The organism is Micromonospora sp. NPDC049175 (genome assembly GCF_043197345.1).
GTDB lineage: Bacteria > Actinomycetota > Actinomycetes > Mycobacteriales > Micromonosporaceae > Micromonospora.
Genome location: NZ_JBICSY010000007.1, coordinates 111,926 through 169,596 on the forward strand (window position 1 = coordinate 111,926; position 57,671 = coordinate 169,596).

General features: G+C 72.1%; 44 protein-coding genes and 2 tRNA genes (2 of these 46 running past the window's edge). 16 read left to right on the plus strand and 30 right to left on the minus strand.

The features are described from left to right. Positions 1-68, minus strand: partial view of an RHS repeat-associated core domain-containing protein gene (locus tag ACGFH8_RS26465; protein ID WP_393372021.1) — the 5' portion only. The gene continues 6,058 nt to the left of window position 1, outside the view; 68 of the gene's 6,126 nt are visible here — the first part of the coding sequence; its start codon is at positions 66-68; its stop codon lies beyond the left edge, outside the window. Positions 69-112: 44 nt separating this feature from the next. Then, positions 113-6,382, minus strand: coding sequence for an RHS repeat-associated core domain-containing protein (locus ACGFH8_RS26470; RefSeq protein WP_393372024.1), 6,270 nt, complete (start codon positions 6,380-6,382; stop codon positions 113-115). A gap of 196 nt (positions 6,383-6,578) precedes the next feature. On the opposite strand from ACGFH8_RS26470, the gene ACGFH8_RS26475 reads away from it, so the two are divergent. Further along, the gene (locus ACGFH8_RS26475) at positions 6,579-9,392 is read left to right on the plus strand and encodes a BTAD domain-containing putative transcriptional regulator (RefSeq protein ID WP_393372027.1); all 2,814 of its coding nucleotides are present in this window, start codon (positions 6,579-6,581) and stop codon (positions 9,390-9,392) included. Between the two features lie 79 nt (positions 9,393-9,471). Here the strand turns inward: ACGFH8_RS26475 and ACGFH8_RS26480 are convergent. The 6 genes from ACGFH8_RS26480 to ACGFH8_RS26505 all read right to left on the minus strand — a co-directional run bounded on the left by ACGFH8_RS26480 (position 9,472) and on the right by ACGFH8_RS26505 (position 15,558). Next, a tRNA-Met gene (locus tag ACGFH8_RS26480) sits at positions 9,472-9,548 on the minus strand. 161 nt (positions 9,549-9,709) lie between these two features. Further along, positions 9,710-9,783, minus strand: a tRNA-Met gene (locus ACGFH8_RS26485). Between the two features lie 80 nt (positions 9,784-9,863). After that, complete coding sequence (locus tag ACGFH8_RS26490; RefSeq protein ID WP_393372029.1) at positions 9,864-10,757, minus strand: hypothetical protein; 894 nt, start codon at positions 10,755-10,757, stop codon at positions 9,864-9,866. Then, positions 10,747-11,256, minus strand: coding sequence for a SigE family RNA polymerase sigma factor (locus ACGFH8_RS26495; RefSeq protein WP_393372031.1), 510 nt, complete (start codon positions 11,254-11,256; stop codon positions 10,747-10,749). The genes ACGFH8_RS26490 and ACGFH8_RS26495 overlap by 11 nt, the downstream gene beginning before the upstream one ends. Before the next feature lie 186 nt (positions 11,257-11,442). After that, positions 11,443-14,448 (minus strand): UPF0182 family protein, encoded by a 3,006-nt coding sequence (locus ACGFH8_RS26500; RefSeq protein WP_393372034.1) that lies wholly within the window; start codon positions 14,446-14,448, stop codon positions 11,443-11,445. Between the two features lie 96 nt (positions 14,449-14,544). Further along, positions 14,545-15,558 (minus strand): PDZ domain-containing protein, encoded by a 1,014-nt coding sequence (locus ACGFH8_RS26505; RefSeq protein WP_393372037.1) that lies wholly within the window; start codon positions 15,556-15,558, stop codon positions 14,545-14,547. Between the two features lie 115 nt (positions 15,559-15,673). Between ACGFH8_RS26505 and ACGFH8_RS26510 the strand changes: the two genes are divergently transcribed. Beyond that, positions 15,674-16,990, plus strand: a complete 1,317-nt coding sequence (locus ACGFH8_RS26510; protein ID WP_393372039.1) for a zinc-dependent metalloprotease — start codon at positions 15,674-15,676, stop codon at positions 16,988-16,990. Between the two features lie 192 nt (positions 16,991-17,182). Here the strand turns inward: ACGFH8_RS26510 and ACGFH8_RS26515 are convergent, their stop codons facing one another. After that, entirely contained in the window at positions 17,183-17,791 is a 609-nt protein-coding gene (locus ACGFH8_RS26515) for a hypothetical protein (RefSeq protein WP_393372040.1), read from the minus strand. Between the two features lie 238 nt (positions 17,792-18,029). Beyond that, entirely contained in the window at positions 18,030-18,560 is a 531-nt protein-coding gene (locus tag ACGFH8_RS26520) for a M48 family metallopeptidase (protein ID WP_393372042.1), read from the minus strand. A gap of 512 nt (positions 18,561-19,072) precedes the next feature. Between ACGFH8_RS26520 and ACGFH8_RS26525 the strand changes: the two genes are divergently transcribed. The 3 genes from ACGFH8_RS26525 (at position 19,073) to ACGFH8_RS26535 (ending at position 21,914) form a co-directional block, all read left to right on the plus strand. Beyond that, positions 19,073-19,243: a DUF5679 domain-containing protein gene (locus tag ACGFH8_RS26525; RefSeq protein ID WP_167457767.1), complete on the plus strand. Its 171-nt coding sequence runs from the start codon at positions 19,073-19,075 to the stop codon at positions 19,241-19,243. 215 nt (positions 19,244-19,458) lie between these two features. Further along, on the plus strand, positions 19,459-20,571 hold the full coding sequence (locus ACGFH8_RS26530) for a TOMM precursor leader peptide-binding protein (protein WP_393372045.1): 1,113 nt from the start codon (positions 19,459-19,461) through the stop codon (positions 20,569-20,571). Then, positions 20,568-21,914: an ABC1 kinase family protein gene (locus ACGFH8_RS26535; protein WP_393372047.1), complete on the plus strand. Its 1,347-nt coding sequence runs from the start codon at positions 20,568-20,570 to the stop codon at positions 21,912-21,914. Before ACGFH8_RS26530 ends, ACGFH8_RS26535 begins: the two co-directional genes overlap by 4 nt. Positions 21,915-22,209: 295 nt before the next feature. Here the strand turns inward: ACGFH8_RS26535 and ACGFH8_RS26540 are convergent, their stop codons facing one another. From ACGFH8_RS26540 to ACGFH8_RS26550, 3 genes are all read right to left on the minus strand, one after another. Beyond that, a complete protein-coding gene (locus ACGFH8_RS26540; protein WP_328420094.1) occupies positions 22,210-22,575 on the minus strand; it encodes a WhiB family transcriptional regulator in 366 nt (121 codons plus the stop codon). Positions 22,576-22,704: 129 nt separating this feature from the next. Continuing rightward, positions 22,705-22,953, minus strand: coding sequence for a hypothetical protein (locus ACGFH8_RS26545; protein WP_393372050.1), 249 nt, complete (start codon positions 22,951-22,953; stop codon positions 22,705-22,707). 122 nt (positions 22,954-23,075) lie between these two features. Further along, a complete protein-coding gene (locus ACGFH8_RS26550) occupies positions 23,076-25,238 on the minus strand; it encodes an ATP-dependent DNA helicase UvrD2 (RefSeq protein WP_393372052.1) in 2,163 nt (720 codons plus the stop codon). A 92-nt stretch (positions 25,239-25,330) separates the two neighbouring features. Here ACGFH8_RS26550 and ACGFH8_RS26555 point away from each other — a divergent pair, with 92 nt between their 5' ends. Further along, positions 25,331-25,573, plus strand: coding sequence for a mycoredoxin (locus tag ACGFH8_RS26555; RefSeq protein WP_357066605.1), 243 nt, complete (start codon positions 25,331-25,333; stop codon positions 25,571-25,573). A gap of 66 nt (positions 25,574-25,639) precedes the next feature. On the opposite strand, the gene ACGFH8_RS26560 is transcribed toward ACGFH8_RS26555, so the two are convergent. Further along, positions 25,640-26,935: an MFS transporter gene (locus ACGFH8_RS26560; RefSeq protein WP_393372054.1), complete on the minus strand. Its 1,296-nt coding sequence runs from the start codon at positions 26,933-26,935 to the stop codon at positions 25,640-25,642. A gap of 217 nt (positions 26,936-27,152) precedes the next feature. On the opposite strand from ACGFH8_RS26560, the gene ACGFH8_RS26565 reads away from it, so the two are divergent. From ACGFH8_RS26565 to ACGFH8_RS26575, 3 genes are all read left to right on the plus strand, one after another. After that, a complete protein-coding gene (locus ACGFH8_RS26565; protein WP_393372057.1) occupies positions 27,153-28,133 on the plus strand; it encodes a helix-turn-helix domain-containing protein in 981 nt (326 codons plus the stop codon). Between the two features lie 74 nt (positions 28,134-28,207). After that, the gene (locus ACGFH8_RS26570; protein WP_393372060.1) at positions 28,208-28,447 is read left to right on the plus strand and encodes a DUF397 domain-containing protein; all 240 of its coding nucleotides are present in this window, start codon (positions 28,208-28,210) and stop codon (positions 28,445-28,447) included. A 210-nt stretch (positions 28,448-28,657) separates the two neighbouring features. Continuing rightward, the gene (locus ACGFH8_RS26575) at positions 28,658-28,933 is read left to right on the plus strand and encodes a hypothetical protein (protein ID WP_393372062.1); all 276 of its coding nucleotides are present in this window, start codon (positions 28,658-28,660) and stop codon (positions 28,931-28,933) included. Between the two features lie 127 nt (positions 28,934-29,060). Here the strand turns inward: ACGFH8_RS26575 and nudC are convergent, their stop codons facing one another. The 4 genes from nudC to ACGFH8_RS26595 form a co-directional block, all read right to left on the minus strand. Further along, on the minus strand, positions 29,061-30,020 hold the full coding sequence (gene nudC, locus ACGFH8_RS26580; protein ID WP_393372065.1) for an NAD(+) diphosphatase: 960 nt from the start codon (positions 30,018-30,020) through the stop codon (positions 29,061-29,063). Between the two features lie 132 nt (positions 30,021-30,152). After that, on the minus strand, positions 30,153-31,502 hold the full coding sequence (locus ACGFH8_RS26585; RefSeq protein ID WP_393372068.1) for a M16 family metallopeptidase: 1,350 nt from the start codon (positions 31,500-31,502) through the stop codon (positions 30,153-30,155). 55 nt (positions 31,503-31,557) lie between these two features. Further along, complete coding sequence (locus tag ACGFH8_RS26590; protein ID WP_393372070.1) at positions 31,558-32,868, minus strand: M16 family metallopeptidase; 1,311 nt, start codon at positions 32,866-32,868, stop codon at positions 31,558-31,560. Between the two features lie 10 nt (positions 32,869-32,878). Further along, positions 32,879-33,994: an LLM class flavin-dependent oxidoreductase gene (locus tag ACGFH8_RS26595; protein WP_393372071.1), complete on the minus strand. Its 1,116-nt coding sequence runs from the start codon at positions 33,992-33,994 to the stop codon at positions 32,879-32,881. Positions 33,995-34,165: 171 nt separating this feature from the next. On the opposite strand from ACGFH8_RS26595, the gene ACGFH8_RS26600 reads away from it, so the two are divergent. From ACGFH8_RS26600 to ACGFH8_RS26615, 4 genes are read left to right on the plus strand one after another with little or no spacing between them, the layout of a single operon-like run. Continuing rightward, positions 34,166-35,233 carry an ABC transporter substrate-binding protein gene (locus tag ACGFH8_RS26600; RefSeq protein ID WP_393372074.1) on the plus strand — a complete coding sequence of 356 codons (1,068 nt, stop codon included), beginning with the start codon at positions 34,166-34,168 and terminating at the stop codon, positions 35,231-35,233. Beyond that, positions 35,230-36,009, plus strand: coding sequence for an ABC transporter ATP-binding protein (locus ACGFH8_RS26605; RefSeq protein WP_393372077.1), 780 nt, complete (start codon positions 35,230-35,232; stop codon positions 36,007-36,009). Before ACGFH8_RS26600 ends, ACGFH8_RS26605 begins: the two co-directional genes overlap by 4 nt. After that, the gene (locus ACGFH8_RS26610; RefSeq protein WP_393372078.1) at positions 35,999-36,883 is read left to right on the plus strand and encodes an ABC transporter permease; all 885 of its coding nucleotides are present in this window, start codon (positions 35,999-36,001) and stop codon (positions 36,881-36,883) included. The genes ACGFH8_RS26605 and ACGFH8_RS26610 overlap by 11 nt, the downstream gene beginning before the upstream one ends. Before the next feature lie 3 nt (positions 36,884-36,886). After that, on the plus strand, positions 36,887-37,315 hold the full coding sequence (locus ACGFH8_RS26615; RefSeq protein WP_393372080.1) for an RrF2 family transcriptional regulator: 429 nt from the start codon (positions 36,887-36,889) through the stop codon (positions 37,313-37,315). Between the two features lie 81 nt (positions 37,316-37,396). On the opposite strand, the gene ACGFH8_RS26620 is transcribed toward ACGFH8_RS26615, so the two are convergent. The 7 genes from ACGFH8_RS26620 to ACGFH8_RS26650 form a co-directional block, all read right to left on the minus strand. Then, positions 37,397-37,597 carry a hypothetical protein gene (locus ACGFH8_RS26620; protein ID WP_393372082.1) on the minus strand — a complete coding sequence of 67 codons (201 nt, stop codon included), beginning with the start codon at positions 37,595-37,597 and terminating at the stop codon, positions 37,397-37,399. 411 nt (positions 37,598-38,008) lie between these two features. Further along, the gene (locus ACGFH8_RS26625) at positions 38,009-39,322 is read right to left on the minus strand and encodes a DEAD/DEAH box helicase (protein ID WP_393372085.1); all 1,314 of its coding nucleotides are present in this window, start codon (positions 39,320-39,322) and stop codon (positions 38,009-38,011) included. 223 nt (positions 39,323-39,545) lie between these two features. Beyond that, complete coding sequence (locus tag ACGFH8_RS26630; protein WP_007464836.1) at positions 39,546-39,749, minus strand: cold-shock protein; 204 nt, start codon at positions 39,747-39,749, stop codon at positions 39,546-39,548. 226 nt (positions 39,750-39,975) lie between these two features. After that, positions 39,976-43,347, minus strand: coding sequence for an ATP-dependent helicase (locus ACGFH8_RS26635; protein WP_393372088.1), 3,372 nt, complete (start codon positions 43,345-43,347; stop codon positions 39,976-39,978). A gap of 9 nt (positions 43,348-43,356) precedes the next feature. Beyond that, a complete protein-coding gene (locus ACGFH8_RS26640; RefSeq protein WP_393372089.1) occupies positions 43,357-47,118 on the minus strand; it encodes an ATP-dependent helicase in 3,762 nt (1,253 codons plus the stop codon). A 422-nt stretch (positions 47,119-47,540) separates the two neighbouring features. Then, complete coding sequence (locus ACGFH8_RS26645; protein ID WP_393372092.1) at positions 47,541-48,086, minus strand: TIGR00730 family Rossman fold protein; 546 nt, start codon at positions 48,084-48,086, stop codon at positions 47,541-47,543. Further along, positions 48,086-48,952 carry a TIGR00730 family Rossman fold protein gene (locus tag ACGFH8_RS26650; protein ID WP_393372094.1) on the minus strand — a complete coding sequence of 289 codons (867 nt, stop codon included), beginning with the start codon at positions 48,950-48,952 and terminating at the stop codon, positions 48,086-48,088. Before ACGFH8_RS26650 ends, ACGFH8_RS26645 begins: the two co-directional genes overlap by 1 nt. Before the next feature lie 153 nt (positions 48,953-49,105). Between ACGFH8_RS26650 and ACGFH8_RS26655 the strand changes: the two genes are divergently transcribed. Continuing rightward, a complete protein-coding gene (locus tag ACGFH8_RS26655; RefSeq protein WP_393372096.1) occupies positions 49,106-49,282 on the plus strand; it encodes a hypothetical protein in 177 nt (58 codons plus the stop codon). 21 nt (positions 49,283-49,303) lie between these two features. Here ACGFH8_RS26655 and dapE read toward each other — a convergent pair whose 3' ends face one another. Further along, positions 49,304-50,377: a succinyl-diaminopimelate desuccinylase gene (dapE, locus tag ACGFH8_RS26660; protein ID WP_393372099.1), complete on the minus strand. Its 1,074-nt coding sequence runs from the start codon at positions 50,375-50,377 to the stop codon at positions 49,304-49,306. A 78-nt stretch (positions 50,378-50,455) separates the two neighbouring features. Between dapE and dapD the strand changes: the two genes are divergently transcribed. Then, entirely contained in the window at positions 50,456-51,415 is a 960-nt protein-coding gene (gene dapD / locus ACGFH8_RS26665) for a 2,3,4,5-tetrahydropyridine-2,6-dicarboxylate N-succinyltransferase (protein ID WP_393372102.1), read from the plus strand. Between the two features lie 50 nt (positions 51,416-51,465). Here dapD and ACGFH8_RS26670 read toward each other — a convergent pair whose 3' ends face one another. Further along, on the minus strand, positions 51,466-54,798 hold the full coding sequence (locus tag ACGFH8_RS26670; protein ID WP_393372105.1) for a S8 family serine peptidase: 3,333 nt from the start codon (positions 54,796-54,798) through the stop codon (positions 51,466-51,468). A 160-nt stretch (positions 54,799-54,958) separates the two neighbouring features. Here ACGFH8_RS26670 and ACGFH8_RS26675 point away from each other — a divergent pair, with 160 nt between their 5' ends. Further along, entirely contained in the window at positions 54,959-55,516 is a 558-nt protein-coding gene (locus ACGFH8_RS26675; RefSeq protein WP_393372108.1) for a sugar O-acetyltransferase, read from the plus strand. A gap of 70 nt (positions 55,517-55,586) precedes the next feature. Here ACGFH8_RS26675 and ACGFH8_RS26680 read toward each other — a convergent pair whose 3' ends face one another. The 3 genes in view from ACGFH8_RS26680 to ACGFH8_RS26690 are tightly spaced (at most 10 nt apart) and all read right to left on the minus strand, a layout consistent with a single transcriptional unit that may run on beyond the window. Beyond that, the gene (locus ACGFH8_RS26680) at positions 55,587-56,234 is read right to left on the minus strand and encodes a nucleoside/nucleotide kinase family protein (protein ID WP_393372111.1); all 648 of its coding nucleotides are present in this window, start codon (positions 56,232-56,234) and stop codon (positions 55,587-55,589) included. Continuing rightward, positions 56,234-56,884, minus strand: coding sequence for an SIMPL domain-containing protein (locus ACGFH8_RS26685; protein WP_393372113.1), 651 nt, complete (start codon positions 56,882-56,884; stop codon positions 56,234-56,236). Before ACGFH8_RS26685 ends, ACGFH8_RS26680 begins: the two co-directional genes overlap by 1 nt. Before the next feature lie 10 nt (positions 56,885-56,894). Next, positions 56,895-57,671: the 3' portion of a prephenate dehydrogenase gene (locus ACGFH8_RS26690; protein ID WP_393372116.1), read on the minus strand. 237 nt of this gene lie beyond the right edge of the window; the window shows 777 of its 1,014 coding nt (coding positions 238-1,014); the start codon falls outside the window, past its right edge; the stop codon is at positions 56,895-56,897.

Sequence of the window (57,671 nt, forward strand, 5' to 3'; positions counted from 1 at the left end):
GACGACGCGACCAGCGCTACTGCCACCCCCGTGGCCATCATGGACAGATATCTGCGAGGTACGCGCATTTCAACCTCCGCTAAACCCGCTGCCAGTTGTTTGCGAAACATGATCAGTCGTCACCGAAGAAGTAGTCGGAAGCACCTTCGAACACCTTGCCCGCGGCGATGCCCACGAACATTCCGACCGCCACCCCGCAGATGGCGCAGAAGACGGCTGCCACCCCTCCCGTGAGTGCGCCCGCCACGACTGACACCACACCGACGGCCGCGTGCAGAGCGACAGTCTTCGCCGACTTTCCCTGCCCCACGTCGATGGCGACACCGAGAGCCACGTTCGCCGCGCCGGACGCATTACTGAGGGCAAACTTGCCAACTTTTCCGTACTGGCCGACCGTCTGCCACGCGTAGTTGCCGCCCTTGCTGTTCTGCCAGTCGATCACCTTGCGACCCTTGCCGCCGCCGCTGCCCTCCCAGATGCCAGCAGCCGCACCGTCTATGGACGCGCCCAGGATGTCCTTCGGCGTGATCTCGAGAGCCCCCTTCGGTTTGCCCTTGGCCGCGGGTGTCTTGGCCTTGGCCGCCTTACCGGCGGGACCACAGCCGTTATGGCCGGCGCAGCCACTTTCCTTTCTCGTCTTGGCCGACAGCGCCTTGTCCGCGAGGTATTTCTTCTTCATGGCGGCGGCCTTCTCTTTCCACTGCTGCGCCTGAATCTTGCGCGCCTTTGCCGCCGCTTTCTTGTCCGCCAGATACTTCCGTTTCATCGCGGCGGCGTACTCCTTGGCCTGCTGCGCCTGGATCTTCCGCGCCCTCGCCGCCGCCTTCTGTTCGGCCAGGTACTTCTTCCGGAGCGCGTCCGCGCGGGCCTTCCACTGCGCGGCCTGGATCTGTCGCGCCTTCGCCGCCGCCGCGGCAGCGCTCGACTTCTTTGCCGCCGTCGGCTGGGTGAACGTGGTGCACTTCTCGTTCGCGCAGGCGCGCAGGCCGTCGGCGTCGGCGTAGGTCGCCGGGCTGTTGTTGGCGTACGCGTACCCGTGCATCTGCTGCGGGTCCTCGTCGTCGATGACGGGATCGACGGAGAGGAACCGGCCCGTTGTCGGGTCGTACTCGCGGGCGCCCAGGTGCACCAGGCCGGTGGGATCCGCCGACCCGCCCACGAAGCTGCGCTGACCGGGCCAGGTGGTCGGCTTCGCTCCCCGGGCCTCACCGAACGGCAGCGAGTAGCGGCGGGTGACGGCGAGGGTGTCCGCCCGGATGGCGGTGTCGGCGGTGCCGTGGTGGTCGGAGACGAGCCAGCTCAACCCGTCCGAGCCGGTGCCGGTACGCACCGCGAACGTGCCGTCGCCCTGGGTGTAGTACCGGGTCGCGTTGACCAGCCCGCTGCCCGCCTCCCGGCGCAGTTCCGTGCTCCCGAGGTAGACGGTGGTGCCGGTCCGGTCCCGGCTGACGATGCGGTTGCCCTCCGCGTCGTACAGGTATTCGGTGGTGGTGCCGTTCTCGGTCACCGACACCAGGTGACCCTCGGCGTCCCAGTCGAGGGTCTGCGTCTTGCCGCCGACGGTACGACCCGTGGTGTTGCCGTCGCTGTCGTAGCCGAAGGTGTCGGTACTCGAGCCGCCCGGGCCGGTCGTGGCGACCGACCGCAGCGTGTGCGGCTGGGCCGAGCCGGCATCCGGATAGCCGTAGGCGCGGGTGGTGTCACCGGCGGCGGCGTGTTGCACCTCGCCGAGCCGGTTGCCCACCCTGTCGTAGCGGTACGAGTGCCAGTACGGGGCCGGCCCGCCGAGCGCCGCGGTCGCCGGGGCGGCCGCGCAGTCGCCCGACGCCGGCGTCCACGCCTCGGTCAGCCGGCGCAGGTAGTCGGCGCGGAAGCACTGGGTGTCGGCGGTGACCCCGTCGGGGGCGTCGGTGACGGAGAGCAGGTTGCCCGCCGGGTCCCAGGTGTAGCTACGGGCGCTGACCTGCGAATCGTCGTCGGTTTCCCGGATCACCGAACTGCGGACCAGCCGTCGGGTCACGTCGTCGCGCTGGTACGACTGCCAGATCTGGCTGCCTGCCGCCCCGAGGGTCACCGAGGACACGTCGCCGAACCTGTCGTAGGAGGTGCCGGCGACGTACTGGGCCAGCCCGGAGAGCGTGCTGGGCAGGTCGGAGGAGGCGTCGTAGCCCTGGGTCAGGGTCTCCGCGCCGAGCCCGCCGGCCGCCGGCAACGTGGTCTTGGCGATCCGGCCGGACGGGTCGTACTCGATTGTCGTGTCGTAGTTGCCGCCGAGCCCGGTCTCGCTCGCCGGGACGGTGACCCGGGTGCCGGTAGGCATCCCGTTCGTGGCCAGGTAGCCGAGCACCTCGCTGCTGTAGACGTCGGTGCCGACGAACCGCTTCGCGGCGACCGGCATTCCCTTGCCGCCGGGCAGTGAGTCGTACGTCCATTCGCTCAGCTTCGTGCCGGTGGCGGACCCCTCGCGGACTGTGGTCCGACGGTCGAGGGCGTCGTAGGTGTTGACAAGGGTCCGGCCGCGGGAGTCGGTGCTGGAGACCAGCCGGTCGCCGTCGTCGTAGGTGAAGGTGTTCGTCCCGGTGTCCGGGTCCTCGGCACGGATCTTGCGGTCCCGCAGGTCGTAGCCGTACCGCCAGGTGTTGCCGGCCGGGTCGGTGACCGTGGCCTGCTCCCCCGACCTGGTGTAGGTGTAGCGGGTCGCGTCGTAGGCGCCGGTCGGTCCGGTGCCGGAGTACTGGCGCAGCTCGACCGTCTGCCCGTCGGCGTCGAAGATCTCCATGGTCGGGGTCTCCCCGTCGGGCGGGTCGATCGCCGTCCAGTTGCCGCCGTAGGTGGTGGTGGTCCGCCACTTCTCGGCGCCACGCGACACCAGGATCTCCGCCGTCTGCCGACCCGAGCCGTCGTACAGGTAGCGGGTCTGCGCGGCCAGGTTCGCATCCACGGGCGGGGAGACGAGTGTCGTGCTCGGCGCCGTGCTGTTCCAGTACGCCGGGTTGGTCTTCACCACCTCGCCACGACTGTTGTAGAAGGTGTCGGTGACGAGCCGGCCTCCCGCGGCCGAGGGGGTCTGCGTCTGGCGGGGTCGCAGGAAGCCGTCCATGATGCTGTGGCTGTCCCGGTACGCGCCGTTGGGTCGTAGCGTGCTGGTGGTCACCGCACTGGCGCCGTTGCTGCGGATCAGGTAGGCGAACTTCGCGTGCGGGCTGTCGCCGGCGGACCTGGACCGGCCCGGGGCCCAGGCGGCGACGACCCGACCCAGCGGGTCGTAGCTCAGCTCGGTACGCCGGCCGTTCGCGTCCACTGTGGTCGTCGCGTCGCCGAGCAGCGGGTCGAGGGTGACAGTACTCGCGTGCCCGAGCGCGTTGGTGGTGGTCACCCTGGTGACCGGGCCGCCGACGTCCGGCGTGAAGGTGACCTGGTCGGTGTTGCCGAGCGAGTCGGTCACCGTGATCGGGCGGCCGTGCTTGTCCAGCTTCACGCTGCCGCCGCTGACGTACACCGGGCCGTTCGACCAGGAGGCGAGCTCCTCGACCGCGGTGACGTCCCCGGTGGTCGGCGGCGCTCCCCAGGTCGAGCTGTCGTCGTAGTAGTAGCGCTGGTCGGAGAGCAGGTCCCCGGGGTAGGACGGTTCCACGCCGCACCGCACCCCGACGGTGCGGACCCGGGACTCCGCATCGATGATCCAGGCGTCCCGGTTGCTGGTGTAGGTGTAGTCGGTGCAGGTGTCGTCGGCGTCGGTGGTGACGTCTCCGAGGTCGTTGGTCTCCCGCAAGGTCCCGTTGGGGTCGAACTTCTGGACCGACTCCGTGACGCGTTGCGTGCCGTCGGCCAACGCGACGTAGGCCCGCTGGGACAGCTCCTCGACCAGGTACGCCTTGAGCTGGGTGCCGTCGCGGCGGTCCCGGGTCGCCGTCGTGGCCAGCATCGTGGGCTCCGAGATCGTCCGTTCGGTCCAGGCCCCGCTGGCACCGTTGTACTCGGTCACCTCCCGGGCGAAGCCACGCCAGTACGCCTCGTCCACCCTCTTCTGCCCGGTCGAGTCGGTCACCTCGACCGCACGGGTGCCGGTGGTGGTCCGGTCGCCGTGCATGCCCCGCAGGAACAGGTGCTCCGTACGGGTCTGCTCGCCGCCGTTGGGGTCACCGCTGCGCACCACCACCCGCTGGAAGCCACGCCACTGCCCCCAGGTGCGAAACCGGTCCGGGGTCAGTTCCGTGTCGTCGTGGTGCCAGGCCGCATCGCCGACGTACTCGTACTGGGTGATCTCGTCCGGGTTCTCGACCAACCGGTCGTCCTCGACGACCTGACTGACCACGAACTTCCGGAACCAGTCGAGCTGTGGATCGACCGCGCCCGACCGCCCCCAGAACGCCGGGAAGCACGTCCTGGCGTTCTGGTCCGGGGCCGGCAACGCCGACCGGGTGCAGGGCACCTCGGTGTAGCTGACCCTGACCTGACCGCCGGTCTCGTTGGTGACTCCCACGAGGCGCCACTTGTTCATCGGGGCGTCGCCGTTGTCGTCGGCGGTGTCGACCCGGTTGGCCCTGCGCTCGCCGGTGAAGGTCATCGGCGGCAGGCTCGCCGTACCGCCGACGTGCCCGGTTCGCACGATCGAGTCGAGCCACAGTGCGGCGGTGGTGATGTCACCGGTGGCCGGGAAGGAGTGCGTGAGCGTCCACGACTCCACGTCCTGGTAGCTGCCACCCGAGCGGACCTGGGTGGTGACCTTGGCCAGCCGCTTGCTGATCCAGAACGTCGGCGAGATGACCTGGCAGGGCGTGCCGGCACAGGCCCGGTCCCACGGCGTGTCCGGCCAGTTCTGTGGTTGCGCCTGGGTGCAGGTGGTGCCCGGGACGCAGCGGTCCGCGACGGAGAACACCACCCGCGCCGACGCGGGCGCGGCGGAGTCGGTCCGCAGGCCATATTCGATCCGGTCCAGGTAACCCCCCCGGGTGTACGGCGTGGGAGTGGCGCCGCCGCGGGCGTAGTTGTTCGTCTCCCGCTGGTAGAAGTACGCCATCGCGTCGCCGTGCCGGTCCACGACGTAGTCGAGGTTCCACCGGTACGCCTGCTGGCACCACGACGCCGCGAACGTCGCCTGGTGACACGGCTCGTTCTTGCCGCCCACCACGTTGTTGCCGTAGACCGGCACGGTCCAGGTGGAGTTCGCCGCCGGGGCACGGCCGAAGAAGTACTGCGTGCCGTCCGGCGAGGTCAGTCTCCAGTGCTCACCGTCGTTGTCGCCGTTGCTCGCGTGCTCGTCGGTCAACCGCTCGATGCGCCAGCCCTCGTCGTGCTCGGCGTGCCACTTCCCCGAGGTGTCGTCGAGGACCAGCTCACCGCTCATCCCGGGCAGCGACACCGTGGCGTTGTCGGACCGCCAGCACAGCTCCTCCGAGCCGGCCTGCCCGTCCTCCTTGCACGCCACGTAGGACCGCTCGATGAACCCACCCTGGAGGTCGAAACCTTCCCCCGCCCAGGACGGCTGATTGTTCGTGGAGGCGGTACGCCCGTCCACGGCGCCGGAGGAGTAGCCCAGCCCGATGCCGGGCGTCAGACCCGGCACCTCGGGTGCGCTCATCGGGTACTGCCAGCCGAAGTCGCCCGACTCCAACCCGACGGACCAGGCGGCCGACGGCGCGAGCGAGGTCGGTTGGAAGCTCCCCGAGCTGCCGCCGGACGCGGCGGTGACGGCGAACAGACCGGCGTCGACCCGCGCGCCGACCCGCGCGTTGCGGGTGTCGTTGCGGGAGGGGACGGGTTCACCCCTGGCGCATCCGGCAACCTCGGGGGTGGACAGCACGCACTCGGGCAGTCGCACCACGCCGAGCCGGGCGGCCCAGTCGCCGCCGTACGCGTTGCGGAACCCGGAATAGTCGAACTCCACGTCCAGCGGCGCGACCGCGGCCGCGCGGGCGTCCGCGGTCACGCCGCCCGACGCCAGCCGCACCAGGACACCGGGTAGTCCGGCCCGACGCGCGACAGCGTGGTCCAGCACCTCCACCCGTACCCGACTGGCGGTGGTGTCGGCGCGCTGCGTCGCCGCGCCGCGCTGCCCGGCCACCCAGACCGGCAGGCTCCCCACCCGGGCCGGCGCCACACCCGCCCCTGGCCGGTCGACCTCGACGGCACCCGGCGCGGGCCAGGTCACCGCGGGTGACGACCGCACGGCCGCGACGTCCTCCGGGCCGGGCCGCGCGGCGGCCCAGGTCGGTGCCGCCCGCAGCGGCACCGACGCGGGCGCCGCCTGCGCCCCCCGAGGCCCGGCCCGGTTCGGACCCGCGTACGCGGGTGCGACGCCGCACCCGGAATTGACCAGGACGACGGCCGTGAACGCGGCCGTCGTGGCGAACAAGAATCGGATCCCCCGTGCAGCCGTCATTCGCGTCTCCCCGATGTCAACCAGCCGCCGCCCGCGCCCGCTCGACGCGAGATCGCAGCGTGGCATCCGGGATCTCACAGACCGCTCACAGCGACCTGACAGCCAAGCTCGCGGGATGACCGAGGTTCGGGAGCCGTGCCGGGAGCGGGGCTCTCGGGCCAACGGGTACGCCGGTGCCCGGCTTAGAATTTCGTCGATGCAGGAGGACGTCGTTTCCGTGGCCGTGCTGGGGCCGCTGCGGGTCAGCATGGGCAGCAGCACGGTTGCGCTCCCCGGCCCGGGGCCGCGCATGTTGCTCGGCGTGCTGGCCTTGTCGCCGAACCAGCCGGTGAGTCCGAACCAGCTCGTCGAGCTGATCTGGGGCCCGGACCGGGGCAGTCAGGCCGCACTGCACACGAGCGTCTACCGGCTCCGCGCCTGGCTACGCGACCGGTTCGCCGACCGCGTCACGTTGGAGCGGGCCGATGACGGCTATCTCCTGCGCACCCCGCGCTGCGATGTGGACACCGCGGCATTTCGCGACCTGGTCGTCCACGGCGCGGCGGGCACCGAGAGCGAGCGGATAGCCGCCCTGGACCGCGCCCTGGACCTGTGGCGAGGCCCGGTCCTCGGCTCGGCGGCGAGCTGGCTGCACAACGCACCGATGGTGGTCGCCCTGGAACGCGAGCGGCGGGCCGCCGCGCGCGACCTGGCCGACCTCTGCCTGCGGGTGGGCGACCCCTCGGTGGCGGTACGACACCTGCAACGCCTCGTCGACGCCCACCCGTTCGACGAGCCACTGCACGCGCTGCTGATCCGCGCGCTCGGCGCGAACGGCGCGGTGGCCGACGCCCTCCGCCTCTACGACCAGCTCCGCGCCCGGCTGGCCACCGAGCTGGGCATCGACCCGAGTCAGGAGCTTCAGGGCCTATACCAGCAACTACTCGGCATCGACGCGACACCGGCCGCCAGCGGGCTGGGCGGGCCGGAGCTGACCCACCCGACACCGCGCCAGCTCCCCGCACCACCACCCGAGTTCACCGGGCGCGACGAGGAGGTGGCGGCGCTCTGCGCGGCGTTGCTCGACCGCCGCAACGACCACCCGCCACTGGTCGCCGTGGACGGAGTGGCCGGGGTCGGAAAATCCGCCCTCGCTCTGCACGTGGCCAGCCGGGTCGCCAGTTCGTTCCCGGACGGTCAGCTCTACATCAACCTCCAGGGCGCGAGCGTCGGGGTGCCGTCCCTGGAGCCGTCCGCGATCGTCGGTCGCTGGCTGCGGCAGCTCGGCGTCGCGGGCAGTGCGGTGCCCGCGCAGTTTGAGGACGCGACCGCGCTGTGGCGCTCACTGCTGGCCGGCAAGCGGCTTCTGCTGCTGTTCGACGATGCCGTGTCCCCGGAGCAGATCCGGGCCCTGCTGCCGTCGGGGCCCGGTTGTGCCACGTTTGTCACCAGCAGATCGGTGCTGTCGACACTCGACTGCACGCGTTTCGTTCGGCTACGACCGCTGACCACCGAGGACGCGGTCACTCTGCTCAGCCGACTGGTGGGCGAGCAGCGGGTGTTGGACGAACCGGCCGCCACCGACATGGTCGTCAACCTGTGCGAGCACCTTCCGCTGCTCCTGCGGATCGTGAGCGCCCGGCTGATAGCCCGCCCGTCCTGGACGATCCAGGCGATCGCCGACCGCCTCGGCCAGGAACAACGCCGCCTGGACGAGCTGCAGGTCGACAACCTGAGCATGCGCGCCAGCCTGGCGGTCGGCCTGCGGGGCGCTGGCAGCGACGCGACACGCGGGTTCCCGTTCCTCGGCCTGCTCGGCGTACCCGAATTCGACCTCGCTCTCGCCGCGGCACTCGCCGGGAGCACGCTCACCGCCACCGAGGCCGCCATCGAGCGGCTCGTCGACGCCCGCCTGGTCGACTCGCCGGCGCCGAATCGTTTCCGGATGCACGACGTGATCCGCCTCTACGCCCGCGAGCAGGCCGAGCGTCACGTCACCGACGCCGATCGGCGGGCTGCCCTCAGTCGCGCGTTGGCCCATTACCTCTCGGTCGCCGAGCAGGCCAGGTGCCTTCTCGATCCGAACGAACCCGCAGACCTCCAGGTCGACCCGGCTCCCACCCACCCTGCGGGGTTCAGCCTGCCCGACCAGGAGGCCGCCACGGAGTGGATCGACGCCAACGCACCGCACCTGCCCGATGTCATGGCGAGCCTGGCGGCCCGGCCGGAACTCACCGCCAGCGCCGCCCGCCTCGCCCTCCTGGCCTACCCGGCCCTCGCGATCCGCGACCACTGGCCCGAGATGATCCGCCTCGACCGGATCGCGATTCGGGCCGCGGAAACCTCGGGCCAGCTGGAGGTGGAGGCGTTGGCGCGGAACCACCTCGGCATGGCGTACGGGCAGACCAACCAACTCGACGAAAGCCTTGCTGAGTTCCGCACCGCCCTGGAGTTGTGGGAAGGGCTCAACGACCAGCACCACACGGCCAAGGTGCTCAACAACCTCGGCATCCTCACCCGGATGCGAGGTGACCTGGCCGAGTCCGTGCGCTGCCACGAGCGGTGCATCGCCCTGTTCAATGTTCTCGGCGACCGTAACCACGAGGCACGCGCCCTACAGAATCTCGCCGTGGTCGAGCGCCGTCTCGGTCGACACACCAACGCGGTTGCCGCCTGCGAGCAGGCGATCGAGATCTTCCGCTCCCTGGGTGACGACTACCGCTTGGGCCTCACGCTGGGCGCGCTCGCGGATTGCGTCCGGCTGATCGGGCGTCCCGGTGACTCGGTCGCCATCTTCCAGGAGGGCCTGCTCGTCCTGCGGCGGTGCGGCAATCGCTTCGGGGAGGCCGAGCAGTTGTGGGGGCTCGGTCTTGCGCTGGACGCCCTGGGTGATCGTCTCCAGGCCCGGTCGCACTGGCAGTCGGCTCTCGAAGTCCTCCGCGACTGCGGGTACGTCGACGACGACGAGATTCAGGCGATCATGGCGGAGCCGACGCCGAGGCCGCCGGCTGCCATCCGCAACAGCACGTAGCTCTGCTGAGCGGCGGCCCTACCCGACTACGAGCAAGGGCCCGGTTCCAGAAGTTTCTGGAACCGGGCCCTTGCCGGTGTGGTAGCGGGGACAGGATTTGAACCTGCGACCTCTGGGTTATGAGCCCAGCGAGCTACCGAGCTGCTCCACCCCGCGTCGACTGGTTAACCCTAACCCATGCCGTTCGGCGATGATCAGCGGGGTCACCGCTGACGCCAGCGAGCGGACATTCGCTCGACTTTCCGAGCAGCGGCGGACGTCGGGAAAGTCGAAAGCCCGCCTCCGGCGAACCGGAAACGGGCTTTCGATGTATCTCGTAGCGGGGACAGGATTTGAACCTGCGACCTCTGGGTTATGAGCCCAGCGAGCTACCGAGCTGCTCCACCCCGCGTCGGCTCGCTAACCGTAGCGCACCACCCCCGCGCCCCGCAAAACGACATCCGAATCCGCCGGATCGCGGTCCGGCGCCGGTCAGTCGAGCCAGGCCTCGATGGCGGCGACCGCGCGGCGGCTGTCCGTGTCGACCTGCGTCCGCGAGCTGGACCCGGTTCCCGAGCCCTTCTCCCAGAGAATTGTCACCACGTCGCCCACCCGGATGGCCCGGACCAGCCGGACCTCCTCCCCACCGATCGGGTCGCCGTTCATGTCCTGAGCCGGCTTCCGCAGCTCGAACAGCACCGACTCGTCGCCGTACCCGGTGTCGCCCAGTAGCCGCTGCCGACTCAACACCTGCGGGACCTGGAAGGGCAGTTGCGGCTGCTCGGGGCAGTCGCGCACCGCCTGCCGCAGCTCCTCCAGCACGACTGTGGCTCGCCCGGACCCGTAGACCGTGATGGATTGCGTGTAGGTGCCGTCCGGGCCGTTTCCCTGGGGCGTTTTCGGCAGCTTGTAGACCAGCGACCGGCTTCGCCGGTGCAGGATCGGTTCGCTCGGGATGCGGGCGCCGCACAGGCCCGGCAACGCGGCCAGATCCCGGTCCTCCGGCGCTACGCCGGTCTGGTTGGCAGGTGCGAGCGTGAAGAACGCCCGATCCGGAATGCCACCAGCAATACGTCCCGGAGACGCGGGGGTCGTACCCGGAGGTCGGCCGGACGTGGTCGGCGACGGCGGGCCGGCACTGACACTCGGCGTGGGGATCGTCGGCGTGTCGGCCGGCGGGCCGACGGGCGCCGGCGGCGGCATGGCCACCACCTGGGTGCCGATCACCACACCGCCCGCCAGCATCGCCACGGCGAGGGCGCCCCCGACCGCACGCAGCCGGGCCCTCCGGTCCGCCCGCCGCCGCAGTTCGCCGGGAACGCCCACCTCGCCAGCGTCGGCGTCGGCGGCGAGGTGCTGGTACCAGTCGGAAAGTTCACGCGACATCGTTGGCCTCCACGTTCACGCTTGCGAGATCGGGCAGCAACGCGGCGAGCCGGGACCGGCCCCGGGAAAGCCAGGACTTCACCGTGCCGGCGGGCACGCCGACCTCGTGGGCGATCTCCTCCACCGACATGTCGAACAGGTAGTGCAGAGCCAACGCCTGCCGCTGGTTCGCCGGCACCTGGCGCAGGGCCTGGAGCAGCAGCACGCTGTCCTCGGTGGGCGGTCCCACCGCCGGTGGGGGGCCCGCCAACCGCAACGCGCCGCGCAGGGAACGCAGCCGCCGCCAGCGGTCGGTCGCCAACCGGGACACCACAAGCCGCAGCCACGCCTCCGGCGCGGGATGCCCCGCCAGCCGCCCCCAGTGCCGCCAGGCCCGGGCGTACGCCTCCTGCACCAGGTCCTGCGCCTCACCGTGGTCACCGGCGACCGCACAGCCGTACCTCGCCATCCGCCGCGCGGTGCTGCGGTAGAAGTCATCGAAGCTCTGCGCGTCACGCACGACTGTTCCCCCTCGTTCCACCCCGTCGACTTGAGGACGGCCGGACGGTGTCGCCGGTTGCGGTCCGGCCCAACCTTTCGGCGCGACCACAGCCGGGCAGCCGGCGGAACGACGGCGGAGCCCCCGTCGCCAGGACCGGGATGGTCCGACGACGGGGGCTCCGAGAGGCGCTCCGGGCGAGTGCGGTCAGCCGCCCGCGCTCGGGCTGCCACTCGGCGACGGCGGGGCGCTGCCACTGGGTGCTCCGGCGGCCTGCTGCGCCTGCTGGAACGCGGTAAGCGCCTCGTCGAGCGTCTTGAGCGCGCGGCCGTACCGCTCGAAGTCACCCGAGGTCTGCGCGGCCCGTACCTCGGTGATCGCGGTCTGCACCCGGTCCGCGGCGACGGCCAGGTCACCTGTCGGCGGCGGATTGCTCGGCGTCGGCGTCGGCGTGGCGGTCCCGCTGGGCCCCGGCGTCGGGGTTGTCGGCGTCGTCGGGTTACCCCCGGTCGTCGGGGGCGGCGACGTGCCCTGCCCGGCCTTCTTCCCCTGCTCGACCAGTTGCTTGATGCCGTCGTTGATGTTGTCGGCCAGCGCCACGAAGGAGCCACCGTCGCCGTAGGAGAGCAACACCTTCTGCAACAGCGGGTACGCGTCCTGCTGGTTGCTCTTCACGTAGACCGGCTCGACGTAGAGCATGCCGTCGGCGAAGGGCAGCGAGAGCAGGTTGCCGTACTGCACCTGCGCCTGGTTGCTGGAGAGCAGGTTGAGCTGCTGGCGGATGTTGGCGTTGTTCGTCATCTGCTGGTGCACCTGCACCGGGCCGGAGATCCGGGTCTGATCCGGCAACTCCAGCACCTCCAGCCGGGGCTGCCCGCCGACGTACGACCCGGAGATCAGCGCGGCCAGGTTCTGCCGGCCGTTCGGGGTGACCGCCGCGGTGAGCTGGAACCGGGGGCTCTCCTGCCCGGGGAACTGGGTGAACAGGTAGTACGGGGGCTGCTTCTGACCGCTGTCCGGAGCGTCCGGCACCGTCGGCACCTGCCAGAAGTCCTGTGCGGAGTAGAAGTCGCCCGGGTTCGTCACGTGGAACTTGGTGAGCAGGTTGCGCTGCACCTTGAACATGTCCGCCGGGTAGCGCAGGTGCTCGGTCAGCTCGGCCGGGATGTCCGCCTTCGGCAGCACCAGGTCACCACCGAACGCCTTGTTCCAGGCCTTGAGCACCGGATCGGTGTCGTCGTACTCGTAGAGCTTCACGGTGCCGTCGTACGCGTCGACGGTGGCCTTCACCGAGTTGCGCATGTAGTTGACGTTCTCCCGGGCCAGCTGGAAGGTGCCCCGGTTGGTCAACTCGTCGGTGGTCTCGGTCTGCAGGTTGACCCGCTCGGCGTACGGGTAGGTGGCCGCCGTGGTGTAGCCGTCGACGATCCACTGCACCCGACCGTCGACCACCGCCGGGTACGGGTCGCCGTCCAGCGTGAGGAACGGCGCGACCTTCTCCACCCGGTCCCGCGGGTTACGCACGTAGAGCAGCCGGGAGTCCTTGTTGACCGCCTCGGAGAGCAGGAAGTTGGACTCCTGCTCCTTGATGGCGTACAGCAGCCGCCGGGTGAAGGACCCGATCTTGACGCCGCCCTCGCCGGTGTAGGTGTAGGACTCGCCGCCGCCCTCGCCGACCGGCCTGTCGAACTCGGCCTTCTTGTTCGGGTCGGCCTGACCGACGATCGCGTAGTCGTCGGCCGCCATCCGCTCGCCGTAGTAGATGCGCGGCTGCTTGGCCGGGATCTGCTCGGTCTGCGAGGAGCACGCCTCCTGCGTCTTCTCCCCGAGGAAGCCGGAGACGAAGAACGGCTGCCCACCACAGACCACCTGGTTGGCCGGGGCGGCGACCAGCCCGTACCCGTGGGTGTAGACGGTGTGCCGGTTGATCCAGGTGTTCTGCTGGTCGGTCAGCTCGCCGTAGTTGATCTCCCGGACGCCGACCACGTAGTCGGAGACCTTGCCGTTCACCCCGTACCTGTCGATGTCCAGCTTGGGGCCGAAGTCGTAGAAACCACGCACCTGCTGAAGCTGGGTGTACGTCTCGCTGACCAACTGCGGGTCGAGCAGCCGCACGTTCGACACCACCGAGGTGTCGGTGGCCAGGTTGCCCGGTGGGGTGAGGTTGTTCGCCGCGTACGGGGTCGTCTGGGTGGCCCCCAACCCGAACGCCGCCCGCGTCGCGTCGATGCTGCGCTGGATGTACGGCGCTTCCTTGTCCTTGGCGCTCGGCTTGACCTCGAAGGTCTGCACCGCCCAGGGATAGATGCCGCCGATGGCCACCGCGGACACACCGAGCAGCGCCAGCGAGATCCCCGGCCAGACCAGGTTCCGCATCCAGGCGTTGGAGAACACGACGATCGCGATCGCCACCACGATCGAGATGTAGGCCAGGATCTCCTTCGCCGGCAGCAGCGCGTTGACGTCGGCGTAGCCGGCGCCGTACAACTTGGCGCCCTCGTTGTACTCCAGCAGCATGGCCCGCCGGTCCAGCACGTACGCGATGGCCTTCAACAGCACGAAGACCGCGACCAGGCTGCTCAGGTGCGCGCGGGCCGCGTTGCTCATCCGGTCCCCGACGCCCTGTAGGCGGACCCCGCCGAAGAGGTAGTGCACCGCCAGCGCGCCGATCACGGCCAGCACCACAGCGGTGAAGGCGACCCCGAGCAGGTAACGCCAGAACGGCAACTGGAAGACGTAGAAGCCGATGTCCACCCCGAACTCCGGGTCCTTGACCCCGAAGTCACCGCCGTTGCGGAAGAGCAGCCACTGGGTCCACCGGTTCTGTGCGGAGAGGCCGGCGAAGAGCCCGACCACCGCGGCGGTAAGCGCGATCCAGGTGCCCAGTCGCGGGCTGAGCGCCATCCGATAACGCTCGAGCGTCGCCTGCTCCACCGAGTGCGGACGCAGTCGCGGGCGCAACCGATGGGCCAGCCACAGGTTGCCACCGACGACCACCGCCATGCCGAGACCGACGGCGAGGAAGAGCAACAGTCGGGTCACCAGCACACCTGTGAAGACCTCGGTGTAGCGGACCTCGTCGAACCAGAGCCAGTCCGTCCATGCTTGGACACCCCAGCCGAGCAGGGTGAAGAGCACGAACACCCCGACCAGGACAGCGATGGTGACGCGCCCGCGCCGGCTCATCCTGGGAAGGGGGCTGCTGCTACGCATGACCACTGTTGGCTCCGCACGCTCGATGTGATCGGCTCCGACCAGGCACCCAGAGTACGGGGTGTTCCTGAGCGTGTCGGGGCACGGTCACACCGGTCAGCAACGGGTCGGCTGACCCCCTGCGCGCAACGTCTCCAACGCGGTCATCGCCTCGTCCAGGGAGCCCACCCGCAGCAGCGGCAAACCGGGCTGCGGATTGCGGACGGCCTCGGCGCAGTTGTCCGCCGGCACCAGAAAGACCTTCGCGCCGGCACGCTTCGCGCCGACCAACTTCTGGGCGATCCCGCCGATCGGGCCGACGGTGCCCTCGTCGTCGATGGTGCCGGTGCCGGCGATGATCTGGCCGCCGGTGAGATCGGCCGGGGTCAGCTTGTCGACGATCCCCAGGGCGAACATCAGACCGGCGCTCGGCCCACCGATGTCCCCCAGGTCGATGCCGAGGGTGAACGGGTGCGGCTGCTGCTGATCGATCTCCACACCGATCCGCGGTCGGCCGTCCTGCTCACGACTCGTCACCGTCGCCGTGGCCGGCGCGCCGTCGCGGGTGTAGGCGATCGCCAACGCCGTGCCCGCCGGCTTGGCCCGGACCAGTTCGGTGACCTTCGCGGCCACCGGCACCGGCTGACCGTCGACGGAGGTGATCACGTCGCCGGCCTTCAGCGCCCCGGCCGCCGGACCGTCCCCCGCCACCGTCTTGATCACGACCTGCACCGGGAAGCCCAACTCCCGCAGCGCGGCCGTCTCCGCGCTCGTCTGCGACGCCTTGAAGTCCTCCGCGTTGCGCTGCTCGACCTGCTCGGTCGACTCCCCCGGCGGGTAGACAAGCTCTCGCGGCACCACCGCCTCGTCGTCGGAGAACCAGCCCGCGATCGCCCCCCGCAACCGCACCGTGGGCTGCACCCCCACCGTGGTCAGCCGCAACTGGCCGGCGGAGGTCGAGGTCTCCCGCCCGGAGACCTGGATGACCTCCTTGCCGTCGGCCGTGCCGAGGGTGTTGACCGTCGGACCGGGGCCGAGTACCACGTACGGGATCGGCACCCGCAGCACCCCGATGCTCAGCAGGGCGGTGAACAGGGCACCGAGCAGGACCGTCAGGCCACGACGTCTCATGCCGCAGAGCGTACCGACCGGCCGGACGCCTCCTGTCGGATGCGCCACGCGACTTCGCCCTCAGCGCAACGCCAGCGACGGCGACCTGGGGCGCGGTCCGCGTACCGTAGACGTCGTGCCTGATATTCCGTTCGGTTTCGCGCTCCCGGGTGGGCAACCACCAGACCCCAACGATCCCGCGCAGATGCAGCAGTTCATGTCGCAGTTGCAGCACCTGCTCTCCGCGCCGGGCAGCGGTCCGGTCAACTGGGACCTGGCCCGGCAGGTAGCGGCCAGCCAGCTCGCGGCCGCCGGCGACCCGGCGGTGTCACCGTTCGAGCGCAACGCGGTCGAGGAAGCGCTGCGCCTGGCCGACCTGTGGTTGGAGCCGGCCTCGTCCTGGCCGTCGGGCATCCAGTCACCGGTGGCCTGGAACCGCAACGAGTGGATCTTCAAGACGCTCGACGTGTGGCGCAAGCTCTGCGACCCGGTCGCCAGCCGGATGGTCGGCGCCATGGGCGACCTGGTGCCACCGGAGGCGCGCGCCCAGCTCGGCCCGATGCAGTCGATGGTGGCCACCCTCGGCGGTGCGCTCTTCGGCGGCCAGCTCGGCCAGGCGCTCGGCTCGCTCGCCGCGGAGGTGCTCTCCGCCGGCGACATCGGGCTGCCGCTCGGCCCGGCCGGCACGGCCGCCCTCATCCCGGCCAACATCCGGGCGTACGGCGAGGGCCTGGAACTTCCCGAGGACGAGGTCCGCCTCTACGTGGCGCTGCGCGAGGCCGCCCACCAGCGGCTGTTCCAGCACGTCCCGTGGCTGCGCGGGCATGTGCTCAGCGCGGTCGAGATGTACGCCTCGGGCATCCGCGTCAACCGGGAGGCGATCGAGGAGGCCATGGGCCGGGTCGACCCGACCGACCCGGAGTCGATGCAGGCGATCGCCCTGGAGGGCATCTTCACCCCGGAGGACACTCCGGCACAGAAGGCCTCCCTGGCCCGACTGGAGACCGCACTCGCCCTGGTCGAGGGCTGGGTCTGCCACGTCGTGGACAGCGCCGCCAGCGACCGGCTGCCCAACGTCGTCCGGCTGGGCGAGGCGTTCCGCCGCCGCCGGGCCGCCGGTGGCCCCGCCGAGCAGACCTTCGCCGCACTCGTCGGCCTGGAGCTGCGCCCACGTCGACTCCGCGAGGCCGCCGCACTCTGGGCCGCGCTCACCGAGCACCGCGGCATCGAAGGCCGAGACGCCGTCTGGGGCCACCCGGACCTGCTCCCCTCCGACGACGACTTCGCCGACCCGGTCGCCTTCGCGATGAACGACATGGACCTGAGCGAGCTGGACACCTTCGACTTCACCGCTCCTGGTGGGGCCGAGGAGAAGGCCCCCGGTCAACTGGGCCAGTCAGGTCAGCCCGGTCCGTCCGACGAGACCGACGGCGAGGACGACGCCAAGTCCTGACGTCCACACGACGACGGCTCACCCCGGGATGCCCGCGAGATCGACAGCGGGCACCCGGGTGCCCGGCGCGGGTCTGGTGTCGGGGCAGGCTGACGGCGTCAGGGCAGGCTGACGGTGTCGGGGCAGGCTGACGGTGTCGGGGCAGGCTGACGGTGTCGGGGCAGGCTGACGGTGTCGGGGCAGGCTGACGGTTCAGCCGGGTCGACCCGACCCGGACAGGAGGGCGCGGGTCGCCTCCCACCCCTCGAAGGCGGGATCCAGCGTCGCCAGGTCAGCCGGGCCGCGCAGTCGGCGCCAGCCCGTGGTGACCGCCACGTCACCCGGGCGCGGGGCGTTGGCCCGCGCCTCGGCCGGCGTCGCCGTGTCCAGGCCCAGCGTCGGCAGCCAGTCCGGCGCGGGCAGTCGTACCGCGACCCCGAGCAGACCCGGACCGCCACCCTCGACCGGCGCCACCGCGACCGGCCGCGTGGTGAGTGGGCGGAGCAGCTTGCCGACGGTCAGTGCGGGCAGGTCAGGCACGTCACTGACCAGCACGGCGGCCTGGTCGTACCCCTCCAGCGCGGCGAACACGGCGTTCGGCGTGGGCTCGGCCACCTCGTACACCGCCGTGCCGGGCCACACCAGCGCATCGGCCAGCGCCCGGTCGGCCGGGGTCACCGCGACCGCGACCTCCACCTCGTTGAGCGTGGCGAACAGGTCGATGACGTCTTCCGCGAGAGCTGCTCGCCATTCGGCCAGGTCGACGCCCGGCGGCGACCAGTGCACCGGCCCGAGCAACGCCACCACCACCCGTCGCGCCATGCCCCGACCCTAGCGCCCCGCGGCGCCGACCTACCCGCCCGTCCCGCAGTGGCCGGCCGCCCCGCACGCCCGCCCGTCCCGCACGCCCGCCCGTCCCGCAGTGGCCGGCCGCCCCGCACGGCCGGCCGCCCCGCACGGCCGCCCGTACCCGGCTCGATCGACTCGGCTTCCTGAAAAGCGCGGTGTCCGGGTGGCATCGACAGCGCGGGTATCAGGAAGCTGAGTTGATCTAGGCCGGTCAGGTGGAGAGCGGGGCGCCGGAGGCGGCGGCGACACCTTCGAGGTAGCCGCGGGCGCGTTCGGCTTTGGGGTAGCGGCCGACCAACGACCAGAACCGGGCGTTGTGGCTGGGCACGATCAGGTGTGCCAGCTCGTGCAGCAGCACGTAGTCGATCACCCAGTCGGGCATCTCCTGGACGCGGTGCGAGATCCGGATGCTGCGGTCGGCAGGTGTGCACGAGCCCCATCGGCCGTTCTGGTTGGTGACCCATCGGACGCTCGCCGGCACGGCCTTCGTGGCGTACCCGGGGAGGTAGAGGTCGATGAGCCGGTTGGCGCGGGCCAGCAGCTCGGCGTCGGAGCGGGCCAGGCGCCCCTCCCGGGCGGCGAGCCGGGCGAGCATCCGGTCGACCCACTCGCTCTCCTCGGCCCGGGAGAACTGGTCCGGGATGAGGACGACGACTCGCTCACCGTCACGGTACGCGGACACCGTGCGTCGCCGACGCTGGCTGCGCCGCACCTCGACGACCGGCTTGCGCGTCCCCGCCATCACTGGCCCGCGCAGCCTCGGCTACGTGTCACGAAGGAAAGCTAATGCGTACTGACCAGGGGTCCGCAAGGGTCAACCACCCGACACACGCCCGGAAAGTGGTGATTGGTCGCTAGGCGTCCCGAAAATTTCTTGGCCGCGACGTCACCGCACCATCTCGTCACCCTTCGTGAACACCGATGGCGCCGGTACGCGGCACCTCCCCACCGTAGGTGATCACGATGCCGAATGCCCTCGCGGGGGCACTCGCACGGGTGTCTGTGGGGGTTTGGTCGGCGTGTCCCCGCCAAACTGACTTATCCGACCTATTTCGCCATGCACACTCTCGACGTCGACTAGCTCACAGTGTCGATGCACAGCTGACATGGAACCGCCCAGACCTGGGTAGGGTCCGCGGACCAGCGGTCACGAAGGTGGCCGTGGAGTGAGACCCAGCGCCGGCGCCCCGTGGGCCCGCCGCCGGGCACCCCGCCGGGACGGCATCGACCGGCGGACGAGACGAGGAGGGCACCGTGGCCGACCAGGCCCAGACGACCTACAACGGTTACTGCGTGAAGTGCAAGGAGAAGCGGGACTTCGAGGGGCACGTGGAGGTCTCGAAGACCGGAATGAACATGGCCAAGGGCAAGTGTCCGGTATGCGGAACAACAGTGAACCGCATCCTGGGCAAGGCCAAGGTCTGACCTGTACGAGTGGCGGGGGCGGAGTGGCCGGTGGCCACCCCGCCCCGTCGCCGCCTCCGAGGTAGGCGGGTCGCCGACGCGCTGTCGGGTGGCTGACAACCTCGTCGACAGGCTGTGGATAACCCAGCAAAGCCTGTGGACAACGCTGGACAGAGGCCTGCGCGCCTGTGGACAACGATCGACCGAGTGCGAAGATGTGGTCACGATTGGTGACCATGAGCCGCACTGTTCTGCCCCGCCCCACGCTGCTGCCCGGTCTCAACCGGCTCTGGCGTGACAGACACACCCTCCAGCTCGGCGTAGGCCCCGGGCCGGCGGTGCTGCTGGAGCTGGCCAACCCGCGCGCCGCCCACCTGCTCGACCTGCTCGACGGCACCCACAGCGAGCGCGCCGTGCTGGCTCGGGCGGCCGCCGCCCAGGTCACCAGCGAGGACGCGCGTACCCTGCTCGACGCCCTGCGTGCGGCCGGGCTGCTGGTGCCCGCGCACAGCCTGCTCCCCCGTGACCTGGCCGGCCCCGCCCGCGCCCGGCTCACCGCGGAGGCCGGCGCGCTGGCTCTGGCCGCCGCCCGGCTGCCCGGCACCCCTGCCCAGGTCCTGCGTCGACGACGGGTCGCCCGAGTCGTGCTCACCGGCGCCGGGGCGCTCGGCGGGCCGCTGACGGTGGCGTTGGCGCAGGCCGGCGTCGGGCAGGTGGTCCCCCTCCTCACCGGCCCGGTGCGCCCCGTCGACCTGGTCGGCACCGGCATTCCCGCCACGGAGCTGGGCCATCCGCTGGCCCCGGCGGTGCGGGCCGCCGTCGAGCGCACCGCGCCGGGTACCGGCACCCAGCCGGTCCGGGCCGGCCGGGTGGACCTGGTGATCCAACTCGGCGCGGATCGGCCGCCCGCGCTGCTCGCCGCCGGTCTCGCTCAGCGCCGGCAGCCACACCTGCTGGTCACCCTGCGCGGGGGCGTACCGGTCATCGGGCCGTTGGTCTGCCCACCCGCCGGACCCTGCCTGCACTGCGTCGAGCTGCACCGGGCCGACCGCGACCCGGACTGGCCGCGGCTCGCCGCCCAACTCGCCGCCGCGGACCCGGTGGCCGCCGGTGCGACCGGGACGCTGCTCGCGGCCATCGGGTACGCGCTGGCCGAGGCACTGACACAGCTCGACGGCGGGCAGCCAGAGACGCTGGGCGCGGCCATGGAGATCATCGGCGCGGGCCGTTTTCGTCGTCGGGACTGGCCGCCACATCCGGCATGTGAGTGCTCGCGGGGGCGAGTGTCCGCACCAGCCCGGCCGCAGAGCAGCAGCGGGGCCCTCCGGTCGGTAACAATGACCGGGTGACCGACATCCCGCGCCGCGCCGTGTCCCGCACCGCCAAGCTCGCCGCCCTGCCGCTCGGCTTCGCCGGTCGGACCGTTCTCGGCATGGGAAAGCGCGTCACCGGAATCGCCTCCGACGTGATCTCCGCAGAGATCCAGCAGCGCACCGCCGAGCAGCTTTTCAGCGTGTTGGGCCAGCTCAAGGGCGGGGCGATGAAGTTCGGCCAGGCGTTGTCGGTCTTCGAGGCCGCGTTGCCGGAGGAGATCGCCGCGCCCTACCGCCAGGCGCTCACCAAGCTCCAGGAGGCGGCGCCCCCGCTGCCGGTCGCCAGCGTGCACAAGGTGCTGGCCGAGCAGCTCGGCCCGGACTGGCGGGACCGGTTCGTGGAGTTCAACGACGTCCCGGCGGCCGCGGCCAGCATCGGCCAGGTGCACCGGGCACGGTGGCGCGAGCCGGGGCTCGACGAGTCGGGCTCGCCGAACGGCCGCGACGTGGCTGTCAAGATCCAGTATCCCGGGGCCGGAGAGGCGCTGCTCGCCGACCTGAAGCAGCTCTCCCGCCTGGGCGGGATGTTCCGGGCCATCCAGCCCGGCCTGGACGTCAAGCCACTCCTGGTCGAGCTGCGGGAGCGGATCACCGAGGAGCTGGACTACGAGTTGGAGGCCGAGTCGCAGCGCGCCTTCGCGGAGGCGTACGCCGACGACCCGGAGATCTACATCCCGAAGGTGATCAACGCGGCGCCCCGGGTGCTGGTCACCGAGTGGGTGACGGGCACCCCGCTGGCCGACATCATCCGGGAGGGCACCGAGGAGGAGCGGGACGAGGCGGGCCGGTTGATGGCCACCCTGCACCTCTCCGCGCCGCAGCGGGCCGGGCTGCTGCACGCCGACCCGCACCCGGGAAACTTCCGGATGCTGCCCGACGGCCGACTCGGGGTGATCGACTTCGGTGCGGTGGCCCGGATGCCGGAGGGCACACCGGAGCCGATCGGCCGCATCGCCGCGATGGCCCTGCGCGGCAACGCCGACGAGGTGGTGGCCGGCCTGCGGTCAGAGGGCTTCATCGGCGCCACCGAGGAGATCGACGCCGAGGGGGTGCTGGACTTCATTCGTCCGATGCTGGAGCCCATCGCGGCGGACGGGTTCCGGTTCACCCGGGCCTGGCTGCGGGGCGAGGCGGGCCGACTCGCCAGCCCCCGCTCCCCCACCTACCAGCTGAGCAGGCAGCTCAACCTGCCGCCGTCGTACCTGCTGATCCACCGGGTGACGCTCGGCTCGATCGGGGTGCTCTGCCAGCTGGAGGCGAAGGCCCCGTACCGAAGCATCCTGGAACGCTGGCTGCCCGGTTTCGCGCCGGTCGCCTGACCACGCCGGAAAGGGCGGGCGCCGATCGGCGCCCGCCCTTTCCGGATCGGAGTGGTACTAGAGAACGCCCAGGTCACGAGCCGTCTGGTGGCGGCTGTTCATAGCGACGGTACGGGCGGATCGGGTTGCCTCAGTGCTCGTGGTGGTACGACCGGCCTGAGGCCGACGCATTCGAGCCCGGGACAACGCTTCGTGGAGTAGTTGCATCTCGAACGCTCCGTTGGGGAGGTTGAACATCGTCTTCTCGCTCACTGCCGGTGTGCCACCGGCGTAGTTGGTACGGGTCGGGAACATGTCAGGCTGCCAGCCGGACCGCGCCACGCACCTCGGACAGCCCACTGGCCGCCAAGCGCGCCTCGGCCTCGACCCGAAGCTCGGCGTCACGCGCGACGTCCTCCTTACGTGGACGGCCACGGGGCCGCTTACGCGGAACAACCGCGCCACGCTCGAAGATCTCGCCGCCCCAGACGCCCCACGGCTCCGCTCGCTCCACCGCCCCGGCCAGGCACTCGACGCGCAGCGGGCAGTCCCCGCAGAGCGACTTGGCCAGCTCGAGCTCGGCAGGCGAGTCGGAGAACCACAGGTCGGGGTCGAACTTCCGGCAGGGCAGGTTCGCCTCCATCTCGACGCTCACGTCGAGGGGGGCCAACGCCAGACTCATCTCCCGGTCACCTCTCTCTCACTTCGATCTCGTGGATCGCATTCCGACGTACTACGGCGGGCAAAAAACTGAGGCCGCGGATCCCGGTAATCGGGTTCCGCGGCCTCGAGGTGAGCCGGTGTCTGATGGTCAGACCGGTTTACCTCGAGGCGGAACGCCGCGGACATCCGTGCGCTTCATGGCGACCGGGATGCCATTGCCAGTGGAGCCACTGGTCCCCTCGACTCCGGCTGGCGCGACGGTCAGGATCAGCTCGGCCTGAACCTGGTGCACCTGCGGAACCGACGGTCGTGCGGCCACAAGGGCCACCCGGACAGCCGACAACGGAGCGTGGACAGACGGCATCGCCGCCAGACGCTCATAGGTGAAGATCTTCACGGGTGCCACCTCCCTCACGTTCCTCGAATCGACTGGACCAACCCTCGTGAGCAGCCGGAATGGCGCCGCTCGCGTGGTGTGTCCTGAGGCTATTCCTCGCGCCGGGGCGAGGGCAAACGAATTTACGACTGGATTTCGAAAGTTTTCTCCGGGCAGACGTCGTCCACCCCCGCGCCGTCCACGAGAGCGAGCACCGACTCCCCATAGAGGCCCAGCTTGCGGGGGCCGATACCGGCGATGGCGATCAACTCCTCGGGCCGGCCGGGCCGCCGCTCGGCCAACGCGACAAGTGTCGCGTCGGTGAAGACCACGTACGCCGGGACCTTCTGCGCACCGGCCACCCGCTGCCGCCACTCGCGCAGCCGCTCGTGCAGCTCGTCGTCGATGTCGGACGGGCAGGTGGGGCAGCGGCCGAGCTTGCGGTCCGGTCCGGCGAGCAGGGTGGCGCCGCAGATCCGGCAGGAGACGATCTGGGTGCGTCGTCGCTCGGGGCGGCGGGCCGGACCGGCGCCGCTCGCCCGTTCGGTGCCGCCGGAGCGGTCGAGCTGGGGCAGGAACCGCGAGGGCCGCCGGGCTCGTCCGCCCGGCGAGCGCGCGGCGGCGTACGACAGCCAGAGCCACTGCCGTGCGCGGGTGATGCCGACGTAGAGCAGCCGGCGTTCCTCCTCGACCTGCTCGACGCTCTTGGCGTACGTGGTGGGCAGGGTGCCCTCGGCGAGACCGACCAGGAAGACCGCGTCCCACTCCAACCCCTTGGCCGAGTGCAGCGAGGCGAGGGTCACCCCGTCCACAGTCGGTACGTGCTGCTGGGCGGCGCGCCGGGCCAGCTCCTCGGTGAAGTCGGAGAGGGTGACGGGGCGTTCCACCGACGCGGCCTCGCCGATCGGCACCACCTCGGGGGTGGCCGCGTACTCCTCGGCGAGCTGGACCAGCGCGGACAGCGCCTCCCACCGCTCGCGGGCGGCGCCGCCGGCCGGGGGCGCGTCCGGAGCCCAGCCGACCGCGGTGAGCGCCTCGACGACGGCGGCCGGCAGCGGTGTCTCCCCCGGAATTGACCGGGTGGCGGCGCGCAGCGCGACCATCGCCTGGCGCACCTCGGTCCGCTCGAAGAACCGCTCCGCGCCCTGCACGACGTAGGGCACGCCGACCTCGGTGAGCGCCTTCTCGTACGCCTCGGACTGCGCGTTGACCCGGAACAGCACGGCGATCTCCTTCGCCGGCGTACCCGTGTCGATCAGCGACCGGCAGCGCGCGGCCACCGCGTTCGCCTCGGCCGGCTCGTCGGTGAAGATCCGCAGGTCCGGCTCGGGGCCGGGTGGGCGTTGCCCGCTCAGCTCCAGCCGCAGCCGCGCCTCGGTGCCCCGGGCCTGGGCGATCACCGCGTTGGCCAGCCCGACCACCTGCGGGGTGGAGCGGTAGTCGCGGACCAGGCGGACCACCGTGGCGCCCCGGTGCCGGCGGGGAAAGTCGACAAGGTACGCCGAGGTCGCCCCGGTGAACGAGTAGATCGTCTGGCTGGCGTCGCCGACCACTGTCAGGTCGTTGCGGCCGGCCAGCCAAGCGTCGAGCAGTCGCTGCTGGAGGGGGTTGACGTCCTGGTACTCGTCGACGACGAAGTGCCGGTACTGGCCCCGGACCTGCTCGCCGACGTCCGAATGCTCCTCGATGCCCCACACCGCGGCCCGCAGCATGTCCTCGAAGTCGATCACCCCGTTCGAGCGCTTGAGCTGCTCGTACGCGGTGAACACGTCGGCGACCTTCGCCGGTTCGTGCGGTGTGTCGCGCAGCGCCCGGGCCGCCGACACCACGTAGTCGCTCGGCTCGACGAGTGACGACTTGGCCCACTCGATCTCACCGGCCAGGTCCCGGGCGGCGGCCCGGTCGGTGCGCAGGCCGACCCGGGCGGCGGCGAGGGTGACCAGCCGTACCTTGCTGTCCAGCAGCTCGGGCATGGCGCGGCCGGACAGCAGCCGGGGCGCGAAGTACCGCACCTGGCGCAGCGCCGCCGCGTGGAACGTGCGGGCCTGCACGCCGCCCACCCCGAGGACTGTGAGCCGGCTCCGCATCTCGGCGGCGGCCCGGGCGGTGAAGGTGACCGCGAGCACGTGTCGGGGGGAGATCTCACCGGAAAGCACCCGATGGGCGATCCGGGAGGTGATCGCCCGGGTCTTGCCGGTGCCGGCGCCGGCCAGGATGCAGACCGGGCCGGCGGGTGCGGTCACGGCGGAGCGTTGCTCCGGGTCCAGCCCGGCGAGCACCTGTTCCGACGCTGAGTGAACCGCCACAACCAGGAATCATCTCAGCTCCCCCTAACGTTGCAGCGAACAGCCTCGGCTTGATCCGCAAGCCGCGGCCGGAGGAGTTGGAGGATCCGAGGATGCTGACGATGTATTCCACCCCCTGGTGCGGCTACTGCCACCGGCTGAAGTCGCAGCTCGACCGGGAGGGCATCGGGTACGAGGTGGTCGACATCGAGCAGGACCCGAAGGCCGCGGAGTTCGTGATGAGCGTCAACGGCGGCAACCAGACGGTGCCGACGCTGCGCTTCGCCGACGGCAGCGCCCTGACGAACCCCTCGATCACCCAGGTCAAGCAACACCTGGAGACCCTCGACGCCTGATCGGCCGGGTCACTCTCGACGAGCGGTCGCCCCCTCGGGGCGGCCGCTCGTCGTGTCCGGTATCCGTCACCCGGACGGCCGCCGGTGGGTGCCTGTCGACACCTGCCGCTCGGCGGGTCGCCGGGGCGCGGGGACTCTCCGGCCGGTCGGACGGGTCGACGGCGTGGGCGGGCGGGTGCCGGGCGGGGCGCTCAGGTGCCGGCCCCGCCAGAGGTAACTGCCGGCCGCCAGGGTGGCCATCCCCACCAGCGCGAACAGCATCCGGTAGTCCAGGAAACCGACAAGTAACGCGCCCGCCCCGATGGAGAGCGCCTGCGGCCCGCTGACGACCGCCTGGGTGGCCGCGGCGACCCGGCCGACAAGTGGCGGCGGGGTGCGGCGCTGGATCAGCGTGTGCAGCCCCACCATCGTCAGGGGGAGGGAGACGCCGGCCAGCAGCACCGCCACGAAGGCGAGCCGAAGATCGGGGTACGCGAGCGCGAGCGCGGCCGGGGAGAAGAAGGCGACACCTGCGGCAAGTGTGCCGACCTCTCCGAGCCGGCGGACCAGCGCCGGTGAGCAGAGCCCGCCGAGCAGCCCGCCGACGCCCTGCACGGTGACCAGCACACCCACGAACGCGGCGTCGCGGTTCAGCCCCTGGTCGACGTAGGCGAAGATGAGCGACTCGCTGAAGCCCATCACCAGTGACCCGAGCCCGTAGCCGAGCAGGGCCCGACGCAGGGCCGGCTCGCCGGCCAGGTGCCGCAGGCCGGCGCCCAACTCGGCCGGCCAGCGCAGTCGCGCGGTCGCCGGCACCTGTTGCGGGGTGGGTAGGGCGGTCACCACCGCCGCCGCGGTCAGAAATCCGACCATGCCGATCCCGGCCAGCGCCCACCCGCCGAGTGCCGCGTAGAGCGCCGCGCCGGCCAGCGGACCGATCAGCCGCATCCCCTGCCGTACGGTCTGCAGCACGCCGTTCGCCTCCGCGAGCAGCTCGACGGGCACCAACTCCCGGATGAGCCCGCTCAGCGCCGCGCCGAGCGTGATCGACGACAGCCCGTACAGGGCCGCCACCAGGTAGACGACCCAGACGTCACCCGCGTCCGCGACGGTGAACAGTGGGGTGAGCAGTGCCGCCGTGGCCACGTTCGCGGCGACGAAGAACGGTCGGCGTGGGTAGCGGTCGATGAACCAGCCGATCACCGGCGCCAGCGTCATCGGGGCGACGACGGCGAAGATCGTGCCGCCGGCGAGCCCGTTGGAGCCGGTCAGGTCCTTGACCCAGATGGCGAGCGCGAGCAGCAGAATCGACTCGGCGGTCATGCTGGCCAGCAGACCGCCGAAGAGCAGGCGGAAGTCGGGTCGGCGCAGGACGGTGCGCATGGGTCCCTCCGGCGGGGGTGGCGTGCCCGGGTGGGCGTGGTCGAGGGGGGCTGCGACCGTGGGTCCGTCGTCATCTGACATTCCCGTGGTCCCTTTTTCGCAAGACACGCCCCCGCCGGAACCTCCGACGCCGGTCGCGCCGTCCATACTGGCCGTGGGGGGCGAATTTCATACAGTTACCGTCGCGTCTGCGGCGGTCGACGGGAAAGAGGACACTGTGCCTCCTGCCGCACCCAGCCCGATCATGCGTCGACGACGGTTGGGCCTAGAACTGCGCCGCCTGCGCGAGGCCGCGGGCCTCACCGGCGATCAGGTCATCGAGCGGATCGGTTGGGCGTCGGCGTCCAAACTGTCTCGCCTCGAAAACGGCCGCAGCCGACCCGACCCGCAGGACGTCGCCGTCCTGCTGGCCCTCTACGGGGCCGACGAGGCACTGCACACGGAGTTGCTCGGCATCGCCGGCGAGGCCGGCGACATGCGGGGCTGGTTGAAGAACTTCCCCGTGATGACGCAACAGCAGCGTAGCTGGGCCGAGCTGGAGGCGGGCTGCGCGGAGATCTCCGAGTACAACCCGGTGCTGGTGCCGGGCCTGTTGCAGACCCCCGGGTACGCGAAGATGCGGATCCTCTCGGCGCGCGAGGTGGGCGCGGGCGCCGGTGAACCGGAGCCCGGCGACGACATCGACACCGAGGTGCAGGCACGGATGGCCCGCCAGTCGCTGCTGAACCGGGAGGCGGACGCGCCGCGCTACACGGCGGTCCTGGAGGAGGCGGCCCTCGGTAATCGAGCCGGGCCGCCCGAGGTGCTGCACGAGCAACTGGTCCAGCTCTGTGAGCTGGCCCTCCTGCCCAACGTGACGCTGCACGTGCTGTTGCGGGACACCCCGGTCGGCAATTGGTACCTTCCGCCGACCGCGTTCTCCGTCTACCGGTTCGCCGATCCGCTCGATCCGGAGACATTGGCCATCGAAGGGGGGTTCACCGACGTCATGTCGACCGAGGTAATCCCGCTAAATAGCTATAAAGTGGTGTTCGAGTGGCTATGCACGGCGGCACTAACCGCCTCGGAAACCCTCTCCTGGCTGATCGAGTCGACGGGACGGCTGACCGAGGCGGTGCCCCCATCCACAGTGGCGTTCGGGCCGGCAACGGCGCCGACCCAACGCCGCCGGGATTCGGGGCGGCTGACGGAACGGTGATCCACGGGGGCCCATCCGTCGGGGCGTGCGACACCACTCGTCCCATCGGATCGGTTCACACCAGGAGCAGAACCATGAACGACATCCGCAACACGCCGTCCGTCTCCGCCCGCTCGTTGGCGGACGCCCCGTGGCGTACCAGCACACGCAGCCAGACCTCCAACTGCGTCGAGGTCGCCCCACTGGGCACCGGCCCGTCCGCCGTCGCGCTGCGCGACAGCAAGGACCGAGGCGGCCCGGTGCTGCTGTTCAATCGGGCCGGATGGCTCGGCTTCATCTCCGGAGCCAAGGGCGGCCAGTTCGATCTGAACTGACCCGGTGACCGGGGCGGGGCCGTCGGCATACTGCCGGCGGCCCCGTCTTTTTTTGGGTGCAAGGCCGCTGAGCAGGCATCGGATGATCGGACGAGGCTCAGAACCGATAGGCGAGTTTGCGTTGCTGGGATGTTTACGCGGCGTAACATGGCCGACGGTACGTGGAACTTCCACACTGGCTCATCCGTCGCGGTTCATCCGGAGACCCTCATGCGGTTCCTGATCGTTCGCACCGACATTCGCGCCGTCGCCGACGGCGACATCGCCGCCGCCTGGGCGGACGGCCACCGACTCCGCGACGAGACGACCGCGCCCGAGCCGCGACGGCAGATCGTGCACGCCGAGGACCGGGACGCCGCGCTGCTGCTGGCTCGCGCCCTGGCCGCGGTAGGCGCGGTCCGCTCCGGCAGGCAACGGGTGAAGGTCCTGCCGCTGAACGAGCCCCGGCCCGCCTTCCGGAGCAGACCACGCCGCACCAGCACCTGATGTCACCCCACGTCCGTCGTGGTCGGACCGGCTCCCCCGCCGCGTTCCACGCACCCGCCGACCACGACGGCCCGTGTTCCCGGCCTGTGACCGCCGCGGCAACGGCGGCCACAGGCCGGGACCGTGCTCACCTGTCGGCGTCCACCCAACCGTCCAGCCAGCGGTGGATGAGGAACAGCGCGATCGACGACGGCGGGGGCAGGATCAGCCGAGCCCCGTCACCCACGTCGACCGTCTGCCCGGCCAGCGCCGCCCCGATCTCCCGGCGCGTGAACCACCGGGCGTACGCGATCTCGGACGGATCGACCCGCACCGGGTCGGTCGGGTTCGCGGTGGCCAGGAAGCCCAACATCAGCGAGCCGGGGAACGGCCAGGCCTGGCTGCCCACGTACCCGATGCGCTCGATCCCGACGCCCACCTCCTCGCGGACCTCGCGCAGCACGGCGGCCTCCGCCGACTCGCCCGGCTCGACGTAGCCGGCCAGGCACGAGTAGCGCCGGCCGTCCGGGGTGCCCGCCCAACTGGCGTTGTTGCCGAGCAGGCAGCGCCCGTCCGGGCCGTCCACGCCGTCGTGCACCAGCACGATCATCGCCGGGTCGGTACGCGGCCAGACCCGCCCCCCGTTGCGGTCCACCCGGGACCAACCGGCCTCGTCCATGGCGGTCGGCGCCCCGGTGCTGGACGAGTAACCGTGCCGGGTGTGCCAGTTGACCAGGGCCAACGCGGTGGTGAGGATGCCGGCCTCCCGGTCGGCGAGCAGGTGGCCCACCTCGCGCAGATGGACCGCCCGGGTCCCCGGCACCTCCGGCAGCGGCGCGTCGACCGCGAAGACCGGCACCCCGTCCGGCTCGACACCGAGGAACATCGCCGTCGACTCCGACCCGGCCGGCGCGTCGGCCGCGGAGAACAGCACCAGCGCCGGCGGCGACGTGTCGGCGCGGGCCAGCGTCCGGCCCTCGTCGGACGAGTCGAGCACCAGCACCCGGGCGTGCAGCCACGCCTCGGTCAACCACTGCGAGTCGCCCCGCCGGTGTGCCGCCCGATCCAGGGTGGACCGGGCCAACGGCGGCGCGGCCTCCCCGCTCACGCCGGCGCTCCGCTTCGCTCCGCGCCGCCGCGAGACGGCCCGCTGCTGTGCCTCATGGTTCGCTCACTACGCTCGCTCACGCCGGCGCTCCGCTTCGCTCCGCGCCGCCGCGAGACGGCCCGCTGCGTTCGCTCACGACACCGGCTCGGTATGGATCGTGGTGAGCGCGGCCAGCCCTGGCGTGACCCGCTCGGCGTCGCCGAGCACCACGATCGCCGCCCGCGCCGGCGCCAGGTAACGTGCCGCCGCCCGCGCGACGTCGTCGACGCTCGCCTTCGCCAACCTCGCGGCGTACTCGGCCAGGAAGTCCAGACGCAGCCCGTTGCCCGCGTACGCGCTCGTCAACGCGGCCAGCCCGGCCTGGGTAGACATGCCGAGCTGGAGGGTGCCCAGGGCGTACTGGCGGGCCTGTTCCAACTCCTCGGGCTTCGGCGGCAGCGACGCCAACCGACCCAGCTCGTACGTCGTCTCCAGCAACGCGGGGCCGGTGACCTCGGTGGCCACCTCGGCGGAGGCGACGAGCACCGACCCGGCCACGGAGTGCTCGATGCCCGAGTGCGGGCCGTACGTGTAGCCCTTGTCCTCGCGGATGTTCTCCACCCAACGGGAGGAGAAGTAGCCACCGAAGATCAGGTTGGCCAGTTGCAGCGGGGCGTGGTCCGGGTCGGTGCGCGACACCGCCGGAAGCGCGATCCGCAACGAGGACTGCACCGATCCGGGTCGGTCGACGAGCAGCAGCGGCCCCGGCTCCAGCGGCGGCGTCGCCGGCAGCTCCGCGACGCGCCCGGCGCCGGCCCAGCCGCCGAGCGCCCGCTCGGCCGCGTCCAGGGCCTTCTCCGGCTGGACGTCGCCAACCACCACCAGTTGCGCACCGGCCGGGTGCACCCGCTCCGAGTGCAGGGTGCGCAGCGCCGCCGGTCGGACGGCGCGGATCTGGCCGGGTTCCGGGGTCTGCGTCGCGTACGGGTGCCGGCCGTAGACCCGCTTCAGCAGCGCCTCCCGGGCCAGGTGCGCCGGTTGGCTCTGCGCCACCTGAATCCGGTCGACGAGCCGGTCCCGTTCGGTGGCCACCTCGTCGCCGGGGTAGTTGGCGTTGGTCAGCACCTCGGCCATCAGTTCCAGCATCCGGTCCAGGCCGGTGACCAGGCTGGCGCCGGAGAGCATCAGCCGGTCCGGGTCGACGCCCGCGGACAGCCCGCCGCCCACCTTCTGCAACTCGGCGGCGATCCGCACACTTGTCATCGACTCGGTGCCGGACAGCATCGTCTGGGAGAGCATCGCGCCGCGGGCCAGGTGGACCCGGCCGAACGGGACCCAGAGCCGCAGCTCGACGAGCGGCACGGCGGGCCGGCGTACGGCGATCACGGTGAGGCCGTTGGGCAGGGTGCGTTCGGCCTGCTTGGGCACCTTGAGCTTGCGGGTCGGGCCGAGCGGGGGCAGCGTACGCGGCCCGGTGGGAGCGGTGGTGGTCGTCGTGCTCACTGTGTCACCTTCGTTCGCGACTGCGGGGCTCGCAGGACCGGCTCACTCCTCGCGCTCACCGAACGCCTCCGGCAATGACCTCGATCGCGGCGCGCCGCTCCGGACGCAGGGTGGCCGCGGCGGCCTGGACCTGCTCCTCGGTGACCTCGCCGACCAGCCGGGGCAACTCGTTGAGCAGGCCCGGTTCGCCGCGTTGCTGCTCCAGCACGGCCATGCGCAGCGCCCGGCCCAGCACCGCGTCGGTGTCGCGCAGCAGGTGGGTCGCCATCCGGGCCTGGGTGCGGGCCAGCTCGCCGTCGGTCAGCCCGTCGGTGGCCAGCCGGTCCAGTTCCTCGTCGATGGTGCGCAGCACCTTGTCCACGTCGCCCCCGGGTGGCAGGTGGGCCTGCAACAGCAGCGCGGTGGGATCGCGGACGTCGAAGGGATCGCCCATGAAGCCGAGGTATCCACCGAGGCTGGTCACCGTGCGGTCCCGCTGCACCAGGCGCTCGACGAGACGCGACGCGTCACCGTCGGTGAGCACCTCGGCCAGCACCACGTAGGGCAGGTAGCCGGCGAAGTCGGTGATCGGGTCGGGCACGCGCCAGGCCCCGGCGACCGCCGGCAGCGGCGCCAGGGCATCGGTGTACGAGGTGCGCCGCTCGGCGGTCAGGTCGGGCTCGGTGAAGTCGGGCCGAACCGGCGCCGGTCGGGCCGGCACGTCGCCGAAGTGCCGGTTGACCAACTCGGTCGCCTCCGCCACGTCGATGTCGCCGCTGACGGCGAGGACCGCGTTGCCGCTGGCGTAGTAGCGGCGGAAGAAGTCCGCGGCGTCGGCGACGGTCGCCGACTCCAGATCGTCGAAGGAGCCGTAACCGTCGTGCGCGTTCGGGAAGGTGTCGAACATGACCGGTGGCAGGGTCAGCCAGGGGAAGCCGCCGTACGGCCGGTTGAGCACGTTGACCCGGATCTCCTCCTTGACCACGTCGACCTGGTTGCGCAGGTTCTCCTCGGTCAGCCGGGGGCCGCGCATCCGGTCCGCCTCCAGGAACAGCGCGCGTTCCAGCGCGTTGCTCGGCAGCGTCTCGAAGTAGTCGGTGTAGTCCAGGTGGGTGGAGCCGTTGAACGTCCCACCCGCCCCCTGCACGTGCCGGAAGTGGGCCAGCTTCTCCAGGTTTTCCGAGCCCTGGAACATCAGGTGCTCGAAGAGGTGGGCGAAGCCGGTGCGTCCCTCCGGCTCCGAGCGGATGCCGACGTCGTAGACCACCGCCACCCCGATCACCGGGGCGCTGCGATCGGGGGTGAGCACCACCCGCAGGCCGTTGTCGAGGGTGAACCGCTCGACCGGATACTTCGTCGCTGGAATTCTGGATCTCCGCGCAGGCACGGAGTCGACCCTAGCGCGTCGGCACCCCCGCCACCCGCGACCTCAGCGGAGCCGCCGAAACCGGGACGGTGACGAGGGGCAGCACCTCGGCGCCGACCCGCTCGGCCTCCTCCCGGTGTGGCCAGCCGGAGAGGACGAACTCGTCGACGCCGAGCGCCGCGTACTCGTCGATCCGGGCCGCGACCTCGGCGTAGCTGCCGACAAGCGCGGTGCCGGCACCCTCGCGGACGAGGCCGACACCGGCCCACAGGTTCGGTCCGACGGTGAGCCCGTCGGTGCGGCCGGCGTTGAGCGCGGCCATCCGGGCCTGTCCGACGGAGTCCATCCGGCGGAATCTGGCCTGGGCGGCGACGATCCGCTCCGGGCTCATCCCGGCCAGCAGCCGGTCGGCCTCCGCCCAGGCCTCGGCGCTCGTGGGCCGGGCGATGACGTGCAGCCGCAGGCCCGTGCGCAGGGTGCGGCCGTGTTCGGCGGCGAGCGCCCGGATGCGGGTGACCCGGGCCGCGATCGACGCCTGCGGCTCACCCCACATCAGGTAGACGTCCGCCTGTCGGGCGGCCACCGCCTCGGCGGCCGGGGACGCGCCGCCGAAGTAGACAGGTGGCGGCTCGGCGAGCGGGGTGGCCAGGCCGCCGCCGTCGACCCGGTAGTGCGTTCCGGTGTAGTCGAAGGGCCGTCCGGCCCAGGCGCGGCGGAGCACCTCGATGAACTCACCGGTGCGCGCGTAGCGGTCGTCGTGCCCGAGGAAGTCGCCGTACGCCCGCTGCTCGGCCGGGTCGCCGCCGGTCACGATGTTGAGCGACAGCCGGCCGCCGGAGACGGCCTGGAACGCCTCGGCCTGCTGGGCGATCAGGGTGGGCAACGCGAAGCCGGCCCGGACCGCGACAAGCATGCCGAGCCGCTCGGTGTGCTGGGCGATAGCCGCGCAGACGATCCACGGGTCGGGGCAGCCGGCGCCCACGGGCGTGAGGACGGCGGTGAAGCCGTGCGTCTCGGCAGCCCGGCCGACCTCGGCCAGGTACGCGACGGTGGCGGCCCGGTCGTGCCGGGCGGCGCCCGCCGTGACGGTGGCGGCGCCGACCTGGTCGCCGTCGCCGGAGGTGGGCAGGAACCAGTGGAAGCTCATCGCACAGTCGCCTCTCTGACAGTTGCCGAGCGCCGTACCCTAGCAAGCTGGTAGGAAATACCGACATAGGCGAGACGCACCTTCCCGGCATGTGGATGGGTCTTGACGCTGAACCCGGCCTGGCCCACTCTTCCTACCAACTAAGTAGGAATACTGCGGATTGGATGGACGATGAGACGGCTCCCCTTGCGCCGGTTGGTCACCCTGGCCACCCTTGCCGCCCTCGGGGCGGCGACCGTGGGCAGCGCCGCCGCGTGCGGCGACGACAGCGACGGCTCGGGCGGCGGCTCCGGCGGCCCGGTCACACTGCGTCTCGGCTACTTCCCCAACATCACCCACGCGCCGGCGGTCGTCGGCGTGGAGAAGGGCATCTTCGCCGAGAAGCTCGGCGCCGACGTCAAGCTTGACCCGAAGACCTTCAACGCCGGCCCGGCCGCCATCGAGGCGGTCTTCTCCGGCGCCCTGGACGCCACGTACATCGGTCCGAACCCGACGGTGAACGCCTTCTCCAAGTCCAAGGGCGAAGCGGTCCGGGTCATCTCCGGCGCGGCCTCCGGCGGCGTGGCGCTGGTCGTCAAGCCCGGCATCACCGGCGCGCAGGACCTGAAGGGCAAGAAGATCTCCACCCCGCAACTGGGCAACACCCAGGACGTGGCGATCCGTTACTGGCTCAAGCAGCAGGGCCTGACCACCACCAAGGAGGGTGGCGGCGACGTCAAGATCGTGCCACAGGAGAACGCCCAGACGGTCGAGACGTTCAACAGTGGCGCGATCGACGGCGCCTGGGTGCCCGAGCCGTTCGTCTCCCGCCTGGTGAACGCCGGCGGCAAGGTGCTCGTCGACGAGCGCGACCTGTGGCCGGACAAGAAGTTCGTCATCACCAACCTGCTGGTCAGCACGAAGTTCCTCAAGGCGCACCCGGACGTGGTGCAGAAGCTTGTCGACGGCCAGGTGGCCGCCAACGAGTTCGTCAACAGCAAGCCCGAGGAGGCCCAACAGGCCATCTCGGACGCGATCGGCAAGATCACCGGTAAGCCGCTGGACCTGAAGCTGATCAAGCAGGCGTGGCCGACGTTGGAGTTCACGAACGACCCGATCCCCTCCTCCCTGAAGGCGGGCCTCGACCACGCCGTCGAGGTCAAGCTGACCGACCCGGTCGACCTCAACGGCCTGTACGACCTGACGTACCTCAACAAGGCCCTCAAGGCGGCCGGCAAGCCCGAGGTCGTCCAGCCATGACGTCGACCACGACGACGCCGAAGGGCGCGACCACCGCGGTCGCGCTCTCCGGCGTGACAAAGGTGTACGGGCGCGGGCCGAACGCCGTCCTGGCCCTCGACGGTGTGTCGCTGGACGTCGCGCCTGGCGAGTTCGTCTGCCTGGTCGGCGCGTCCGGCTGCGGCAAGAGCACCCTGCTCAACCTGGTCGCCGGGCTGGACCGGCCCAGCGGCGGGCAGATCAGGCTGGCCGGCGACGCCAACCCGGGGCTGATGTTCCAAGAGCCGGCGCTGTTTCCCTGGCTGACCGTCGACGGCAACGTGGAGGTGCCGCTGAAGCTGCGCCGGCTGCCCCGGGCCGAGCGCCGCGAACGGGTGGCCGAGTTGCTGCGCACGGTGCACCTGGCCGACTTCGGCCGCAAGCGCCCGCACGAGCTCTCCGGGGGCATGCGGCAACGGGTCGCGCTGGCCCGCACGCTGGCCCTGGACACGCCGGTGCTGCTGATGGACGAACCGTTCGGCGCACTGGACGCGATGACCCGCGACATCCTGCACGACGAGCTGGAACGCATCTGGTCCGAGCGCAAGCTGTCGGTGCTCTTCGTGACGCACAACGTCCGCGAGGCCGCTCGACTGGCCGACCGGATCATCCTGCTCTCCAGCCGTCCCGGTCGGATCATCTACTCCACCGAGGTGAACATCCCGCGCCCTCGTCGGATCGACTCCCCCGAGGTCGCCGCCATCGCCGCCGAGGTCACCGAGCGGCTCCGTACGGAGGTGGGCCGCCATGGCCAGTGACACCCTCACCAGTTCGGCGCGTACCGACGCGGAGATCTCCGGCCTGGACGCGCTGGACATCGCCGGCCGGGACAAGGAGGCCTCGCGGGGCACCCGGATCTGGGCGGCCACCTGGCCCAAGCTGGCGGCGCTTGCCATCGCCATCCTGGCCTGGCAGCTCGTGGTCTGGTCGGGCTGGAAGCCGCCGTACTCGCTGCCGGGGCCACTGGAGGTCGGTCGCGAGCTGGTCACCCAGGCCCAGGGCCCACAGCTCTGGGACGGCCTGGTCACCACGCTGCGCCGGGCCGCCCTCGGGTACGTCTTCTCGGTCGCCGTCGGCCTGCTGCTGGGCCTGGCGGTGGCCCGTTCCAAGGTGCTTCGGGCCGCCATCGGCTCGATGATCACGGCGTTGCAGACCATGCCGTCGATCGCCTGGTTCCCGCTGGCCATCCTGCTCTTCGAGCTGAGCGAGAAGGCGATCTTCTTCGTGGTGGTGCTCGGTGCCGCACCGTCGATCGCCAACGGGGTGATCTCCGGCGTGGACTACGTGCCGCCGCTGCTCAAGCGTGCCGGCCGCAACCTGGGCGCCCGGGGGCTCAACCTCTACCGGTACGTCATCGCGCCGGCCGCCCTGCCGGCGATCGTCGCCGGCCTCAAGCAGGGGTGGGCCTTCTCCTGGCGCAGCCTGATGGCAGGCGAACTGCTCGTGGTCGGCATCTCACAGACGTCGCTCGGGGCCCAGCTCACCTACTCGCGCGAGTTGTCCGACGCGCCCTGGCTGCTCGCCACGATGATCGTCATCCTGGTCGTCGGCCTGGTCGTGGACGCCGCGTTCGGCGCGGCGGACAAGGCGATCCGGCGCCGCTGGGGCGTGCTCGACCAGGCGGGCAACTGAACGGTGTACGTCTCCGCGCGCAGCGACTACGCGCTCCGGGCGATGCTCGCCGTCGCCGCCGGTGGCGGCGGCGAGTTGGTCAAGGCGGCCAGCCTGGCCGAGGTGCAGGACATCCCGCTCAGCTTCCTCCAGGGCATCCTGCTCGACCTGCGCCGGGCTGGTCTGCTGCACAGTCATCGCGGCGCTGACGGCGGGTACGCCCTGACCCGCCCGGCCGACGAGATCACCGTCGGCGACGTGTTGCGCGCGGTCGGCGGTTCGCTCACCACGGTGCGCGGTCTGCCGGCCGAGCGCGCCGGCTACCACGGGGTGGCCGCCGGGCTGACCGACGTCTGGCTGGCGGTGCACGGAGCGATCGCCACGGTGGTCGACAGCACCACACTGGCCAATCTGCTCACCCACAACTCGACCGACCACGCCCCCACCACCTGAGTATGGGAGGCGATGTGGTCGGGTCGGTGCCCCGCCGAACCCGGCCACACCGCTGGCCCGCGCCGGCCCACCGGCCGCCGCTCAGCCCACGTGTGCGACCACCGGGCCGAGGCTCGGGTCGCCGGGGCTGCGCAGCTCCACCAGGCTGCCGGGAGCGTTACCCGCCGAGGTGGCGTGCCAGGGTACGAAGGCCGCGACCATGGCGAGCAACAGACCCGCGAGCGCGAGCGCGACCACCAGGATCAATTCGCGCACGGCACCCGAGCCGGCCTCGCCCGCCATGGTCACCCCTCCCCCGCCGGGCCCCCCGCCCGACTTCCCCCGCTGGCCAGCTTCGACCACCGACAGCCAGGGCACAATCGGCCAGCCGACCCAGCCAAGGCTGATTACCGACTGACCGGTGTGGTCGGCCGACCGATCGAGCGGCGTGGTCGGCCAACCGAATGAGCGGTGTCGGCGCGGGCCAGGAGGAGCGGAAACCCCGCTCGCCGCCTTTGCTCTGCACCCGCGGATGCGACGGCTACGGTCCGTGACCGGCGCCTATGCGGGTGCAGAGCAAAGGCAGTCCGGAGGTGTCGGTCGGGTCGCCCGCACCCGGCCCGGCCCCACGTGCGCCTGCCGCCGCGTCACTCGCCGCAGACAGACCGACCCGCCTCGCCGAAGCGGGGCGGGTCGGTCGAAGCGCGGAAGAGATCAGACGGTACGCGGGCGGCGCGGGCGGCGCGACCGACCCGACGCGCGGTGCGCCGGACGGGCGGCACCGTCAGTGGCCGTTCCGCCACCGGTGCGGACCCGGGCGGCGGGCGCCGGCGGGGCGACGATTGTCACCGGCACGCCGGACGGCTCGCGGGCACCTGTCACCCGGGCCAACGACCCGTCACCCGGACGTACCTGCACCGACTCGGGCCGGATGCCGGCAACCGCCATCAGTCGCGACACGTCCCGGCGCTGCTCGGGCAGGACCAGGGTGACCACGGAACCGGACTCACCGGCCCGCGCGGTCCGACCGCCCCGGTGCAGGTAGTCCTTCGCCTCGGTCGGCGGGTCCACGTTTACCACCATGTCCAGGCCGTCCACGTGGATGCCCCGGGCCGCCACGTCGGTGGCCACCAGAGCGGTCACCTGACCGTTGCGGAACTGCTCCAGGATCCGGGTGCGCTGCGGCTGGGACTTGCCACCGTGCAGCGCGGCCGCGCGTACTCCCTTGGAGAGCAACTGGCGGGCGAGCCGGTCGGCGCGGTGCTTGGTGCCCATGAACAGGATGGTGCGGCCCTCACGGGCGGCGATCCGGGTCAGCGCGTCGGGCTTGTCCACGGCGTCGACGTGCAGCACGTGGTGGGTCATCGCGGTGACCGTGGCGGTGCCCGGGTCGACCGAGTGGGTGACCGGGTGGCTCAGGAAGCGGCGGACCAGCCGGTCCACGCCGCCGTCCAGGGTGGCGGAGAAGAGCATCCGCTGCCCCTGCGGCGCGACCTGCTCCAGCAGCTTGGTGACCTGCGGCAGGAAGCCCATGTCGGCCATCTGGTCGGCCTCGTCCAGCACGGTGATCTCGACCTGGTCCAGCCGGGCGTCGCCGCGGTTGATCAGATCGTGCAGCCGGCCGGGGGTGGCGACGACCACCTCGGCGCCGGCACGCAGGGCGTCCGCCTGCCGCTGCAACGACAACCCGCCGACGACAGTGGCGCAGCGCAGCCCGACGGCGCGGGCGTACGGGGCCAGCGCGGTGGTGACCTGCTGGGCCAGCTCACGGGTCGGCACCAGCACCAGGGCCAGCGGGCGACCCGGCCGGGCCTTGCGGCCGGCGGTGCGGGACAGCAGCGGAAGCCCGAAGGCGAGCGTCTTGCCGGAGCCGGTACGACCCCGGCCCAGCACGTCCCGGCCGGCGAGCGAGTCGGGCAGCGTCGCCGTCTGGATCGGGAACGGCTCGGTGATGCCCTGCGCGGTCAGCGCGGTGAGCAGCGCCGGTGCCAGACCGGTATGAGCGAAAGAAGGAATAACTGTGGTCATGCGGAAGCCTTCCTCGACGCGGCACGTGTCGAGGGAGGGCGCCGAAGTCGGCGCTGTCACCGGCGGCACAGAGGCAGCCAGGACTCACAAGCACGAACCGATTGGAGTACGGGCCGGCCCGCCGCCGGGCCGCCGCCTGCGTGCGCAGGCGGCGGCGAGGCGGGCCGGTCCCGTCACCGTCACACCCGGAGGGCGCGACAGGTAATGCTGACCGATCCGAAGATCAGAGCGGGCGGATGTTCTCCGCCTGCGGGCCCTTCTGGCCCTGGGTGACCTCGAACTCGACCCGCTGGTTCTCGTCCAGGCTCCGGTAGCCGGAGGACTGGATCGCCGAGAAGTGGGCGAAGACGTCAGCGCCGCCGCCGTCCGGGGTGATGAAGCCGAAGCCCTTGTCAGCGTTGAACCACTTCACGGTGCCAATAGCCATGTGTTTCGTCTCCTTGACGGAACGTCGGACACGCACGTGTTGCGTGCCCGAAGAGGAGCGCTCCGCGCGGGGATGCGCGAATCGCCTGTCGCTTCTGGTCGCCCCGCCCGGAGAACTCCGGACACAACAAAGAGCGCCTGGGGCCACAATCCCGCCAGGCGCACACAGAGTCTCTGGTAACCAAAACTGCAACCCGGTCAACGTATCATGGTTTTCCCGCGAGCGGTCAACCTTGGGCAGAATCTTCGGGCAACTGGGCGATCATGGCGGTGAGCCCGGTCACATCCAGCAGATCGGCGGGCCGAACCGTCACCCCGTGCCGGACGTAGTGGAACGCCGCGCCCACCCGCTCCACCGGCACGCCGGCCAGATCCGCCCAGGCCAGCCGGTACACGGCCAACTGCACCGCGGCCACCTCCGCCGCCGGCCCGGCGGGCTGCGCGCCGGTCTTCCAGTCGACCACGTCGAACCGCCCACCCGGCCGGGCGAAGACCGCGTCCATCCGCCCCCGCACCACGACGCCGCCGATCACCGTCGCGAAGGGCACCTCCACCTCCACCGGCGACCGGTCGGCCCACTCGCTGGCCAGGAACCGCTCCTGAAGCTCCACCAGCGCCTCGTCGGGCGCCGCATCCGCGTCGGCCGCACCGGGCAGCTCGTCCAGGTCCAGCAGGCGGTCAGCACCGAAGCGCTGCTCCAACCAGGCGTGGAAGGCGGTGCCTCGACGGGCGTACGGGTTGGGCTCGGCCGGCACCGGACGGCGCAGCGTACGGGCCAGCGCCGCCGGGTCGCGCCGCAACGCCACCAGCTGGGTGACGCTCAACTGCCCGGGCAGGGCCACCTCGATCGCACCGGAGAGCCGGGTCAGCTCGGCCCGCTCGGCCAGCAGCAGATCCGCCTCGCGCTGCCAGCGCGCCACCTCCGGATCCACCTCCGGCTCGACCGGCCCGACAGCCACCGGAGCCGGACCGTCGGCCATCAGGCGGCGCACCAGCCCGGCCGCCTCGGCCAACTCCGGTCGGCGCCCACCCAGCGGGTCGGCCGGCCACTCCGCGCGGAGCACCACCTCGGCGGTGGGGTTCGTGGCATCCGGGGTCGGCTCCGGCGCCCAGGCGTCGATCAGGTGCCCCGGCCCACCGTCGAGGCAGACGTCGTACATCTCGCGCAGGAAGACCGACGGACCTCGCGGTCGCTTCGTGCCCTCCCCCCACCAGTAGCCGGAGCACAGCAGCAGCCGGCGCGGCCGGGTGACCGCCACGTACGTCAGGCGGCGTTCCTCCCGCTCGTCGTGTGCCCGCCAGGCGTCGGTGAAGTCGTTCACCGCCCGTGCCACCGCCCGCTGGTCGGCCGCCTCGTCGAGCGCCAGCTCGGGCAACCCGTCGGCGTCACCCCGTAGCGGGAACGGCAGCACCCCCAGCCCACCCAGCCAGTGATCGGAGTTACGCACCGGCCCCGGCCACGACCCACGGCACAGGCCGGCCACCGCCACCACGTCCCACTCCAGGCCCTTGGCGGAGTGTGCGGTGACCACCTGCACCGCGCCCTCCACCACCTCCACCTCACCCGGCGCCAGACCGCGCTCCTCGTCCTCGGCGGCGGCCAGGTAGGACAGGAACCCGGACAGGGTCGCGCCCGGCGTTTCCCCGCTGAAGCGGGCCGCCACGTCACCCAGGGCGTCCAGGTGACCCCGGGCCAGGCCGGCGTCGCCGGCACCGTCCCGGCCGGCCCGCACCGCGACCTCCACGTCCAGGCCGATGGTCCGCTCGATGTCCGCGATCAGATCGGGCAGCGCCTGGTCCAGCCGGTACCGCAACAGCGCCAACTCCATGCCGTACGCGCGCAGCCGCGCGAAGCCCTCCGCCGAGTACGCCTGCGCCGGGCCGAGATCGGCGAGCGCCTCCACCAGGGTCGCCTCGTCCAGCAGATCGGGGCTGATCTCCGCGGCCTCGTCGGCGGCCACCTGCCGCCGTGCGTTGGCGATGGCCCGGGCGCGCCTGTGCAACGCCACCAGGTCACGCGGGCCGATCCGCCAGCGGGCGCCGGTGAGCAACCGCAGCAGCGCGGCCCCGTCGGTCGGGTCGGCCAGCACCCGCAGCGTGCAGACCACGTCGCGTACCTCGGGGGTGTCCAGCAGGCCGCCGAGCCCCACCACCTCGACCGGGAGGCCGCGCTCACGCAGGGCCGACTCGATCGCCGGGATCTGACTGCGGACCCGGACCAGCACGGCGGTGGTCGGGCGCTGCGCCACCGGGATGTGTTCGGGGGCCGCGCCCGGCATCCGGGCAGCCCCCCGCCAGGCGGCCAGCACACTGTCGGCGATCCAGTCCGCCTCGTCGGCGTACGTGGGCAGCAACGCGCAGTGCACCGTGCCGCCGGCAGTCCCCCCGGGGCTGCGATGCGGGATCGGGTCCAGGACGGTCAGCGCGGAGCGCAGCTCCGGCACCCGGGCGCCGGCCGCCCGCAGCGGAGCCGACAACGCGTTCGCCACCCGGAGGATCTCCGGCCGGTTACGCCAACTGGTGGTGAGCCCGAGCGCCGGGGCTGGGCGACCGTCGGCGCGGGCGAACTCGGTGGGGAACCGGTCCAGTGTGCCGGCGCTGGCGCCCCGCCACCCGTAGATGGACTGGCAGGGGTCGCCCACCGCGGTCACCGGATGCCCGCCACCGAACAGCGCGTTGAGCAGCACCACCTGGGCGTGGCTGGTGTCCTGGTATTCGTCGAGCAGCACCGCCCGGAAGCGGCCCCGCTCGATCTCGCCGACCCCCGGGTGGTCCCGGGCGACCCGGGCCGCCCGGGCGAGCTGGTCGGCGAAGTCCATCGCCTCGAAGTCCTCCTTGCGCCGGGCGTACGCCCGCACCAGCGGCAGCAGGCGCAGCCTGGTCTGTTGCAGGGTGAGCGCCTTGCGTACGTCGGCGTACACCCGGCCCGGCCGGGACTGCACCTCGGCGAAGAACCGACCGGTCCAGGCCGCCAGTTGGTCCGGCGCGACCAGGTGCTCGTCCAACTCCCCGGCGAGCGCCAGCACCGCGTCGGTGATGGTGCTCGGCATCCGGTCCACCTCGGACATGTCGCCGTCGTAGTTGCGCACCAGCAGGTCGACCAACTGCCAGCGGGACGCCTCGGTGAGCAGCCGGGTCGACGGCTCGTAACCGGAGCGCAGCCCGTGTTCGGTGACGATCCGCCCCGCGTAGGAGTGGTACGTGGAAACGGTGGGTTCACCGGCGAGCGGGTCGTCCAGCGGGTCGCGGCCCTGCCGGCCCAGCCTGCGGATCAGTTGGTCGAGCCGGGTGCGGACCCGGTGGGCAAGCTCGCCGGCCGCCTTACGGGTGAACGTCAGCCCGAGGATCTGCTCCGGGCGCACGTACGAGTTGGCCACCAGCCAGACCACCCGCGCGGCCATCGTCTCGGTCTTGCCCGACCCGGCTCCCGCGACCACCAGCAGCGGCTCCACCGGGGCGGCGATGATCGCGGCCTGCTCCCGGGTGGGCGCCGGCAACCGCAGCAGCTTGGCCAGCTCCACAGGCGTGTACCGGGGGCCGGAGTCCGCCAGCCGGGGCGCCGGCGTGGGGCCCGCGCCGAACAGGGTGGGTTGGCTCACGGTGCCTTCTCACTCCTCGCCCTCACGGTTGCGTCGGACGGTCGGCGGCTCGACGACCTGACGCCCCTGCCCGGAGACCGGGCAGCTGGTGCGGACCGGGCAGACCCGGCACTTCGAGTTGGCCACCGCGGCGAACGTGGCGGCTGCCATCGTATCGGCGGTCCGCCGGACCAGCGCGGTCGCCCAACCGGCCGCCGGTCCCTCACCGGCCGCCGGCTGGTTCTGTTCCCGGGCATCCTTCGCCGAGGTGCCGAGTTGCACGAGCGCCGCGCCGCCGGACTCGTCACCGAACTCGGCGAACGCCCCCGCCTCCACGGCCGCCTGGTACGCGCCGAGCTGCGGGTGCTCGGCCAGGTCGGTGCCGGTGACGGCAGTGGATTTGCCGGTCTTCAGGTCGATCACCACAAGCCGCCCGGACTCGTCGACCTCCAGCCGGTCGACCCGGCCGGTCAGCTCGACGGGCCGATGCGGGTCGTCCAGCCGGACCGCGAACTCGTGCTCGATGGCGAGCAACCGACGTGGATTGGTGGCCAGCCAGCGCAGCAGCTTGTCGACCATCGCCTCGGCGCGTTCCCGCTCCGGCCCGGCCATCCACCGGGCCGCCAACTCGATGGCGTCGAACCGGGCGGCCACGTAGTCGAGCAGAGCACCCCGGTCGGCGCTGGCGTCCTCGGCGAGCATCGCGGCGGCGTGCACCAGGTTGCCCACCCCCTGCGCGGTGCTGGTCGGGCCGCTGCCGCCGTGCCGTTCCAGCAGCCACCGCAGGCTGCACCGCAGGGCGCTCTCCATGGCCGACGGGGTGACCCGCACCGGCTCCCCGTCGTCGACGAGCGGCCGGTCGTCGGAGAGCGCACGCAACCCCCACCAGTCGTCGGGGTGCGCACCGGGCACCCCCGCGGCGGCGAGCCGGGCCAGCTCGGCCGCCGCCGCGCGCCGCCGGCCCGCCGGCGCAGCCGGGTCGGTGATGGCGGTACGCAGCTCGGCCACCAACGCCGGCAGGGTGAGCGCCCGCGGCGGACGGGTGACCGGCAGTGCACCGGGACGGTCCGGCTCACCGTCATCGCCGGCCGCGCTGCTGTCCGCGCCGCCGGCCACGCCGTTCTTCGCGCCGGTAGTCGCATCGGTGGTCACGCTGCTCTTTGCGCCGCCCGTCGTGCCGGTGATCGTGTCGCCGGCCGCGCCATTCGTCCCACCGCCGGTCGTGTCGCCGGCCACGCCATTCGTCCCACCGCCGGTCGTGTCGCCGGACACGCCGTTTGTCCCACCGCCGGTCGTATCGCCGGCCGCGCCATTCGTCCCACCGCCGGTCGTGTCGCCGGACACGCCGTTTGTCGCACCGCCGGTTGCGCCGTTGGTCACGCGGGTGGTCGCGCCGGTCGGCGCTGCGTCGGCGGCGGACGTGGTTTCCGGTGGGCTGGGGGCGAGGTCCCCGGCCCCGGGCCCGGTGCGCGGACCCGGTGGCATCGGTGGGTCGACCGGCCCGGGGCCCGGCAGGGTGGGTGGCGGGGTGCCCGGCGGGGTGGGTGGCGGGGTGCCCGGCGGGGTGGTGCCCAGCTCGTGCAGGAACCGGCTCGGCTGCTCCTGGTGGTCGTCGCCGCCGACGGCGGCCGAGGCCACGGCGCTGACCAGCAGCCGGTGCCGGGCCCGGCTGATGGCGACGTGGAAGAGCCGGCGCTCCTCGTCCAGCAACGCCGAGGTCTGGCCCACCACGTGCGCCGCGGCGGCGCCGTCGACAGACCGGCCGGCCAGCACGTCGACCAGCCGCTCGGACCCGAGGAGGCTGCCACGCAACCGCAGGTCCGGCCAGATGCCCTCCTGCACGCCGGCCACCGCGACCAGGTCCCATTCCAGGCCCTTCGCGGCGTGCGCGGTGAGCAGGCGTACCGCCGCCCCCCGATCGGCGGTCGGCGCGATGGTGTCGGCCGGCAGGTCCTGGGCGAGCACGTGGTCGAGGAAGACCTCGGTGCGGGCACCGGGCAGCCGGTCGGTGAACCGGGCCGCCGCGTCGAACAGCACAAGCACGGCGTCGAGGTCGCGATCGGCCGCCTCGGCCCGCCGCCGCCGGGCCAGGTCTCCCTCGCCGGCCGAGGGCCGTCCCTGGTTGATCGCGCCCGCCCAGCGCTCGGCGAGACCGCTGGCACTCCACACGGCCCAGAGCACGTCCTCGGCCGTCGCACCCGGCCGGGCCGCGGCTTCGCGTGCGATGGCCAGCAGCCCGGCCACCGCCTGCGCCGGCTCCGCCCATCGCCGCTCGATGCCGGCCAACTCCTCCGGATCCTGCAACGCCTCGACGATCAGCTCCCCGGACGGGCGGCGGTCACCAGCCGACAGCGCGAGGGCTCGCAGGCCCTGCCGCAGCCGCCGCTCGGCCAGCGGGTCGGCCCCGCCCAGCGGCGAGTGCAGCAGCGCGACCGCCGCCTCCTCGTCCAGGCGCTCCGGCTCCAACGCGCAGCGCAGCAGGAGCAGCAGCGGGGCGACCGCCGGTTGCAGGTGCAGGGGCAGGTCCTCGCCGTGCACCACGGTGGGGACGCCGGCGGCGTGCAGCGCCCGTCGCAGCGTGGGCAGTTGCAGCGCGGTGGACCGCACCACCACCGCCATCCGCGACCAGGGCACGCCGTCGAGCAGGTGGGCCGAGCGCAGCGCGTGGGCCAGCCAGGCGGCCTCACTTGTCGCCGACCGGAAGGTGTGCACCTCGACCGCCCCGGGTGGCGCGTCCGGCAGTGGGTGCAGCCGGCGGTGCGCGGCCGGGCCACGCAGCCGGCGGCCCAGCCGGGCCAGGGCGGCGAGCAGACCGGGCCCGGCCCGGTACGACGTGGTCAGCAGCACCTGCGCGGCGGGCGCTCCGGACGCGGTCCGGAAGCGGTGCGTGAACGTGGTCACCCCGGCCGGGTCGGCACCGCGGAAGGCGTACGTGGAGGAATCCGGATCGGCGAACGCGACAAGCGACTTGCCACCGCCCGCGATGACCGAGAGCAGCTCCAGTTGGGCGGGGTCGGTGTCGGCCAACTCGTCGAGGTAGACGTGGGCGAGCCGACGGCGCTCGGCGGCCAGCAACTCCTCGTCGTCACGCAGCAGCCCGGTGGCCGCCCGGACCAGCTCCGCCGGGTCGTACGCGATGGAGCCCCGGTTGCTGACGTCACGCAGCGCGAGCACGGCGACGTACTCCCGCAGGAAGCGGGCGGCGGCCGGCCAGTCGGCGCGGCCGAGCTTGTCACCCAGCCGGGCCAGGTCGATCGGGCCCACGCCGCGCTCGGCGGCGCGCATGAGCAGGTCGCGCAGCTGACCGGCGAAGGCCCTGGTCCGCAGGGCCGGGCGCAGGTCGGTCGGCCAGCCGACCGGGTCGTCCTCGGGCTCCTCGCCCACCACGTCGAGCAGCTCGCGGATGATCAGATCCTGTTCCGGGCCGGTCAGCAGCCGGGGCGACGGCTCGCCCCGCTCGGCGGCGGCGCGGCGCAGCAACCCGAACGCGTACGCCGGGAAGGTGCGCACCAGCGGCTCACGCAGCACCCGGTGGCCGTCCTGCGCGACCCGGGCCTCGATGCGTTGACGCAGGGCGGTGGCCCCTCGACGGCCGAAGGTCAGCACCAGGATCCGTTCGGGGTCGACCCCCTCGCTGACCCGGGCGGCGACCGCCTCGACAAGCGTGCTGGTCTTGCCGGTGCCGGGGCCACCGAGCACGAGCATCGGCCCGGCGGTGTGCCCGACCACCTCGGCCTGCAGCGAATCGGCCCGCCAACCCCCGCCGCCAACGGTCAGCTCGGACCCGCCCACGCGATCGGACCCAGCCACACGATCGGAGCCAGTCACACGATCGGACCCAGCCACACGATCGGGCCCGGCCACACGATCGGACCCAGCCGACGCGCCGACACCGCCCCCGGACGTCCCGCCGCTGGCGGGCACGGAAGCGCTGTCAGGCGTCGCCCCGTCCCCCCGCGGCGGCCCTCCGGACCGCCGCACCAACCGGTACGCCTGCATCAGCTCATCCCATCAGACCCATACGACACCCACCCAATCCCCACCCTCAACCCCACTCCACCGCAACCCCACCCCATCCACCTCCGTCGATCATGGAGTTATCGGCACGACACGCCGACAGCGGCACCGCTAACTCCATGATCACCGCGCGGGGGGCGGGCGGGGGTGCGGTGCGGGGGCGGGGGCGGGGGCGGGGGGCGGGGGGCGGGGGTGGGTCAGGTTAGGCGGGACTCTAGGGCGTTCAGGGCTTCGGGGACTGTGGTGGCCACGGTCAGGAGGTCGCGGCCTCCGGTCTTGAGGAAGTTCTGGTCGGTCAGGCTGTCCAGCCAGTCCAGCAGGGGGCGGTAGAAGCCGTCGGTGTCGATCAGCACCATCGGCTTGGCGTGCAGGGCGAGCGTCGCGGTCGTCCAGACCTCGAACAGCTCGTCCAGGGTGCCCAGCCCGCCGGGCAGGGTGAGGAACGCGTCCGACTTGTCGATCATCAGGGTCTTGCGGCCGGCCATCGAGTCGGTCACCAGCAGCTCGTCCGAGGCCAGGTCGGCGACCTCCAGATCGACCAGCGACTGCGGGATCACCCCCAGGGTCCGCCCGCCGGCGGAGCGGGCGCCGTCCGCCAGCGCGCCCATCATGCCGACGCAGCCACCGCCGCTGACCAGCGTGTGGCCGCGCCGAGCCAGCTCCACGCCGGTCTCGGTGGCCAGGTCCAGCCAGCGCTTGTCAAGCGTGCGGGAGGAGGCGCAGAAGACGCAGATCGCTGCCATCACCTGTCCCGCGGCTGCTCGGCGGCCTGCGCGGCGGCGGCCTGCTGGTCCGCGCCGGTACGCGCGACCGCCTCGTCGCGGACCGCCTCCTGCTCGACGGAGAGCGCGGCCTCCGCCTCGACGATGTACCGCACCGCGGCGCCGACGTCGTCGGTGAGACAGATCAGGTCCAGGTCGACCGGCCCGATCTTGCCACCGGCGGCCATCGTGTCGCGCATCCAGGTGAGCAGGCCCTGCCAGTAGTCGACCCCCATCAGCACCACCGGGAACCGGGTGACCTTGCCGGTCTGCACCAGGGTGAGCGCCTCGAACAGCTCGTCCATGGTGCCGAACCCACCGGGCAGCACGACGAACGCCTGGGCGTACTTGACGAACATGGTCTTGCGGGCGAAGAAGTAGCGGAAGTCGATCGCCAGGTCGACCCACTCGTTGAGGCCCTGCTCGAACGGCAGCTCGATGCCGAGCCCGACGGAGAGGCCACCGGCCTCGCTGGCGCCGCGGTTGGCGGCCTCCATCACTCCCGGCCCGCCCCCGGTGATCACCGCGTAGCCGGCTCGGGCCAGCGCGCCGCCCACCTGCTCGGCCAGCCGGCACTCGGCGCTGTCCGGGCCGCTGCGGGCAGAGCCGAACACGCTGACCGCGGGCGGCAGATCGGCGAGGGTGTCGAAACCTTCGACGAACTCGGAGAGGATGCGCAGCGCGCGCCAGGCGTCCTTGGTCTTCCAGTCGCCCCGCCCACGCGAATCCAACAACCGTTGATCAGCGGTACTGCTCGGGATCGACCCCCTACGCAGCGTGACCGCGCCGCGGTGTCGCTCCTGCCCCGGACCGCGACCGGCCTCCCGCCCGTTGTTGCTCTGGCTCATGGGGCAACCGTAGTGGAGCGGCACCTCGCAGGTGTGCGGGGCGGGGACGCCGAGAAATAGTTCGGGATCATGGGCAACTAATTCGCTTCCCCGTACGTCTTACTATTCACATACCGGGTATGCCCGGCGCGCGCCTTCGGGGGAGGAGACAGCGTGATCAGTAACAGCGAGATGATCCGGATCCGTCGCCAGATGCAGCGACGGATCCGAGACGTGGTGGCCGAACGCCGCCGCACCCGACTGCAGGACCCGCCCCTCGTCTCCCCCGCCGTCTCCGCGCCCACAGGAGCTGATCAAGAGGTCTGCGTCGCCGACAACGGGCCCGGCTGACGCAAACCTCTTGATCACTGGTCAGGCCGGGGCCAGCCAGCGGTGCAGGGTCGCCGCCCCGTCGCGGATCTTGCTGATCTCCACGTGCTCGTCCCGGTGGTGGGCCAGGTTGGGGTCGCCGGGGCCGAAGTTCAGCGCCGGGATCCCCATGGCCGCGAACCGGGCCACGTCCGTCCAGCCCAGCTTGCCGATCGGCGCCGCGCCCACCGCGGCGAGGAACTCCTTCGCCGGGGCCGCCTCCAGCCCGGGAGTCGCACCAGCCATCGCGTCGGTCACCACCACGTCGAAGCCGGCGAACACCTCCCGCAGGTGCGCCTCCGCACCCGCCGGGTCGCGATCCGGCGCGTACCGGTAGTTGACCTCGATCTCGCAGCGGTCGGGGATCACGTTGCCGGCGACACCGCCGATGATCCGTACCGCGTTCATGCCCTCGCGGTAGTCGCACCCCTCGATGGTGACCCGGCGTGCCTCGTACGTCTGCAGACGCCGCAGCACCTCGGTCGCCGCGTGGATGGCGTTCACCCCGTGCCAGGAGCGCGCCGCGTGCGCCCGCTCACCGGTCGTCGTCACGAGCGCCCGCATGGTGCCCTGGCAGCCCGCCTCGACGATGCCGTACGTCGGCTCCAGCAGCACCGCGAAGTCCGCCTCCAACCACTCCGGGTACGCCTGGGCGACCAGGTTGAGCCCGTTGTACCGCGACTCGATCTCCTCCGCCTCGTAGAAGAAGTACGTCACGTCGTAGCGCGGGTCGGGCAGGGTCACCGCCAGGTGCAGCGCGTACGCGGTGCCGGACTTCATGTCCGAGGTGCCGCAGCCGTACATCAGGTCGCCACGCATCGTCGACGGGAAGTTGTTGTTCAGCGGCACCGTGTCGAGGTGCCCGGCCAACACGACGCGCTGCGCCCGACCGAGGTCGGTACGCGCCATCACCGTGTTGCCGTGCCGGTGGGTGGTCAGGTGCGGTACGCCCCGCAGCACCTCTTCGACACAGTCGGCGATCGCCTTCTCGTTGAGGGATACGGACTCTATGTCGACCAGCGCGCGGGTCAGCTGTACCGGATCGGCGAGGACCTCGGGGGTCAGCGGGTTCTCCATGGTTCGCACGGTACCTTCAGGTCTGACCGTGCGAGGAGTGAGCTGAGGCCGGCCCGGCCACGACCGAGAGGTGCAACAGTGACGTCCGCAGATTCCGCCTGGGGCATTGGCCTGGCCACGATCACGGCAGACGAGCAGGTGCTCGACACCTGGTACCCGACCGGCAAGCTGGGCCTGGGTGAGCTGCCGCTGGTCGTCGGTGAGGACAAGTCGGACGTGCTCGACCTGCCGCCGGCGGCGCTCGGCGACCGGCCACTGCCCGGTCTGCGTACCGTCCAGGTGGTCACCGTGATCGGCTCGCTCGACGACCCGATCAAGGACGCCCCCGACGCGTACCTCCGGTTGCACCTGCTCTCGCACCGCCTGGTCCGCCCCAACCAGGTCAACCTCGACGGCATCTTCGGCAAGCTGGCGAACGTGGCCTGGACGTCCGCCGGGCCGTGCCCACCGGAGCGGGTGGACGAGCTGCGGGTGATCGAGCGCGCGGCCGGCCGCCACCTGGCGGTGTACGGGGTGGACAAGTTCCCCCGGATGACCGACTACGTGGTCCCCGCGGGGGTGCGGATCGCCGACGCCGACCGGGTCCGCCTCGGCGCGCACCTGGCCGCCGGCACCACGGTGATGCACGAGGGCTTCGTGAACTTCAACGCCGGCACCGTCGGCACCTCGATGGTCGAGGGGCGGATCGTGCAGGGCGTGCTGGTCGGCGACGGCTCCGACATCGGCGGTGGGGCCTCCATCATGGGCACCCTCTCCGGCGGCGGCACCGACAAGATCAGCATCGGGGAGCGGAGCCTGGTCGGCGCTAACGCCGGCGTCGGGATCTCGCTCGGCGACGACTGCGTGGTCGAGGCCGGCTGCTACATCACCGCCGCGTCGAAGGTCACCCTGCCGGACGGCCGGGTGGTCAAGGCCCGGGAGCTGTCCGGCGTCGACGGCCTGCTGTTCTGGCGCAACTCGGTGACCGGCGCGCTGGAGGCCCGGCCACGTACCGGCCGGGGCATCGAGCTGAACGCGGCCCTGCACGCCAACGACTGACGGACCTGCCGGGTCCGCGGCACTGCGCCGCGGACCCGACGGGGTACGCCTCAGCGCAACCGGTACGCCTGGATGATCTTTTGGGTCACCGTGTTACCCGCGGTGTCCCGGGCGGTGGCCCGCAGCGACACGTGGCCGGCGCCGGCCGGATGCCGCAACGTTGCCGACCAGCCGTTGGCAGAGGTACGGGCCAGCTTCGCCTTGCCCCAGGTCTTCCCGCCGTCGTAGGAGACGTCGACAGCGATCTTCTCCACCCGGGCGGCCGGCGCGCCGGGCTGCCGCTGCACCCGCACCGGGACGACGAAGTCCCGACCGGCCGGAGCGCTGTTGTCGACCCGCAACGGCGGCGCGAAGCGCACCACCGACAGGGGCAGCCGGGCCGGTGTGTCACCGGCGACGTGCCGCGACCGGAAGGTCCAGCTGGATTCCACCTCGGTGCTCAGGTCGGTGAAGCTTCGCTTCGAGGACGCGACGAGGCGGTAGTCCGCCCTACCCGGCGGCACGGTGAACTCTCCGTAGCCGGCGTACTCGCTCTCGCCGACAGGCTTGCCGTTGCGCCAGAGCGTGGTTGCCTCACTGTCGCTCAACGAGCCGCCCGGGTGCCCGGCCGCGTCGCTGAACAGTGGCACGTCGACCAGGAGGTTGTCACCCTGCCGGGTGACGCTCTGCTGCGGCCACGTCGGGTCCGGGAACGACGGTCCGTACGGAGCCTGGTTCCAGGTCTCCGTCACCGTCCGCCCGGCCCGGTACGCGGTGGGGGTGGAGAAGAGCGCGGCATTCGGGTTCAACCAGCCGTCCTCGTCCCGCGTTCCGAAGTAGATCTCGGTCTCCCACTTCACGTTCTTGGTGTTGTAGTGCTCGACCCGCTGGCCGGGCACCGTGGTGGGCAGGACCAGGGCGGCGCCGCCGACGTTGTACTCCAGCATGGGGTACACCACCCGCTCGGCCTCGGTGCCCGGGTCACCGCCGCGGAACCGGTGCACGACGGTGGCCAGGTCCCGCCGGGCGTAGTCGCGGACGAGCCCGGTGGGCATGCGGCCCGGGAACGCTTCGGCCAGCGCGTACAGGTAGGGGCTGTTGGTCGTGTCCGGCTTGATCCACTGGCTGCTGACGGTGGCCACGAACCGGTCGGCGGAGACCGACCTGCCGATGTGGCCGCTGGTCAGGTCCTTGAACGTGTCCGCCCAGAGTCCGACGGTGTACCCGCTGCCGTCGTCGGCCGTGAAGTTGCCGCTGACGTCGATCAGCTCCGGGGCCGCCGTCCGGTCCGGAATGGTCATCCGCACCGGCTTGGCCTGACGGGCGTCCACGACGATCCGGGTGTCCCGTTCGACGGTCAGTACGGGTTGCGTCAACAGGGACATCCCGCGCGGCTCATCCTCCGGGCCGGGCTCGTAGACGAGGCCGCTCAGGCCGTAGTGCCCCTTGGGCAGCCGCACGGTGGCCACCCCGTCCGAGCTGACGAGCTCCCAGGCGCCGAAGGTGTCCATCCCGAGCAGGAGGGTCCAGTGGTCCGGGGTGCGGGCGCCGGCGCGGTTCAGGTGCTCCACGGTGAGCGTGTAGCTCTCGACCTCCCGGTGCACGGCCAGCGGGGTGACCGCGACCGCCGCACCGGAGCGGGCCACGATCCGCCCGGTCCAGTAGCCGTCGGCGTCGCCGAGCCGGGTGTCCGCGGTGACGGTCGTGGCGGCGGTGCCGCCCGCCGGCACTGTGAGTTGGTTGGCACCCAGGGCGAACAGGCCGGCCGGCAGCGCGCGACCGCCGGGGCCGGCGCCCTCGACGCTCAGGTCCACGGTGACCGGGGCCGGACCGTCGTTTCGCCAGGTCACCGTGCGGGTGATCGGGGTGTCGTCACTGTGCGGCCAGAGCGTACGCCCGAACGAGACGCTCACCGGGTCGCTGGTGATCTGCTGGGTGATCGCGTGCGCGACGTCGACCCGCCCGGCGCCCTGCTGGTAGGCGGTCTGGTCCGGATGCGGCTTCGCGGCGGCCATCAGGGTGGCCTTGAGCCGGTCGGCCCGCCACCCGGGGTGCTGCTGGGCCAGCAGCGCGGCCGACCCGGCCACGTGCGGGGTGGCCATCGAGGTGCCGGAGAGGGTGACGTAGCGGTCCCCCACCGGATCGCCGATGACACCGGTGGCGGACCGTGCGGCGACGATGTCGACGCCGGGCCCGGTGATGTCCGGCTTCAGCGCCTCGTCGCCGACCCGCGGGCCCCGGCTGGAGAATTCGGCCAACTCGTCGTCGCGGTCCACCGCGCCCACGGCGAGCGCGGCGTCGGCGGAGGCCGGGGAGCCGACCGAGCCTTCTGCGCCGTCGTTGCCGGCGGCGATGACGAAGAGGGTGCCGGTCTGGGCGGTGAGGGTCTGCACCGCCTCCTCCAGCGGGTCGACCTCCGGGGTGTCCCAGCCGCCGAGGCTCAGGTTGATCACGGCGGCCTTCTTCTCCACTGCGGCCCACTGCATCCCGGCGAGGATCGCCGAGTCGGGGCAGCCCGAGTCCTCGCAGACCTTGCCGTCCAGCAGCGTCGCGTCCGGCGCCACACCCCGGTACTTGCCGCCGGAGGCCGCGCCGGTGCCCGCGATGGTCGAGGCCACGTGGGTGCCGTGGCCAACCGTGTCCCGGCCGTCGGCGGCCTCGGTGAAGTTGCGCGCCTCGGCCACCCTGCCGGCGAGGTCCGGGTGGGTCGCGTCGACGCCGGTGTCCAGCACCGCGACTGACACTCCCGCGCCGGTGAACCCGGCCGCCCAGGCTGTGGGCGCACCGATCTGCGGCACGCTGTGGTCGAGGGTCGGCCGGCGAAGACCGTCCAGCCAGATCCGCTCGACGCCCCCTGCCGCGTCGAGGCGGGCCCCAGCCGGGCCGGTGGCGACAGTCGCCCAGACCGCGCCGAGGGAGGACTTGTCGCTGCTCAGGGCGGCGCCGTGAATCGCCGGCAGGTCGCGGGTCACGCGCGTGCCGGGCAGAGCGGCCGGGGCACGCCGGGCGAGGCCGGTCGAGCCGTACGACACCAGCAGCGGCAGGTTGTCGCGGCGGGCGTCGTCGTAACCGGCGGCGATCAGGCCGGTCACGTCGAACAGTCGCCTGTCGACCCGGCCGGCGCGGATCAGCGGCAGGGCGTCCTCCGGCAGCACGGTGAGCTGACCGCGCTCACGGCTGGTGAGGAAGCGCAGATGAGCACGGTCGGGGCCGGGACGGACGGCGGCGGCCCCGGACGCGGTGACGGTGACCCGGTCGCCGGTGAGCAGGGTGACGGTCTTCGCGGTGGCGGCGCCGCTCGCCGTACGCGGGGCGGCGTCGGGGACGGTGGGCTGTGGGCTGGCCCCGGCGATCGCCGGGGTGCCCAGGACGAGGGCGGCGATGGCGGTGACGGCGGTGGTCATTCTGCTGCGTCGATGCAACGGATCCTCCTCGGTGGAGCGTCTGTACCTGTGAGACGTGCATAGACCGTCGTCAGTATTGCATACTCGGTATGCAAAAAAGGGGTCGAAAATATGACGGACCTGCCAACCCACGGCGGGTTCGCCGGGCATCATCGACCGGGTGACCTCCATGAAGGACCGGATGCTCGCCGGTGAGCCGTACCTCGCCGACGACCCCGAGATCGTCGCGGACCTGGACCGGGCCGCCCGGCTGATGGAACGCTTCAACACAAGTCCCGCGGCGGACCCGCAGGCCCGGATCGCGGCACTGGGCGCACTCCTCGGCGAACTGGGCGAGGGCACCTGGATCCGCCCACCGTTCTCCTGCGACTACGGCTGGCAGATCCGGATCGGGCCCCGCAGCTTCGTCAACTACAACGCCGTCTTCCTCGACGTCGCACCGATCACCATCGGCGCGGACGTCCAGATCGGACCGAACGTGCAGCTACTCACGCCGACCCACCCCGTGGAGCCCGGTCCGCGTCGCGACAAGTGGGAGGCCGCCAAGCCGATCACCCTCGGCGACAACGTCTGGCTGGGCGGCGGCGCGATCGTGCTGGCCGGAGTGTCGATCGGCGCGAACACAGTCGTCGGCGCGGGAGCGGTGGTGACCCGGGACCTGCCCGCCAACGTGGTCGCCGTCGGCAACCCCGCCCGGCCGGTACGCGAACTGGACTGACGGTCAGGCTGGCCTGGTCGGTCCACCGACGACTCGGACCGGCCGACCACGCCGCCCCCGGCCCGGCCGGTCAGACCGTCGGCGACTCGGACAGGCGAACCACCAGGTCGGCGCGGTCGGCGGACGGAGTGATCAGGGCCGCGTTGACCTCGTCACTGCCCAGCGCCCACTCGCGTGCCTGCTCCGGCGACCGCCCGAACGCCTCGTGGCGGGCGGTCAACCGGCGCTGGCGCAGATCGGCGTCCAGGTCGAGGAACCACGCCTCGTGCAGCAACCCGCGCACCTCCTGCCACGGAAAATCCGGCAGCAGCAGGTAGTTGCCCTCGGTCACCACGAGCCGGACCGACGGCGGCACCTCGATCGCCCCGGCCACCGGCTCCTCCAACTCCCGGCGGAACTCCGGCGCGTACACCGAGGTGGGCTCCAGCCGACGCAGCCGGCGCAGCAACGAGACGAACCCGTTGGCGTCGAAGGTGTCCACCGCGCCCTTGCGGTCCGCGCGACCCAACCGGACCAGCTGGACCTGTGCCAGGTGGAAGCCGTCCATCGGCACCAGTCTGGCGGCCGACCCGACGGCGGCCACCACCTGCTCGGCAAGCGTCGACTTCCCCGCGCCCGGCGCGCCGGCGATGCCCAGCAGTTGCCGCGGGCCGGCCTCGGCCAGCGCCAGCGCGCGCTGCACCAACCCGTCGACCGACAGCACCCGAGCCGGTGGCATCAGTCGAGGACCGGCGTGCTGATCGTGAACCGCGCCTGCACGGCCGCCTGCACGGTCTGTGGCTGCGGGTCCAGCTCCAGCTCCGGCGGGCCACCACCCGCGCCGCCACCCCCGGCGAACGACGCGCGGGCGAACATCGGCCGGTCACCCGGCCCGGCGTCGGCCAGCTCGAGCAACGAGGTGACCTGGGCGCCGAGCGCCTCGGCGTACTCCCGGGCCCGGACCAGCGCGTCGCGGATCGCGGCGTGTCGGGCCTCCCGGTGCGCGGGGCTGTCCGGGCGAAGCTCCCACCAGGGCCCGGCCACCTCGACCTGATCCTGGTCGGCCAACCGGAGCATCAACTCGCCCAGGGCGGTGAAGTCGGTGACGGTGACCGTGGTGGTCACGCCGCCGTGCCAGGCGACCACCCGCTCGCCCGAGCGGCGGGTCTCCGGTCGCACCCGCAGATCGCCTGTCTCCCGCCGCGCCACCGCTGACCCGGAGCCGTCCAGCAGCACACGGATGGCAGCGGCACGCTCGGCCAGCCGGGTCAGGGTGGTCTCCCGATCCCGGTCCCGCGCTGTCGCGGTGACCGCGAAGCGGGCCAGCTCGGGCGGCACCTCCCGGTACGCCTCGCCGCGTACCTGCACCACCGGACCGTCCGCCACCATGCCCCTCAGCCTAGTCAGCCGCCGGCCGCCGCGCCGTGTAGGAGACGGTGTCGACGCCGACGTGCAGACCCAACAGGTGACCGCCGGCCACCCCCAGCTCGCGCAGCCAGGACACCTCCGCGGCGTGGTCGCCGCCGAGCGGGAACTGCCCGTCGTACGCGTCGAACCGGCGTTCGCGCAGCGCCGCGCGGGCGGCACCCGCCTCGTCGTACCGTGCCGTGAGCGCCGGTGCGTCGCGGGCGCGCAGCGCGTCGGTCAGGTCGTCCAGGAACGCGGTGACCTCGGCCAGCTCGCGCAGCACCCGCTGCCGGTTGCCGAGCAGCATGTTGGCGGTCCGACCGGCGGGGGTGCCGGCGACCCGGGTGCCGTCGGAGAAGCTGCCGGCGGCGAGCGCGAGTATCGCGTCGCGCAGCGGCGCGCGCTGCACGGCGCCGGCAAGCGCGCCGGCCAGCAGGTGCGGCACGTGGGAGGCGAGCGCGGCGGCCGAGTCGTGCTCCGCCGCCGACATCGGCACCACCCGGGCCCCGAAGAGGTCCACAAGCAGCTCGGCCAGCCAGCGGAACGCGGCCGTGGCCGGCCCGGGGGCGGGACAGAGCACCCAGGCGGCGCCGCTGAGCAGCTCCGGCCCGGCCGCCGGCAGGCCCGCCCGGTCGGTGCCGGCCATCGGGTGCCCGGGTACGAACCGGTGCGTCAGCCCGTGTGCGGCGGCGAACGCCGCCACCTCCTCCTTGGTGCTACCCACGTCGGTCAGCACACAACGCTCGCCGGTCATCGCCGCCACGTCGAG

Excerpts from the sequence above, each read along its gene's own strand:
- ACGFH8_RS26560 (WP_393372054.1), bottom strand. The coding sequence starts at position 26,935 with ATGCGCACCGTCCTGCGCCGACCCGACTTCCGCCTGCTCTTCGGCGGT.
- ACGFH8_RS26650 (WP_393372094.1), bottom strand. The coding sequence starts at position 48,952 with ATGAGCCAGAGCAACAACGGGCGGGAGGCCGGTCGCGGTCCGGGGCAG.
- ACGFH8_RS26600 (WP_393372074.1), top strand. The coding sequence starts at position 34,166 with ATGAGACGGCTCCCCTTGCGCCGGTTGGTCACCCTGGCCACCCTTGCC.
- ACGFH8_RS26610 (WP_393372078.1), top strand. The coding sequence starts at position 35,999 with ATGGCCAGTGACACCCTCACCAGTTCGGCGCGTACCGACGCGGAGATC.
- ACGFH8_RS26630 (WP_007464836.1), bottom strand. The coding sequence starts at position 39,749 with ATGGCTATTGGCACCGTGAAGTGGTTCAACGCTGACAAGGGCTTCGGC.
- ACGFH8_RS26570 (WP_393372060.1), top strand. The coding sequence starts at position 28,208 with ATGAACGACATCCGCAACACGCCGTCCGTCTCCGCCCGCTCGTTGGCG.
- dapE (WP_393372099.1), bottom strand. The coding sequence starts at position 50,377 with ATGGAGAACCCGCTGACCCCCGAGGTCCTCGCCGATCCGGTACAGCTG.
- ACGFH8_RS26515 (WP_393372040.1), bottom strand. The coding sequence starts at position 17,791 with ATGGCGCGACGGGTGGTGGTGGCGTTGCTCGGGCCGGTGCACTGGTCG.
- ACGFH8_RS26605 (WP_393372077.1), top strand. The coding sequence starts at position 35,230 with ATGACGTCGACCACGACGACGCCGAAGGGCGCGACCACCGCGGTCGCG.
- ACGFH8_RS26540 (WP_328420094.1), bottom strand. The coding sequence starts at position 22,575 with ATGAGTCTGGCGTTGGCCCCCCTCGACGTGAGCGTCGAGATGGAGGCG.
- ACGFH8_RS26620 (WP_393372082.1), bottom strand. The coding sequence starts at position 37,597 with ATGGCGGGCGAGGCCGGCTCGGGTGCCGTGCGCGAATTGATCCTGGTG.
- ACGFH8_RS26645 (WP_393372092.1), bottom strand. The coding sequence starts at position 48,086 with ATGGCAGCGATCTGCGTCTTCTGCGCCTCCTCCCGCACGCTTGACAAG.
- ACGFH8_RS26670 (WP_393372105.1), bottom strand. The coding sequence starts at position 54,798 with ATGACCACCGCCGTCACCGCCATCGCCGCCCTCGTCCTGGGCACCCCG.
- ACGFH8_RS26575 (WP_393372062.1), top strand. The coding sequence starts at position 28,658 with ATGCGGTTCCTGATCGTTCGCACCGACATTCGCGCCGTCGCCGACGGC.
- ACGFH8_RS26500 (WP_393372034.1), bottom strand. The coding sequence starts at position 14,448 with ATGCGTAGCAGCAGCCCCCTTCCCAGGATGAGCCGGCGCGGGCGCGTC.
- ACGFH8_RS26505 (WP_393372037.1), bottom strand. The coding sequence starts at position 15,558 with ATGAGACGTCGTGGCCTGACGGTCCTGCTCGGTGCCCTGTTCACCGCC.
- ACGFH8_RS26595 (WP_393372071.1), bottom strand. The coding sequence starts at position 33,994 with ATGAGCTTCCACTGGTTCCTGCCCACCTCCGGCGACGGCGACCAGGTC.
- ACGFH8_RS26555 (WP_357066605.1), top strand. The coding sequence starts at position 25,331 with ATGCTGACGATGTATTCCACCCCCTGGTGCGGCTACTGCCACCGGCTG.
- ACGFH8_RS26520 (WP_393372042.1), bottom strand. The coding sequence starts at position 18,560 with ATGGCGGGGACGCGCAAGCCGGTCGTCGAGGTGCGGCGCAGCCAGCGT.
- ACGFH8_RS26530 (WP_393372045.1), top strand. The coding sequence starts at position 19,459 with ATGAGCCGCACTGTTCTGCCCCGCCCCACGCTGCTGCCCGGTCTCAAC.
- ACGFH8_RS26680 (WP_393372111.1), bottom strand. The coding sequence starts at position 56,234 with ATGCCACCGGCTCGGGTGCTGTCGGTCGACGGGTTGGTGCAGCGCGCG.
- ACGFH8_RS26490 (WP_393372029.1), bottom strand. The coding sequence starts at position 10,757 with ATGTCGCGTGAACTTTCCGACTGGTACCAGCACCTCGCCGCCGACGCC.
- ACGFH8_RS26475 (WP_393372027.1), top strand. The coding sequence starts at position 6,579 with ATGCAGGAGGACGTCGTTTCCGTGGCCGTGCTGGGGCCGCTGCGGGTC.
- ACGFH8_RS26685 (WP_393372113.1), bottom strand. The coding sequence starts at position 56,884 with ATGGTGGCGGACGGTCCGGTGGTGCAGGTACGCGGCGAGGCGTACCGG.
- ACGFH8_RS26470 (WP_393372024.1), bottom strand. The coding sequence starts at position 6,382 with ATGACGGCTGCACGGGGGATCCGATTCTTGTTCGCCACGACGGCCGCG.
- ACGFH8_RS26625 (WP_393372085.1), bottom strand. The coding sequence starts at position 39,322 with ATGACCACAGTTATTCCTTCTTTCGCTCATACCGGTCTGGCACCGGCG.